Annotated in this window: 47 protein-coding genes, 1 tRNA gene, 3 rRNA genes, 1 other RNA gene, 1 pseudogene and 2 riboswitches (2 of these 55 cut by a window edge); of the genes and pseudogenes, 18 read left to right on the forward strand and 35 right to left on the reverse strand. The window is 52.9% G+C overall.

The window, feature by feature from the left end; genetic code table 11:
* The 4 genes and pseudogenes from recR to ffs form a co-directional block, all read right to left on the reverse strand.
* Positions 1–206 carry the beginning of a recombination mediator RecR gene (gene recR / locus GCU45_RS16305; RefSeq protein WP_076176968.1) on the reverse strand. Its footprint begins 394 nt before the window's first position, so the window shows 206 of its 600 coding nt (coding positions 1–206); it begins with the start codon at positions 204–206; its stop codon lies off the left edge, out of view.
* 27 nt (positions 207–233) lie between these two features.
* Positions 234–545 carry a YbaB/EbfC family nucleoid-associated protein gene (locus GCU45_RS16310; protein ID WP_076176967.1) on the reverse strand — a complete coding sequence of 104 codons (312 nt, stop codon included), beginning with the start codon at positions 543–545 and terminating at the stop codon, positions 234–236.
* A gap of 44 nt (positions 546–589) precedes the next feature.
* A pseudogene (gene dnaX, locus GCU45_RS16315) lies at positions 590–2,220 on the reverse strand (DNA polymerase III subunit gamma/tau); the annotation flags it as partial.
* 313 nt (positions 2,221–2,533) lie between these two features.
* Positions 2,534–2,801: signal recognition particle sRNA large type (gene ffs, locus GCU45_RS16320), an RNA gene on the reverse strand.
* A 181-nt stretch (positions 2,802–2,982) separates the two neighbouring features.
* Between ffs and GCU45_RS16325 the strand changes: the two genes are divergently transcribed.
* The gene (locus tag GCU45_RS16325; RefSeq protein WP_152399664.1) at positions 2,983–4,230 is read left to right on the forward strand and encodes a stalk domain-containing protein; all 1,248 of its coding nucleotides are present in this window, start codon (positions 2,983–2,985) and stop codon (positions 4,228–4,230) included.
* 165 nt (positions 4,231–4,395) lie between these two features.
* On the opposite strand, the gene rpmE is transcribed toward GCU45_RS16325, so the two are convergent.
* The 8 genes from rpmE to rpoE all read right to left on the reverse strand — a co-directional run bounded on the left by rpmE (position 4,396) and on the right by rpoE (position 13,179).
* Complete coding sequence (gene rpmE, locus GCU45_RS16330; protein WP_076176964.1) at positions 4,396–4,593, reverse strand: 50S ribosomal protein L31; 198 nt, start codon at positions 4,591–4,593, stop codon at positions 4,396–4,398.
* Positions 4,594–4,715: 122 nt separating this feature from the next.
* Positions 4,716–5,990, reverse strand: coding sequence for a radical SAM family protein (locus tag GCU45_RS16335; RefSeq protein WP_152399665.1), 1,275 nt, complete (start codon positions 5,988–5,990; stop codon positions 4,716–4,718).
* A gap of 24 nt (positions 5,991–6,014) precedes the next feature.
* Entirely contained in the window at positions 6,015–7,361 is a 1,347-nt protein-coding gene (gene rho, locus GCU45_RS16340) for a transcription termination factor Rho (protein WP_152399666.1), read from the reverse strand.
* Between the two features lie 196 nt (positions 7,362–7,557).
* Positions 7,558–8,808 (reverse strand): UDP-N-acetylglucosamine 1-carboxyvinyltransferase, encoded by a 1,251-nt coding sequence (locus GCU45_RS16345; RefSeq protein WP_076176961.1) that lies wholly within the window; start codon positions 8,806–8,808, stop codon positions 7,558–7,560.
* A gap of 196 nt (positions 8,809–9,004) precedes the next feature.
* On the reverse strand, positions 9,005–9,859 hold the full coding sequence (fba, locus tag GCU45_RS16350) for a class II fructose-1,6-bisphosphate aldolase (RefSeq protein WP_076176960.1): 855 nt from the start codon (positions 9,857–9,859) through the stop codon (positions 9,005–9,007).
* A 182-nt stretch (positions 9,860–10,041) separates the two neighbouring features.
* Positions 10,042–10,425, reverse strand: a complete 384-nt coding sequence (locus tag GCU45_RS16355; protein ID WP_076176959.1) for a response regulator — start codon at positions 10,423–10,425, stop codon at positions 10,042–10,044.
* Positions 10,426–10,600: 175 nt separating this feature from the next.
* Positions 10,601–12,202: a CTP synthase gene (locus tag GCU45_RS16360; protein ID WP_105444911.1), complete on the reverse strand. Its 1,602-nt coding sequence runs from the start codon at positions 12,200–12,202 to the stop codon at positions 10,601–10,603.
* 419 nt (positions 12,203–12,621) lie between these two features.
* A complete protein-coding gene (gene rpoE, locus GCU45_RS16365) occupies positions 12,622–13,179 on the reverse strand; it encodes a DNA-directed RNA polymerase subunit delta (RefSeq protein ID WP_152399667.1) in 558 nt (185 codons plus the stop codon).
* Between the two features lie 386 nt (positions 13,180–13,565).
* Here rpoE and GCU45_RS16370 point away from each other — a divergent pair, with 386 nt between their 5' ends.
* Positions 13,566–14,729, forward strand: coding sequence for a S8 family peptidase (locus GCU45_RS16370; protein WP_152399668.1), 1,164 nt, complete (start codon positions 13,566–13,568; stop codon positions 14,727–14,729).
* Positions 14,730–14,884: 155 nt separating this feature from the next.
* On the opposite strand, the gene argS is transcribed toward GCU45_RS16370, so the two are convergent.
* The 3 genes from argS to GCU45_RS16385 form a co-directional block, all read right to left on the reverse strand.
* Complete coding sequence (gene argS / locus GCU45_RS16375; RefSeq protein ID WP_152399669.1) at positions 14,885–16,564, reverse strand: arginine--tRNA ligase; 1,680 nt, start codon at positions 16,562–16,564, stop codon at positions 14,885–14,887.
* Positions 16,561–16,986, reverse strand: coding sequence for a YwiB family protein (locus GCU45_RS16380; protein WP_076176954.1), 426 nt, complete (start codon positions 16,984–16,986; stop codon positions 16,561–16,563). The genes argS and GCU45_RS16380 overlap by 4 nt, the downstream gene beginning before the upstream one ends.
* Positions 16,987–17,224: 238 nt before the next feature.
* Complete coding sequence (locus GCU45_RS16385; RefSeq protein ID WP_152399670.1) at positions 17,225–18,424, reverse strand: YCF48-related protein; 1,200 nt, start codon at positions 18,422–18,424, stop codon at positions 17,225–17,227.
* Between the two features lie 268 nt (positions 18,425–18,692).
* Here GCU45_RS16385 and GCU45_RS16390 point away from each other — a divergent pair, with 268 nt between their 5' ends.
* The 5 genes from GCU45_RS16390 (at position 18,693) to GCU45_RS16410 (ending at position 25,505) form a co-directional block, all read left to right on the forward strand.
* Positions 18,693–19,658, forward strand: coding sequence for a carbohydrate ABC transporter permease (locus tag GCU45_RS16390; protein ID WP_105444917.1), 966 nt, complete (start codon positions 18,693–18,695; stop codon positions 19,656–19,658).
* The gene (locus tag GCU45_RS16395; RefSeq protein WP_076176951.1) at positions 19,655–20,491 is read left to right on the forward strand and encodes a carbohydrate ABC transporter permease; all 837 of its coding nucleotides are present in this window, start codon (positions 19,655–19,657) and stop codon (positions 20,489–20,491) included. Before GCU45_RS16390 ends, GCU45_RS16395 begins: the two co-directional genes overlap by 4 nt.
* Positions 20,492–20,660: 169 nt before the next feature.
* Positions 20,661–22,448: a cache domain-containing sensor histidine kinase gene (locus tag GCU45_RS16400; RefSeq protein WP_152399671.1), complete on the forward strand. Its 1,788-nt coding sequence runs from the start codon at positions 20,661–20,663 to the stop codon at positions 22,446–22,448.
* Positions 22,423–24,042, forward strand: a complete 1,620-nt coding sequence (locus GCU45_RS16405) for a response regulator transcription factor (RefSeq protein WP_152399672.1) — start codon at positions 22,423–22,425, stop codon at positions 24,040–24,042. The genes GCU45_RS16400 and GCU45_RS16405 overlap by 26 nt, the downstream gene beginning before the upstream one ends.
* Positions 24,043–24,215: 173 nt before the next feature.
* Complete coding sequence (locus GCU45_RS16410; protein WP_076176948.1) at positions 24,216–25,505, forward strand: ABC transporter substrate-binding protein; 1,290 nt, start codon at positions 24,216–24,218, stop codon at positions 25,503–25,505.
* Between the two features lie 97 nt (positions 25,506–25,602).
* On the opposite strand, the gene speB is transcribed toward GCU45_RS16410, so the two are convergent.
* Together speB and speE are read right to left on the reverse strand one after the other, a co-directional pair.
* Positions 25,603–26,472, reverse strand: coding sequence for an agmatinase (gene speB / locus GCU45_RS16415; RefSeq protein WP_152399673.1), 870 nt, complete (start codon positions 26,470–26,472; stop codon positions 25,603–25,605).
* A gap of 14 nt (positions 26,473–26,486) precedes the next feature.
* The gene (gene speE / locus GCU45_RS16420; protein WP_152399674.1) at positions 26,487–27,314 is read right to left on the reverse strand and encodes a spermidine synthase; all 828 of its coding nucleotides are present in this window, start codon (positions 27,312–27,314) and stop codon (positions 26,487–26,489) included.
* A 398-nt stretch (positions 27,315–27,712) separates the two neighbouring features.
* On the opposite strand from speE, the gene GCU45_RS16425 reads away from it, so the two are divergent.
* Positions 27,713–29,761, forward strand: coding sequence for a transglycosylase domain-containing protein (locus tag GCU45_RS16425; protein WP_152399675.1), 2,049 nt, complete (start codon positions 27,713–27,715; stop codon positions 29,759–29,761).
* A 256-nt stretch (positions 29,762–30,017) separates the two neighbouring features.
* Entirely contained in the window at positions 30,018–30,683 is a 666-nt protein-coding gene (locus GCU45_RS16430) for a DNA-3-methyladenine glycosylase (protein ID WP_152399676.1), read from the forward strand.
* A gap of 132 nt (positions 30,684–30,815) precedes the next feature.
* Here GCU45_RS16430 and GCU45_RS16435 read toward each other — a convergent pair whose 3' ends face one another.
* The gene (locus GCU45_RS16435; protein ID WP_152399677.1) at positions 30,816–31,325 is read right to left on the reverse strand and encodes a YwhD family protein; all 510 of its coding nucleotides are present in this window, start codon (positions 31,323–31,325) and stop codon (positions 30,816–30,818) included.
* A gap of 152 nt (positions 31,326–31,477) precedes the next feature.
* On the opposite strand from GCU45_RS16435, the gene GCU45_RS16440 reads away from it, so the two are divergent.
* The 6 genes from GCU45_RS16440 (at position 31,478) to GCU45_RS16465 (ending at position 37,447) form a co-directional block, all read left to right on the forward strand.
* Positions 31,478–33,466 (forward strand): M1 family metallopeptidase, encoded by a 1,989-nt coding sequence (locus tag GCU45_RS16440; protein ID WP_152399678.1) that lies wholly within the window; start codon positions 31,478–31,480, stop codon positions 33,464–33,466.
* 10 nt (positions 33,467–33,476) lie between these two features.
* Positions 33,477–34,319, forward strand: a complete 843-nt coding sequence (locus GCU45_RS16445; protein WP_152399679.1) for a hypothetical protein — start codon at positions 33,477–33,479, stop codon at positions 34,317–34,319.
* 273 nt (positions 34,320–34,592) lie between these two features.
* Positions 34,593–34,730, forward strand: a riboswitch (cyclic di-AMP (ydaO/yuaA leader).
* 4 nt (positions 34,731–34,734) lie between these two features.
* The gene (locus tag GCU45_RS16450) at positions 34,735–35,202 is read left to right on the forward strand and encodes a C40 family peptidase (protein ID WP_105444923.1); all 468 of its coding nucleotides are present in this window, start codon (positions 34,735–34,737) and stop codon (positions 35,200–35,202) included.
* A 376-nt stretch (positions 35,203–35,578) separates the two neighbouring features.
* A riboswitch (cyclic di-AMP (ydaO/yuaA leader) is annotated at positions 35,579–35,718 on the forward strand.
* A gap of 3 nt (positions 35,719–35,721) precedes the next feature.
* A complete protein-coding gene (locus tag GCU45_RS16455) occupies positions 35,722–36,213 on the forward strand; it encodes a C40 family peptidase (protein WP_373309650.1) in 492 nt (163 codons plus the stop codon).
* A 221-nt stretch (positions 36,214–36,434) separates the two neighbouring features.
* Positions 36,435–36,923 (forward strand): GNAT family N-acetyltransferase, encoded by a 489-nt coding sequence (locus GCU45_RS16460; protein WP_152399680.1) that lies wholly within the window; start codon positions 36,435–36,437, stop codon positions 36,921–36,923.
* Between the two features lie 164 nt (positions 36,924–37,087).
* Entirely contained in the window at positions 37,088–37,447 is a 360-nt protein-coding gene (locus GCU45_RS16465; RefSeq protein ID WP_145142702.1) for a c-type cytochrome, read from the forward strand.
* A gap of 83 nt (positions 37,448–37,530) precedes the next feature.
* Here GCU45_RS16465 and GCU45_RS16470 read toward each other — a convergent pair whose 3' ends face one another.
* Together GCU45_RS16470 and GCU45_RS16475 are read right to left on the reverse strand one after the other, a co-directional pair.
* Positions 37,531–37,836, reverse strand: a complete 306-nt coding sequence (locus tag GCU45_RS16470) for a 4a-hydroxytetrahydrobiopterin dehydratase (RefSeq protein WP_076176937.1) — start codon at positions 37,834–37,836, stop codon at positions 37,531–37,533.
* A gap of 184 nt (positions 37,837–38,020) precedes the next feature.
* On the reverse strand, positions 38,021–38,314 hold the full coding sequence (locus GCU45_RS16475; RefSeq protein ID WP_105444926.1) for a hypothetical protein: 294 nt from the start codon (positions 38,312–38,314) through the stop codon (positions 38,021–38,023).
* A gap of 345 nt (positions 38,315–38,659) precedes the next feature.
* On the opposite strand from GCU45_RS16475, the gene motA reads away from it, so the two are divergent.
* Both motA and motB read left to right on the forward strand, forming a co-directional pair.
* The gene (gene motA, locus GCU45_RS16480; protein ID WP_105444927.1) at positions 38,660–39,460 is read left to right on the forward strand and encodes a flagellar motor stator protein MotA; all 801 of its coding nucleotides are present in this window, start codon (positions 38,660–38,662) and stop codon (positions 39,458–39,460) included.
* The gene (motB, locus tag GCU45_RS16485; RefSeq protein WP_152399681.1) at positions 39,444–40,259 is read left to right on the forward strand and encodes a flagellar motor protein MotB; all 816 of its coding nucleotides are present in this window, start codon (positions 39,444–39,446) and stop codon (positions 40,257–40,259) included. The genes motA and motB overlap by 17 nt, the downstream gene beginning before the upstream one ends.
* A gap of 143 nt (positions 40,260–40,402) precedes the next feature.
* Here motB and rluF read toward each other — a convergent pair whose 3' ends face one another.
* Complete coding sequence (gene rluF / locus GCU45_RS16490) at positions 40,403–41,107, reverse strand: 23S rRNA pseudouridine(2604) synthase RluF (protein WP_145950250.1); 705 nt, start codon at positions 41,105–41,107, stop codon at positions 40,403–40,405.
* Between the two features lie 48 nt (positions 41,108–41,155).
* On the reverse strand, positions 41,156–43,456 hold the full coding sequence (locus GCU45_RS16495; RefSeq protein WP_341874519.1) for an ATP-binding protein: 2,301 nt from the start codon (positions 43,454–43,456) through the stop codon (positions 41,156–41,158).
* Positions 43,457–43,742: 286 nt separating this feature from the next.
* Between GCU45_RS16495 and tadA the strand changes: the two genes are divergently transcribed.
* Positions 43,743–44,249, forward strand: coding sequence for a tRNA adenosine(34) deaminase TadA (gene tadA, locus GCU45_RS16500; RefSeq protein WP_258168806.1), 507 nt, complete (start codon positions 43,743–43,745; stop codon positions 44,247–44,249).
* Between the two features lie 61 nt (positions 44,250–44,310).
* On the opposite strand, the gene GCU45_RS16505 is transcribed toward tadA, so the two are convergent.
* The 13 genes from GCU45_RS16505 to GCU45_RS16560 all read right to left on the reverse strand — a co-directional run.
* Positions 44,311–45,393, reverse strand: a complete 1,083-nt coding sequence (locus tag GCU45_RS16505; protein WP_152399683.1) for a hypothetical protein — start codon at positions 45,391–45,393, stop codon at positions 44,311–44,313.
* 170 nt (positions 45,394–45,563) lie between these two features.
* Entirely contained in the window at positions 45,564–45,719 is a 156-nt protein-coding gene (locus GCU45_RS16510; RefSeq protein WP_076176930.1) for a small acid-soluble spore protein P, read from the reverse strand.
* A 29-nt stretch (positions 45,720–45,748) separates the two neighbouring features.
* Positions 45,749–45,925: a hypothetical protein gene (locus tag GCU45_RS33810; protein WP_167527155.1), complete on the reverse strand. Its 177-nt coding sequence runs from the start codon at positions 45,923–45,925 to the stop codon at positions 45,749–45,751.
* Between the two features lie 16 nt (positions 45,926–45,941).
* Positions 45,942–46,286: a hypothetical protein gene (locus tag GCU45_RS16515; protein ID WP_105444929.1), complete on the reverse strand. Its 345-nt coding sequence runs from the start codon at positions 46,284–46,286 to the stop codon at positions 45,942–45,944.
* A gap of 131 nt (positions 46,287–46,417) precedes the next feature.
* Positions 46,418–46,506, reverse strand: a tRNA-Ser gene (locus tag GCU45_RS16520).
* Between the two features lie 67 nt (positions 46,507–46,573).
* Entirely contained in the window at positions 46,574–47,863 is a 1,290-nt protein-coding gene (serS, locus tag GCU45_RS16525; RefSeq protein ID WP_152399684.1) for a serine--tRNA ligase, read from the reverse strand.
* A 225-nt stretch (positions 47,864–48,088) separates the two neighbouring features.
* On the reverse strand, positions 48,089–48,667 hold the full coding sequence (gene pdxT / locus GCU45_RS16530) for a pyridoxal 5'-phosphate synthase glutaminase subunit PdxT (protein WP_152399685.1): 579 nt from the start codon (positions 48,665–48,667) through the stop codon (positions 48,089–48,091).
* A gap of 19 nt (positions 48,668–48,686) precedes the next feature.
* On the reverse strand, positions 48,687–49,568 hold the full coding sequence (gene pdxS, locus GCU45_RS16535) for a pyridoxal 5'-phosphate synthase lyase subunit PdxS (RefSeq protein WP_076176926.1): 882 nt from the start codon (positions 49,566–49,568) through the stop codon (positions 48,687–48,689).
* 117 nt (positions 49,569–49,685) lie between these two features.
* On the reverse strand, positions 49,686–51,008 hold the full coding sequence (locus GCU45_RS16540) for a D-alanyl-D-alanine carboxypeptidase family protein (protein WP_152403133.1): 1,323 nt from the start codon (positions 51,006–51,008) through the stop codon (positions 49,686–49,688).
* A gap of 223 nt (positions 51,009–51,231) precedes the next feature.
* The gene (guaB, locus tag GCU45_RS16545; RefSeq protein WP_152399686.1) at positions 51,232–52,689 is read right to left on the reverse strand and encodes an IMP dehydrogenase; all 1,458 of its coding nucleotides are present in this window, start codon (positions 52,687–52,689) and stop codon (positions 51,232–51,234) included.
* A gap of 382 nt (positions 52,690–53,071) precedes the next feature.
* Positions 53,072–53,188 (reverse strand): 5S ribosomal RNA (rrf, locus tag GCU45_RS16550).
* Between the two features lie 59 nt (positions 53,189–53,247).
* A 23S ribosomal RNA gene (locus GCU45_RS16555) occupies positions 53,248–56,179 on the reverse strand.
* A gap of 284 nt (positions 56,180–56,463) precedes the next feature.
* A 16S ribosomal RNA gene (locus GCU45_RS16560) occupies positions 56,464–57,671 on the reverse strand; it runs 345 nt beyond the window's last position.
* The 16S, 23S and 5S rRNA genes sit together here, the layout of an rRNA operon.

A 57,671-nucleotide genomic window follows, 5' to 3' on the forward strand; every position in this document is an offset into this window, starting at 1 on the left:
CACGGATCGGTGTCTGTAATATTGCAGCATACGGAACAGTAGGTGAGATTCCGCTTGACGCTGACCAGGGCCTTGGCAAAGTCAATGACGTCGTCCTCTTTCATGTTCAGCACATGAAAAGCAAGCCGGGCCGCGGTTTTCGGCCCGATGCCCGGCAGTCGCGTAAACGCATCGATCAGCTTCGAGATCGGTTCGGGATAATACAAAGCGCAGGATCTCCTTCAGCTTAAATTTTAGAACAAGCCGGGAATTTTCATTCCGCCTGTAAATTTGCCCATGTCGGCATTTGCAATTTCGTCCGCTTTACTCAGCGCATCGTTCACGGCAGTCATCACCAGATCCTGCAGCATTTCCACGTCGTCCGGATCAACAGCTTCCGGCTTAATCGTAATGGAGAGCAGTTTTTTGTGGCCGTTCATTTCCACGGTAACCACACCGCCGCCGGATGTACCTTCAACCTTTTTGTCAGCAAGCTCTTCCTGTGCCTTGAGCATTTGCTCCTGCATTTTTTTCACTTGCTTCATCATTTGATTCATATTATTCATGGGTCATCTCTCCTTTAATTAATTGAGTGCACTTCAAGGTGCGGTTAATCTTTTATGACAACGAGGTCCTCTCCAAACATCTGGAGTGCCTCATCAATCCATGGCTTTGAATTCGGATCTTTCGATTCATGCTCATGCTCGAGCTTCAGCTCTTCCTTGGGCTGCGCAGCCCCTTCCATCGAGGCGCTCCAATCCCGCTGCATCATGGTAACCAAATGATACGGTTTGCCGAGCACGGAGTGCAGCACGCCCTCGATCACCTGCTTATTGGCCGGCTTCTCGGTCGTTTCCCGGTGGATATTATTTTTAAAGGCAATCAGCAAGGCGTCCTCAGTCGCAGAAACCGGCTCGCCGTCCATAAACCAGGCATGGACCGTCACCTTCTCCTCCTTGACTCCTTGCAGAATATGAGCCCACTGGCGCTGAATCTCCATGAATTCTGGACTTCCCTTACTTGCTACGAACTGATCCATATTCGCCGGAATCTTCGCGGCCGACGACATGCGCGGAGCCGGCGGAGCTGAAGGCCTGGATGGTCCGCTATTACCAGCGGCCGGAGCCGCACCGGACTTGATGAAGCGCTCGAGCTTCTTCTCCAGAGAGGCGACCTGCTGCTTGAGCTGATTGATCACAGCCGAATCAGCCGCCGCCTCCTGAGGGCGATCGCTGTCTCCCGCTTCACGGGGAATGCCGCACAGCTTGAGCAGTGCAACCTCGAACAAGGTCTGAGGCTGGGAAGCATATTTCATTTCACTCTGATAATGATTGAGCGTATCGATCATTTGGAACAGCTGCTTGCGGGAAAAGGCAGAAGCCATCTCCTTGTATTCTTCCGGATGAAGGACACGGTCCGTGAGCTTGTCTGCCTGCGGAATCATCTGGATCATCAATAAATCGCGGAAATAATACAGCAGGTTCTCCATGCATTTATCGGCGCTCTTGCCTTCCTGCATAAAACCTTCCACCAGCATGAGCACCTGGCCCACGTCACCTTCCAGAATGGCCTGTGCAAGTTTGCCGAATTGCTCCGAGGCAATCCCACCGGTCATACTCAGCACTTGTTCATAAGATACATGACCGCCGGTAAACGACGCAATCTGATCCAAGATGCTCAGCGCATCCCGCATCCCGCCGTCGGATAGCCTTGCTATATATTGAAGCGCTTCATTCTCCGCTTCAATGCCTTCTTCCTGTGAAATTCGTCTTAACCGATCCGTCTGTTCCTCCAGGGATACCCGGCGGAAATCAAAGCGCTGACAGCGCGATATAATCGTCGCCGGCAGCTTGTGCGGTTCGGTCGTCGCCAAAATAAACATGACGTGCGGAGGGGGTTCCTCCAGCGTCTTCAGAAGGGCATTAAACGCCTCTGTCGTCAGCATATGCACTTCGTCAATAATATAAACCTTCTGCTTACTTCGGTCGGTGCGTACTTCACTTTCTCGCGAAGATCGCGGATTTCTTCCACGCCGCGGTTAGAAGCAGCGTCAATTTCCTGAACGTCCATCACCGCACCCGAAGTAATTCTGCGGCAGGATTCGCATTCATTGCACGGCTCCGCTGCTGGTCCACGCTCGCAGTTCACCGCTTTGGCCAAAATTTTGGCCGCGCTGGTTTTACCGGTTCCGCGCGGGCCGCTGAACAGGTAGGCATGGGAAACCCGCTGTTCGCGGATCGCGTTCTGCAGCGTTTGAATGATATGCTGTTGTCCCACCATGTCCTGGAACGACTGAGGCCGCCAGGCACGGTACAACGCTATATGTTCCACTTCGCTTACCCTCTTTCAACTTCCACTAAGCGTGGGTTCGTTGCCTCATCATTATACTATAATCCGGCGCCATGCAAAACGTCCAACACGCATGTTGAAGCAGGCTTTTACCTGTCCCCGTCTGCGTCCGTGACCGAAAGGCTACCATGAGAACATCCGGAATAAATAAAAAGCATCTTTACCACCTGATGGCAAAGATGCTGAAATAATTGTCAAGTTTAAGCCGTGCACCTGTTATTGATGATTGCGATCCGAGTGGCACCCCTGCGTAACAACTCGGGCTAGGCTATCCTCCGGCACAAGAGTGGGCTTGCTTATGGCTGCTTCCTTCCGGACCTGACCAGGTTCACAAGTACTCATTGCGGAGGACCCAACCGTCAACATTGCACGCAGGGACCAAACCTCACATCGACAATACCTCTAACAGGAATTCAACCTCGCTACAGCGGATTGCGAGTTACAGGGCACCGCTACCTCCCCATCTAGCACGGTGAAAATAAGTATATCGCATGCCTGTACAAAAAGCAACCACCCGGCAGAAAGTGGATAAACGCTCAAAAATAAATCTATTATTCTCGTTCCATATTCATCTAGCAAACGTTTATTGATATAGTGGTTCTATACCACAACCAATCCTACACATACGACTTAAAACGGAAAGGAACATCGCGCATGAATAAAGCAACCAAAACCGCATTGTGCCTGCTCATTGCAGCCACTGCCTGGAGCGGTATCGGCCAGAAGCCGGCAAGCGCCGCTGCACCCGTCAGCATCGTGCTGGACGGATATCCGCTGCCTTTCCCGGCTGCACCTAAAGTCGTTCAAGGAACTACACTTGTGCCCTTCCGGGCCATCTCCGAAGCGTTGGGCATCAGCGTGCAGTGGAATGCCTCGGCCAAGCAGATCACAGCAGTAAAGACAGACAAGGATTCCACGAAAAAGGTCGTTCTGACCGTCGGCAGCCGCAGCGCGACCGTAGACGGGACCAAAACGGCGCTGACCGTAGCTCCCCAAATGTCCGGAGGAAGTGTCCTAATTCCGCTCAGCTTCTTCAGCCAGCAGTTCGGCGCCGGCGTCAACTGGGATCAGGCTACGCATACCGTTACTATCGTGTCCCCCCAAGAAAAAATGTATACGCTGGCCTTTTACGCCATCTCGTCATTTTCTGAGTCGAGCCTGATTTCAAGCTTCGACGCAGCCGCCTTTGGCTGGAGCCGCATCGACGATCAGGGCCGGTTCACAACGACAGGCCAGGATTTTAAATGGCCGCAAGCGGCCGGCGATGTGACGCCGGAGAGCCTCGTCAGCTCCGCTGCTGCAGCCGGCACTACCCCTTATTTGATGGTATTTTCCGGCGATACCAAACTGGAACTGACGAAGGCGACCCAGGATCCTGAGCTTCAGGCAAGCCTGATTCAGCAGATGGTAGATACGGCCAAAACTAACGGATTCCAAGGCATCCTGCTGGACTTGGAAGGACTCGGGCTTACGGGGGACGCAGCGGCTGTACAGGCATCCTATAATGCTTTCATCCAAAAAGCAGCGACCGCTACTCACGCCCAGGGCCTGAAGCTGTCGATCGCCCTGCCGCCTCTGAACGGTTCTTTTCATGGATACGATTATAAAAAGCTTGGCACTCTGGCCGATGAGCTTATCGTCATGGCTTATGCCTATACCGATGAGAAAAACCCACAGCCTAACGACAAAGTGGATGCGGCCATCCAGCTTGCGCTCAAACAGGTGCCTGCCAGCAAACTGGCTCTCGGCGTTAACCTTGCCAGCGAAAACGAAAACACCGTGAACACCAAAATTGGCCTTGCCAAACGGTACAATCTGAAAGGTATCGCCTTATGGCGCCTCGGCTTTAATAAAACCAACGTATGGGCAAAAATCGGCCAATCGGTCGACTTGAACAATTAAGACGCGGAATCCATGCATGGTGCGTAAAAGGAAGGTTTCCTACGGAATACGGGATCGGAGTTTATTGTAATTATATTGATCTTATTAAAGAAAAAATCCCCGGTTCGATGAACCGGGGATTGTCATTTGTTAAAAATATAACGGATCTATGCTGCCAGGCAGCAATTACATTCCGTATTTCTTCTTAAATCTATCAACACGGCCGCCAGCATCCAGGAATTTCTGTTTACCAGTGAAGAACGGATGGCAGTTGGAGCAGATTTCGACGCGAAGCTCTTCTTTCACCGAACCCGTTTCGAACGTGTTGCCGCATGCGCAAGTTACCGTAGTAACGTGGTATTTTGGTTGAATTTCTGTTTTCATGACTTTCACCTCTTTTTGCCCTGAGCCTCAGGCGGACCCAGAGTTATGTTGACACATAAATTCATTATAGCAGGGACGCGCCTATAAATCAATGGTTTCTTCCCGTTCCAGGCGCTGCCGGATTAAGACAGAATCGGTTTTTTCGGGCGGATCAAGCTTGGAGGCGGAACATGGGTATAGGAACCGATGACCACATCCGGAAGCTCCGCTTGGAAAATTTCAATCGCCTGCTTCATACCCAAAATTTCGCCTTTGGCCGGTGGGATCAATTCCAAATAGCTCTCCGGATCAATGTTCAGGTTGCGCAGCTGAATCAGCTTCAGATTGGTCCGGCGCGCAAACTCCACCATCGCCTCGATTTCCTCTTCGCGGTCTGTGACGCCAGGAAAAATCAAATAGTTGATGGACGTGTAAACGCCTTGGTCCGACGCATACTTCAGCGATTTCTCCACATTGGCAAGCGTATAACCACGCGGCTTATAGTAGGCGTTGTAATGGTCGTCCAGCGCGCTGATCGTGCTCACCCGCATCAGGTCGAGACCCGCATCGACGATGCCGCGGATGAAATCCGTCAGGCCGGCATTCGTGTTGATATTAATATATCCCATATCCGTGATCGAACGCACCTCGCGCATCGCTTCAATGATGATTTTGGCCTGTGTAGAAGGTTCGCCTTCGCAGCCTTGTCCGAAGCTGATGATCGACTCCGGCGTTTTTAAATGCTCCAGCATAATTTGAACGAGCTCGTCCACCCTCGGTTTGAAATTCATCCGGGTCTGGGGCGCCACAAATCCGCTGTCATCCGGTTGTTCTGAAATACACCCGAAGCAGCCGGCATTACAAGAGTAAGATACCGGAACAGCCCCTTCCCAACGATTCAAAAAGGTATTGGATGCGGTCAGACATTCATAACCGAGCGCACAATTGGACAAATGCTGGTACAGCCGGTTCTCCGGATACTTCTCCGTCAGGTGCTTCACGCCAAGCTCCAATTCCTCTACATCGCAGTTCAGCGGGTTCCACTTCTCCGGGTCGTCCGACAGTCTGCCCGTCGTGTAAAATTGTCCGTCCTTCCATACGACAGCCGAGTAACCAAAGAGCGGCAGCTTGTATTCCTTGTCCGTCTTCACATAGCCGGGCAGACATAACCGGGTGTAACCCTGCGGGAGCAGTGCCCCCACAGCCTGAGCGTCTCCCGGGAGCGCCGTCATCTCACCCGTTTCCGGATCCATACCGATGGCACGGGTGTTGGGGAGGCCAACCAGTGTCGCGCCTTCCGGCAGGGGAATCAGCTCATCTTCCATAATTTCCACGATCATATCCGCGCTGCGGCCGAGACCGTACAGTGTCGGATGATCAAATACGTTGCCTTTTTCATCGGCATATACCAGATACATGATGTTCTCCTCTTTATGCTAAATTTAAGTCAGCGGCACGGAAGCCGTCGACGGGCGTGAGGTGCGCCGGTTGCTGCTGTGGCTGTTCGAGGACGAGGAGGAACTGCGGCTATGGCCGTTTCCTGCTCCATGCACGTCAAAGGAAGCCAAAAATTCGGCATTGGTTTTGCAGTCACGCAATTTCTTCAAGAATCCCTCCACGAAGTCGGCGGATTCGTTCATATTTTTACGGATCGCCCAAATGGTATCGAGCTCATCCTTCGTTAACAGCACTTCTTCACGACGCGTTCCCGAACGGCGGATATCGATGGCCGGGAAAATGCGGCGCTCGGCCAGCTTTCGGTCCAGGTGCAGCTCCATGTTGCCGGTGCCCTTAAACTCTTCATAAATGATATCGTCCATCCGTGAACCGGTATCAATCAGCGCCGTGGCCAAAATGGTCAGACTGCCGCCTTCCTCCACGTTCCGGGCAGAACCAAAGAACCGCTTCGGACGATGGAATGCCGCCGGATCGATACCGCCGCTCAGCGTACGTCCGGATGGCGGGATGACCAGGTTGTAAGCACGGGCCAGACGGGTGATGCTGTCCATCAAAATGACAACGTCCTTCTTATGCTCAACCAGACGCAACGCGCGTTCAAGCACCAGTTCCGCAACCTTGATGTGGTTCTCCGGCAGCTCATCAAACGTTGACGCAACCACCTCTCCTTTTACGGAACGTTGCATATCCGTCACTTCCTCAGGACGTTCGTCAATCAGCAGTACAAAAAGTTCAATCTCGGGATTGTTGGTGGAAATGCTGTTGGCAATTTCTTTTAAGAGGAGCGTTTTACCTGCTTTTGGAGGTGCAACGATCAAACCGCGCTGTCCCAGACCAACCGGGGCGAGCAAATCCATAATTCGAGTAGACAAATGGTTAGGGGATGTTTCAAGCACAAGTTTCTTTTGCGGATAGAGAGGAGTCAGTGCCGGAAAGTGTAACCGTTCGGATGCCATCTCCGGGCTCTCCCCGTTGACCGCATTGACTTGCAGCAAACCGAAATACCGCTCGTTCTCCTTCGGTGCGCGGCACTTCCCTGATACCAAGTCTCCCGTACGAAGGTCGAATTTACGAATCTGGGAGGCGGAGATATAAATGTCCTCGGTGCTTGGGAGGTAATTGATCGGCCTTAGGAAGCCGTAACCTTCCGGAAGAATCTCGAGCACACCTTCCATAAACATAAGTCCGCTCTGTTCGGCCTGCGCTCTCAGAATAGCAAAAATCAGTTCTTTCTTCTTCAACTGACCGTAATAAGGGATCTGGTACTTCTTCGCCAGTTTGTACAATTCGGTCAGCTTCATTTCTTCCAAATCGGCAATTTGTAAATCCATGTAATAACCACCTATTCAATTTTATAAGTCCTGACAAGAGCTTAGCATCAAATGGATGAAGACGCTAATCTATGAGTCTATGAAAATCCTCATTAGGATAGGATTACCCAAATTAGAAGGAGATATGCAGGTCATGATGAAAAATCAGCTTCATTCAATCTATTTCCCGCATTCTCCTAATATTACAGCACCCTGATTATTGTTCGCGCCAAACATCGGCGCCAAGCATCCGCAGATTGCTGACGAGGTGATCGTAACCCCTGTCGATGTACTCCACGCCGGTCACTTCCGTCACGCCTTCCTCGACTGTAAGGCCGGCGATCACCAGCGCAGCCCCCGCTCTGAGGTCGGAAGCCTTGACTTTGGCCGCATTTAGGCGGCTCTTCTCGATGACGGCCGAACGGCCCTCGACGCGAATTTTAGCACCCATGCGAACCAGCTCCGGCACATGCTTAAACCGGTTGCTGTAGACAAAATCGCTAAGCACGCTTACGCCTTCGGCCTGGGTTAGCAGACTGGTCATTGGCGATTGTAAATCTGTAGCAAATCCTGGGTATATCAGTGCTTTCACATCGACATGGCCATATGATGGACTCCCCATCACACGAATGCTCTCGTCGAGCTCCTCGATTTGGACCCCCATCTCCAGCAGCTTGGCTGTGACAGCTTCCAAATGCTTAGGAATAATATTGTCGATCAATACGTCACCGCGCGTTGCCGCGGCGGCAATCATATACGTTCCCGCCTGGATCCGGTCCGGGATGATGGAATGGCGGCAGCCGTGCAGCTCGGATACGCCTTCGATACGAATCGTTTCCGTGCCGGCGCCTTTAATAATGGCTCCCATGGAGTTCAGAAGCGTGGCCACATCTATAATTTCAGGCTCTTTCGCCGCATTTTCAATAATTGTGGAGCCTTTGGCTCTGGCAGCCGCCAGCATAATGTTAATCGTCGCGCCTACGCTGGATACGTCGAGATAAATTTTTGCCCCGCGCAGCTCCTTCGCATGGAGATGAATCGCGCCATGCTCGTTCGTCACGGTCGCGCCCAGCGCTTCAAAACCTTTAATATGCTGATCGATCGGACGGGGCTCGAAATTGCATCCTCCCGGCAGACCGACGACAGCCTCCTTAAACCGGCCAAGCAGCGCACCCATCATATAATAGGAGGCTCTCAGCTTCTTCACCGGCCCGTTGGGCATCGGAATGGATACGATCCGCGAAGGATCGATGTTCATCTGGCTGCCATCCCAAGACACCTTTGCCCCAAGCTCTTCCAGTATTTCTGCATAAACCGCCACATCACTAAGCAGCGGCAGGTTGTCCAGTATTACTTCAGACTCCGCCAAAATAGCCGCGGGAATCAACGCGATGGCGCTGTTCTTCGCCCCACTGATTGAAACGGTGCCTTGCAGTGGGCGTCCACCGCTGATCATCAATTTTTCCATAAGCTAAGGTTCCCCCCACATACTTCGCAGCCGCAAAATAGTTCTGTGTCCATTTTGGTGTATGAAATGGAAAAACACCGGCTAAGCGGTGTGCTTTCCATTCCTTGCTATTCAATTGGGCCCCCCGGAGCGGGGCAGCCCTCTATATCATGAACCACACCGTAGGGCTGGGCCCTACTTCAAACCTTGTGTAACATTAAGCCTGGTTGTTGGATCCAAACTCGCGGATTTTGCCGACAACGGTTGCCTTGATGGCATCGCGGCCTGGAACGATGTATTTACGCGGATCGTATACGTCCGGTTTAGCAGCAAGAACTTCACGCACCGCTTTGGTGAACGAGATTTGGTTCTCTGTGTTGACGTTGATTTTGGATGTGCCCAAAGAGATGGCTTTCTTGATATCATGCGTCGGGATGCCTGTCCCGCCATGAAGAACGAGCGGAAGGTTCACGGCGTCGCGAATCTCTTCCATTTCTTTAAACCCGAGGTTTGGTTCGCCTTTGTAAGGTCCATGAACAGAGCCAAGCGCCGGAGCCAGTGTGTCGATTCCGGTTTCTTTGACGATGCGTACGCAGTCATCCAGTTTGGCATACATAACAGATCCGACTACGTCATCTTCCTGACCACCGACCATTCCAACTTCAGCTTCAACGGAAACCCCTTTGGAATGCGCGTATTCAACAACTTTGCGCGTCGTTTCGATGTTGGTGTCGATCGGACTGTGAGAGTCATCGATCATAACGGACGTAAATCCAGCGTCGATCGCTTCCTTACATTTGTCGAAGCTTGAACCGTGGTCCAGGTGAATGGCTACGGGAACCGTAATCTTCATATCATGAAGCAGGCCTTCCACCATTTTTACAACGGTATAGAATCCGCCCATATGACGAGCCGCGCCTTCGGATACGCCCAGGATTACCGGGGATTTCTCTTCTTCGGCGGCAGCAAGAATCGCTTGCGTCCACTCAAGGTTGTTGATGTTGAATTGACCAACCGCATACTTCCCTTGAAGTGCTTTGTTTAACATGTCTGTCATGGATACTAATGGCATGGTTCCAATCCTCCTAAAAAGTGTTTGTCTGATCTAAGGGTTTTAAGCCGAAATTCACATTGCATTCAGCGCTATTATACCACATCATATTGTAAATGCTAAACAAGCATTTGAAATTAAGCAGATATAGGAAGGGCAGGGCAAAAAAAAGAATTCTGCCGGGTCAGCAGAATTCCATCGCTTTAGCCAAATTGAACCGGGCTGTCTTTGAGCTGCATGTTTACCGCCACCCGCATCTCATCGATATCGAACGGCTTCGTAAAGTGCATGAGTGCTCCAAGCTCGGTCGCTTCCTTGATCATATCAAGCTCTCCGTAGGCCGTCATCATGATCACTTTGATGGATGGATTCATTTCCTTGATGTGCTTCAGGATTTCAAGCCCGTCCATTCCGGGAATCTTCATATCGAGCAAAACCAGATCCGGCGATTCCTTCTCCACAATTTCCAGTGCAATCTTGCCGTTGGCCGCCTGAAACGTCGTATAACCTTCACTGTTGAACACTTCCATGAGCAAAATGCGAATACCGTTCTGGTCATCGACGATCAATACCTTTTTGTTATCCACTCAACTTACCTCCCAACAATCAGCTGCGTCCGAATCAAACCCCTAATTCCTAACTGATCTGTTAATTCCATACTCCTGCAATCTCCATTTAAAGGTATTCGCCTTCTAGATACAAATTCCTGCAACTTCATATAAATGAAAAATGGGCCTCCTGAGGGAGACCCATAGCTGTATATTAACGTTCTACTTGCAGCGCAGCCTTCACGAATTCACGGAACAACGGCTGCGGACGATTCGGACGTGACGTGAATTCCGGATGGAACTGCACAGCCAGGAACCAAGGATGGCCCGGAAGTTCCACAATTTCCACCAGACGCCCGTCCGGGGACGTTCCGGAAATGCGCAAGCCCGCTTTTTCAACCTGCTCGCGGTACTCATTGTTGAACTCATAACGATGGCGGTGTCTCTCGTAGACGAGCTCGTCATTGTAGCACTGCATCGCCAGGGAGCCCTCGGCCAGCTTGCAAGGATACAATCCAAGGCGCATCGTTCCGCCCAGATCTTCAATATCCTTCTGCTCCGGAAGCAGGTCGATCACCGGATACTCGGTGGACGGGTTGATCTCCGAGCTGTTCGCTCCTTCGAGTCCCAGCACGGAACGGGCGTATTCGATCACAGACACCTGCATGCCGAGGCAAATGCCGAAGAACGGAATTTGCTTCTCACGGGCGTAACGGATCGCCGATACTTTACCCTCAATCCCGCGGTCACCGAAGCCGCCTGGAACCAGAATGCCGCCGATGCCGTGCAGCAGCTCGCCCACGTTCTCATCCGTCACTTCTTCCGCGTTCACCCAGCGGACTTTCACATCGGCGTTTGCGTCAAAGCCTGCATGGGAAAGGGACTCAACCACACTCAAATAAGCGTCATGCAGAGCGACATATTTGCCGACGATGGCGATTTCCACCGTTTTCTCCAGCTTGTTAATGCGATCCACAAGGCTTTCCCACTCGGTCATGTCCGGCTTCGGAGTCGTCAGCTTCAAGTAGTTGACCACGATCTCGTCGAGCCCTTCATCGCGAAGGTTCAGCGGTACCTCGTAAAGCGTAGATGCGTCGCGGCACTCCACGACCGCACTTTCGTCGATATCGCAGAACAGTGCGATTTTCGCCTTCATATCCGCAGACAGCTCATGCTCCGTCCGGCATACGATCACATTCGGCTGAATGCCGATGCTGCGCAGTTCCTTCACACTGTGCTGGGTCGGCTTGGTTTTCACTTCACCTGCAGCTTTAATGTAAGGAATCAGCGTCACGTGGATGTACATCACATTCTCGCGGCCAATTTCACTCTTGATCTGACGGATGGCCTCAAGAAACGGTAAACTTTCAATGTCGCCGACGGTTCCGCCGATTTCCGTAATCACGACGTCAGAGCCTGCTTCGCGGCCTGCACGGAACACCCGCTCCTTAATTTCGTTCGTGATATGTGGAATGACCTGAACCGTTCCGCCCAAATATTCCCCGCGGCGTTCTTTGCTGATCACCGAGGAGTACACCTTCCCCGTCGTGACATTGCTGTTCTTGGACAGGTTGATGTCGATGAATCTTTCGTAGTGCCCCAGATCAAGGTCGGTCTCGGCGCCATCGTCCGTTACGAATACTTCACCGTGCTGGTAAGGACTCATGGTACCGGGGTCTACGTTCAAATACGGATCGAATTTCTGGATCGTCACCTTTAAACCCCTATTTTTAAGCAGCCTTCCGAGTGAAGCGGCGGTAATCCCTTTACCCAAGGAAGACACGACCCCGCCCGTCACAAAAATATACTTTGTCACTGTAAAAACCCTCCTATTAAAGTCCAGAAATTCAGGCGACATATGATGTTTAGCGTAACCCAATTCACGTTTTTTCATCGGAATCGGGCCGAAACAAGTTTGTTGCTTTCTCTCTCTGTGAACAACAATGCGCCATTTGAAATCAAATGGCACAATTGGGTAATCGACATTATATAGATTGAACTAAAAAAGACGAATCATTTCCATTCCATTCCCAGTTCATCTACCCCCGCGAATATGGTGGAAGGAGAGTTCCGCTTCCATGACATATCGCATTAAAAAACAAAAAAGTGACACCCGTAGTACGGGGCACTTTTTATTATTTTACGCATATTTAAATCTCAATCATAAGCCCATGCAATAGTTTACTCTGTGCCTTGTCCCCTGTCAAGAGAGGATTGGCGATTCTGCGGATGGAATTAATTTTCGTCCTCATCGAGGTCGTCTTCTTCTTCCTCTTCCTCATCCTCTTCAACGGCGTCTTCATCTTCCAGGTCCTCGTCGTCGAGCATCACGTCTTCGTCTTCTTCTACTTCTTCCTCGGAATCGTCATCAGAATAGATGTCGTCATGATCCTCGTCGATCCGGTCGAAATCATCGTCGCTGTCTTCAGCAAACGTATCTTCCTCGTCCGTGAAATCGTCATCCTCATCATCGTCGTCATCGTTAATGATGCGCGGACGCTTGGAGCTGCTGATCGGATCTTCGGAGCGGTCGATCGGATACCAGCGCTTGAGTCCCCACAGGTTCGTTCCTACGCAGGCAAACCGGCCGTCGATATTAATTTCTGTATATAGCTGCGCAACGGTCTCTTTAACTTCTTCATCCGTCAAACCGCGAAGCTTGGCTACCTCTTTCATCAGGTCGAGATAATAAAACGGCGTATTCGCCGCCTTCAAAATGGCAAAGGCCAGGTCGACCATTGGCATTTCCCGGATTCTCTCGGGATCCATTTTAAGCTGGAGTGAGTTACTCACTTACGGACACTTCCTCTCACGCAAAGTTCACCTTATATATCGTTACTTATAACAACATATCCATTATCAAAACTAAGTAAAACCTATTTATAAATAAAATGCAAGTTTTAAGTGCATAAAGGAAGACTGCAAGGTTGTCCCAAAAAAGGCGAATGAAAAGGCGGAGTATCCTCCGCCTTCCGACTGTATCCGCCCACGAAGGAGAAACTCCTCACGGGACCTGGAAAGAGACGCCCATGGCCTCTTCAGTCTATATTATGTCCGCCTCCGGCTTTTGACATCGGGGCAGGGCCTATTTCGTCAAAAAAGGGCATGTTCCCACTCCTGCCGCACTCCCCGCTCATACAATGCAAAAGCAGGGTTCATTATGAGGGGGACTGCCCAACATGGACTACACCGATTTTATCCAGATGCTGCTTGAAGATATGGAGAGTCCCGTATCGTCCGGAGAAAAAAATATTATCAGGTTTCGCGAACCGCGGCATTTCTATGCCTGTCAGGATCGGCTGCAGATGCTTCACCTTCGGTATCCGAACATGCCCGGCATCCAGGTGTCCGATCTCCTCGAGGCCATGATCGCTCCGTTTCCGGTCAGCAGCAGGTTGATGTCCAAGTATCATGACGATCTTATTATTGAAGAAGACACCCAAATGCAGGTCCATACCTTGGTGAACAACAAAGTCAACCAAAGCCCAGGCATTCCGTACGGAGTCAAGCAAATTCAGGCTCCCAAAGCCTGGTCCACTTCGACGGGCTACCGCATCCGGATCGGAGTGATCGATACCGGGGCCGACTACTATCATCCCGATCTACGCCAGTCGCTGGCCAAAGGGATCAATCTGCTGCACCGGCATCTGCTGCCGCTCGATGACAACGGGCACGGCACCCACATTGCAGGAACCATTGCTGCCGCGAACGGTCCCGACGGCATGATCGGCGTCGCCCCGCGGGCCATGATTTTTCCGGTCAAAGCCTTCGACAACAACGGATCCGCCTATGTCTCGGACATTATCCAGGGGATCGACTGGTGCGTCCGCAACCGCATGCACATCATCAATATGAGTTTCGGCATGAAGACCAAGAGCAAGGCGCTGCTGGACATCGTCGGCAAAGCCTATACGGCAGGGATCTCGATCGTCGCCTCGTCCGGCAATGACGGGAAACGGCGAAGCATCGACTATCCTGCAAGGTACGGGCAGACCATATCCGTGGGAGCGACCGACCGGAACCGCCGCATCGCCAGCTTCAGCAACCGCGGCGACCTCATCGATATTTATGCGCCGGGCGATAAAATCATTTCTTCCTGGACGCGCGGCAAGTACCACGAGATGAGCGGCACCTCCATGGCGACCTCGCATGTCAGCGGATCAATCGCGCTGCTGCTTGCCCAAAACCCCGACCTGTCGCCGGCCGAAATTAAAGAGCTCCTCGTCGCAACCGCCACGCCGCTGCGCCCGAGAAAAGGGCAATCCCGCGTCGTGCACACCGGTGAAATCAATGCCTACCGGCTGCTGCGTGAAGGCATCAAACGCAAAAATAATCCAAGCTAGACGAAAGCGGCTGTACCGCTCAGGACAAACGGAGCTTCTGCTCACGTACATGCCAAATAACTACAATATGTAGCATTTGTTGAAAAAGGCCGCCTCCGGCAAATACCGGAGACGGCCTTTCATATGTTCGGCGTATTCAAAAGGGGAAGAAGGAATTACATCTTCTCCGGAGCAGATACGCCCACGATTCTCAGCACGTTGGCGATAACGGTCCGCACAGCGCCGAGCAGCGCGAAGCGTGCCTGCGTTTGAGCGGCATCTTCGGTGATAACGCGCTGCGCCTTATAGTAGCTGTGGAAAAGGGAAGCCACGTCATACACGTAGCGGATCATCCGGTGCGGCGCGTAGCCCGCTGCAGCAGTGGCGATTTCCTCTGGCAGCTCGCCGATTTTACGGAGAAGGTCATACTCATGCTCCGTGTTCAGCACCGTGAGGTCCACTTCGGACAGCGGGAGCAGCGCAACGCCCTGCTCTTCCGCCTGACGGTAAATGCTGCAAATCCGTGCGTGCGCGTACTGCACATAGAACACCGGATTTTCGTTGGACGTCGAAATGGCCAAATCCATGTCGAAATCGAGATGGGAGTCCATGCTGCGCATCGTAAAGAAGTAGCGGATGGCGTCGATGCCGACCTCTTCCATCAGGTCCTCCATCGTTACGGCTTTCCCCGTACGCTTGGACATCTTGACCTTCTCCCCGTTCTGGAACAGGCTGACCATCTGCGCGATGAGCACGGTCAATTTGTCGGGATCGTTGCCGATGGCCTGCATGGCTGCTTTCATCCGCGGGATATAGCCGTGGTGGTCGGCTCCCCAAATATTGATCATGCGGTCATAGCCGCGGTTGTATTTGTCCCGGTGATACGCGATATCGGGTGTCAGGTACGTATAAGTGCCGTCATTTTTCACCAATACACGGTCCTTATCGTCCCCATATTCGGTCGTCCGCAGCCAAGTGGCGCCGTCCTGCTCGTACACCTGGCCTTTGGCTTTCAGTTCGTCCAGGGATGCTTCAACGAGTCCCTTCTCGTACAGGGAAGTTTCACTGAACCATTCGTCAAAATGTACCCGGAAGCGTGCCAAATCGCGTTTGATTTTGCCGAGCTCCTTCTCCAGGCCGTACGAACGGAAGAACGCCGTCCGCTCGCCCGGATCCATGGACAGCAGGGAATCTCCCTTCTCGGCGACGAGATCCTTGGCAAACCCCTTGATATCCTCGCCATGGTATCCGTCCTCAGGCATTTCCGCATCCTGTCCGAGCGCCTGCAGATACCGGGCTTCGATCGATTTGCACAGGTTTTCGACCTGGTTGCCCGCATCGTTGATATAGTATTCGCGGGTTACTTCATACCCGGCAAAGTCCAAAATGTTGCACAGGGCGTCGCCAACGGCGGCTCCTCGGGCATGTCCCAAGTGCAGGCTGCCGGTCGGATTGGCGCTGACGAACTCGACCTGCACGCGCTGTCCCTGACCGAGCTGTACGCGTCCATAGTCTTTCCCCTGTGTGTAGACCTGCTCGATCACGGGGTACAGATAGCTTTTGTTCAGCGTAAAGTTAATGAAGCCCGGGCCGGCGATTTCTGCCTTCTCGATGGACGCCTTCTTTGCGTCGATATGCTCCAGGATCGCTTCGGCGATCTGGCGCGGGTTTTTCTTGGCGATCCGGGTCAGCTGCATCGCGGCGTTGGTGGCCAGGTCCCCGTGAGATTTATCTTTCGGCACCTCAAGCGTAATGCTGGGGAGCTCTTCACGGCTGGCCAGCCCGGCGGCGACTACCGCGTCCTTGACCGCCTCCAAAACCAGCTGGTGAATCTGTTCGAGTGGATTGAGTGTCATGATTGATTATCCTCCTGTATAAAAAAGCTGATGGTGAAATGCCCTGTGCATTCCTCGTATACATATAGATCGTACGCCCAGCTGATTTCCCCTGTCATTCCGTCCAGGTCCATCTTAAGGGAGCGCGTATCCGTCGATAGGTTAAAGGACGTATAAGGCGAACGGTAAAAGCCGGGAAGCCGCTGCCCCTCCTGAAAAGACTGCTCCGATTCCACGGCGCCGTGCCGGATCATTTTCAGGCTGTTTGCACCGATTTTCACTGTTGTTTTGGTCTTCCGCCCCTGCAAATCCGCTTCCGGCTCCTCGTACATCACATAGAGAGCTTGTCCGCGGGCAAATACCTGCGCCGTCATCTCCTGGTTGACCTCTTGGCCGTCATGACGGCTGCGCAGACGGACGGTAGCCTTTCTGGCATCTGGCATTACGCAATACTCCAATCTATTCTTTCCTATTGTACTACTATATCCAGTTCGCTGTATCAATTCAATACAAACCGTGCCTGCCGCAGACTGCCGCTACTGTACAGCTTTCACAGCGCCGGGGATTCGTATTCCGGGAAACCCACGCCGTCATCGAAAAAAAGACGGAACCGCCAGTAATAACCGGCAGCCCCGCCTTATGACTGTTACTGCAACTTCATTCGTACCTTGTTACTTCCGTTTAAGGATTCAACGCTTCCTTAAATGCGAACTTCCGGTTCCAGCTGGCACCGCCGTCATGGGTGGCATAAATCGACGATTTGGTGGCGCTGGTCACCACAAGCCAGCCCGTCTTGCCGTCCGTAAAGGAGATCCGTGAATCGTAACCATTAATGGACGGCTTTACGTTCTTCCACGTCTTTCCTCCATTATAAGTCACGCCGACAGACACCATGCCGCCCGCCGGAGAGCCGCCGGACAGAAAGGCCGTCTCCTTGCCGATCAGCTGCATGTTGCCGGGGTGTCCGCCTGGCTGGGCCGGCCCCTGATTAACGACAGCGGCCCCACTGCCGGGAGCCGGGCCTCCGCCTGCCGTGGATTGGGCGATGACGCGCTTCCAATGTACGCCTTGATCCGTGCTGCCATACAGCGAATAGGATACCTGGGACATGCCTGAGCCGCCATAGAACAGCGCCCAGACCTGATTGTCCTTGCTGTAAATTTGTCCGCCCGCAGGGTACGGGGAGTCAAATTTCACGTTCAGCTTCGTGCTCCAGCTGTGCCCGCCGTCGGCCGTGCCCAGTACTTTATAGCCAGAACCGGGAACAACGACCAGGACATACCCGTTGTTCTTATCCCGAAACGTCGCATATCTCGTATTGGCCGGCGTAGGGACTTTCACCCAGCTGTTCCCGCCGTTATCGGTCCGGTAGGCGCCATTTTGCGTGTAGCCGTACACCGTGTTCTTGCCGAGCGCCTCCAGCCGGTTAAACGGCAGATTGGCCGTATACACCTGTTTCCAATGCGATCCGCCGTCCACCGTCTTGAGCAGATGCGTGGTCTGGTGGGAAGGAAGGGTGGCGATGGCCCATCCGTTCACGTTGTCCGTAAATTTAATCTGGGCAAAGTTCCATTTCCCCGTGTAAATTTCCTGCCAGTGGCACCCCGCATCCGATGTGCCGATCATAAACCCGGTTCCTGCCGCCCGGCCCGTCGACCCGTTCAGAAACTGAATATCGGTAAAATGAAGCGGGTCCGCGCCTTCCCCCATATGCTGTTTCTGCTCTTGCTGAAGCAGGCCGTGATCGCCGCTTCCGCAGGGAGCAGGCGCCGCGGCGGCGGCCGAAGTCTGCGTTGGGGATAATCCCCATCCCGCCGGCAGCATCAGCATAAGCGCAGCGGCAGCCAAGGAAGAGTTTCTAAGCAGCTTTTTCATGATCATAACGACACCTCCATATCGATTACATTACCCTCTTTGGGGATTCCCCACTCGCAAAAAAACATCCTCTTCCTCATTCCAAAAGTAGCATGCGAGTGTTTGGATTGGTGAGCGACTTTGGCTTTGCGCACAGCGCAAAACAAGAGAGCGAAGCAAGCCAAACAGGAGCAAACACCATTCAATAGTGAAAGAATTTGTGCATCCTTCGACTACAGGTAAGGTTCAGCCCACGATACAATGAGAGCTACTAAAAGGCGTGAGGTGATTGATTTTGAATGCACAAACGATACCGGCGGCGGACAAGGCCCAGCCGGGCAAAAACATGAAAGCGGTTGCCAAAACGTTGAAAGGACGCTGGAACGCCCCGCTGGCCGGCTACCTGTTCATCGCCCCCTGGCTGCTGGGTTTTCTCATTTTACAGCTGTGGCCCATTATTCAATCCTTCTATTTATCTTTCACCGAGTTTTCCCTGCTGGAACCAGCCCGCTGGATCGGGCTCAAAAATTATCAGGATATTTCGCAGGACCGGCTCTTTTTTAACTCGCTGAAGGTGACCTTCCTGTACGTCATTACTTCGGTCCCCCTGAAGCTGCTGGCAGCACTGCTGGTCGCTATGCTGCTCAACCGGAATATCCGGGGTATTTCCTTCTACCGCACGATCATTTATCTGCCGTCCCTGATCGGGGGAAGCCTGGCGGTGGCCGTGCTGTGGCGCAACATTTTCGGCCTCAACGGATTTATCAACCATCTAGTGATTCTAGTCGGCATCGCCCCGAAGAACTGGATCGGAACACCCTCCACTGCCCTCGGAACCCTGGTGCTGCTGACGGCGTGGCAGTTCGGCTCGTCGATGATTATTTTTCTGGCTGGTCTTAAGCAGATTCCCGGGGAGCTGTACGAAGCAGCCTCCGTGGACGGGGCCACACCTTTTCGCAAATTCATCCGGATTACGCTGCCCATGCTGTCGCCCGTCATCCTGTTCAACCTGATCATGGGGATCATCAACGCGTTCCAGATGTTCACCTCGGCGTTTGTCGTTACCAACGGGGGTCCGGTCAATTCGACTGAAATGTTTGCCCTGTACCTGTACAACAAAGCCTTCGGTTCGCTGCAGATGGGCTACGCCTCGGCACTGGCCTGGATCCTGCTGGTCATTATCGGCATCGCCACAGCGATTAATTTTATCGCATCCAAATATTGGGTGTTCTACGAAACGGAAACGGAGGGTCGCAAATGACAGGCGTTCTGAAAAAACAAAATTGGCTGGTTCATATTCTGATGATCGTGTTCTGCTTTGTGATGTTTTACCCCGTACTCTGGTGGATCGGCGCCTCTTTCAAATCGACGGCCGAGATCAGCCTGCCCTCCCTGTTCCCGAAAGTATGGCTGTGGCAGAATTATACGGAAGGCTGGAACGCGCTGCCCAAGTATACGTTTACACGCTTCTTCATGAACAGCCTCAAGCTGAACGTGGCGACCACAGTGCTGCACGTCATCTCGGCCAGCTTGGTGGCCTTCGGGTTCGCCAGGCTGACCTTTCCGCTGAAAGGGCTGTGGTTTTCCATCCTGATGATGACCCTGATGCTGCCGGGCCAGGTCACGCTCATCCCGCAGTATACGATGTTCCATTCTTTCGATTGGATCAACACGTATCTGCCTCTGATCGTCCCGTCGGCCATGGGGGGAGCCTTCTTTATTTTTCTGATCGTCCAATTCATCCGGGGCATTCCGCGGGAGCTTGACGAGTCGGCGAAAATCGACGGCTGCACCTGGTTCGGCATCTACCTGCGCATCGTCATGCCGCTGACCCTGCCGGCGCTGATCACGGTCATGATCTTCTCGTTTATTTGGGGCTGGGACGATTACTTCGGTCCGCTGATTTATTTGAATACCGTGGACAAATATACCGTTCCGCTGGCGCTCCGAATGTTCATCGATTCCCAGTCGGCCGTGCCGTGGGGTCAGCTGCTTGCCGTGTCCCTGCTCTCCGTGCTGCCGCCGGTCGTGATCTTCTTCCTGGCGCAGAAGCATTTCGTCGAGGGCATTGCTACGTCAGGGCTGAAAGGCTAGTCATCCTGGAGCGCAATAACGGAATCACGGGGACTCGCTCATTCCATGCTTTTCTTCCGGACCGTATCGTCAACGTAAGTCTCTCTCCCGGCGCGCCGTGAACGGCCGCTTTGGGATAGCAGCGCGTTAACGCTATGGCATCGCCGCACCCAAGAGGAGGGGAAAAGCCATGAATCCGTTTCGCATGTTCCGTATCGATTATGTGTTTTTCTTCAGCTTTGCCGCTTTTATCGCGGTCCTGATCACCATCATGATGATCGTCAGCTACCGGTTCTCCGCCAATGAGCAGGCGGACAGCGCCTCCATGTATCAACAGGCGGTGCTGCAGCAGCTCAACAAACAGCTCACCGACCAGATGAGCGCCGTGGAGCAGACCTCGCTCGCTGTAGCCATCAACTCCCCGCTGGTCAATTATTTGACGATGAAAGGAGATTATTATGCCCGCAAAACGGCCAGGGACGAGCTGAACCGGGATTATCTGGCGCCGATGCTGAACAGTTCACGCTCGATGTTCTCCTTTCAGATCTATATGAGCAATCCGCTGCAAGTCGACCCGAACGCCAACATTCAGTACCTCCCGCTAGCTTACGCCAGCCGGGAAAGCTGGTATCCGGCCGTCGACAAAGCCGACTTCGTCTGGATCGGACAGCGCGAGGTCGGCTCGCCGCAGGGGAAGCAGCAGGTCATCAGCTTTATCCGTAAAATCACGACGCCGGACGGGGTGAACCGCGGAATTCTCATTATTAACGTCCGCGTCAAATTTCTGCAGGATATCCTGACCGAGGACAATTCCTCGGCCAGCCGGCTGCTGCTCGATTCCGGCGGCCGGATGATCATGCACACCCGGATCGCTCCGCCTCCCGGAGAAATCGATGCCATCCTGAAGGAGGTCAGCGGAGATGCCGGCCATGCGCATCAGCTGCTGGAAGCGGCAGGCTCGCTTCCGGAGAAGAACATGCTGACCGTCTGGTCCCGCACGGCCCCCGGCAGCTGGATGCTGGTCGAGCTTACGCCATGGAAGGACATCACAGGTGGAAGTGTCCGCCTGGCATGGACCATGGCTGCGATCGGGGCTGCCGCCATCCTGCTGTCGGTGTTCTTCACGCTGTTCCTTTCGAGGAATTTCACGGTGCCGATCCGGAAGCTGGTCCAGCTGATGCAGGCATTCAATCCCGGCAAGAAGGGGCTGCCGCTGCCTACGGAATACCGCAACGAATTCGGCAGTCTCTTCAGCGGCTACCGCAAGCTGACCGAGCGGATCGAGACGCTGTACCAATCGCTGGAACAGCAGTACAAGGCGCAGCGCGAGGCGGAAATCAAGGCGCTGCAGGCGATGATCAACCCCCATTTTCTCTACAACACCTTGGATCAGCTGAACTGGATGGCGCTGGAGGCCGGCCAGGAGGAGATCAGCCGGGTGCTTGAACTGATGGGGCAAATGTTCCGTATCGGGTTGTCCGGCGGCGAATCCTTGATCCCGATGCAGGATGAGCTGCTTCACGTCGAATGCTATTTGAAAATTCAGCAGTTCAAAAGGGGCCAAGGTCTGGACTGGGAGATCGAATGTCCGGAGGAACTGCGGCAGCTTCTGATTCCGAAGCTGACCCTGCAGCCCTTCGTGGAAAACGCCATCGTGCACGGCTTCCATGGACGCAGCCATGGCCGAATCGTCCTGAATGCCGTGCCAGAGGACCGCGGCATCCGGATCCGGATCCGGGATGACGGCGTCGGCCTGCGGGACGATTGGAAAACCCGGAGGCGCCATCCGACGGGCGGATACGGCATCCGTAATGTAACCGAGCGCATTCAAGTATTTTTCGGTCCGCCCTTCGGCGTATCGCTCCGGAATCGTACCGGCGGATCAGGCACCGAGGCTGAAATTTATCTTCCGAAGCTGACGCAGCAGCCGGATTTGGAAGGAGGACGAAGTGATGTGGACACTCGCGATCGTGGATGACGACCGGCAGGTGCTTGGGGGGATGTCGCGGCTCATTCCCTGGGAGCAGCTCGGCATCCGCCCCATCGGGGAGGCCATGGACGGTGAAGAGGGGCTCCGGCTGATCAGAGCTGCCAAGCCGGATATCGTCATTACGGACATCTATATGCCGGTCATGAACGGGCTGGAAATGATCGAGCAGCTACGCAAGCAGCAGTTTGACGGCAAAATCATCATCTTAAGCGGCTACTCGGACTTTGATTATGCCCGCAAAGCGCTGCGGCTGCAGGTTGACGATTATTTGCCCAAACCTGCCTCACCGGCTACGATCCGTGAGGTACTGCAGCGCGTAATCGCCGAATTGTCGGAGAAAAGAGCGGCAGAGAACCGGGAGCAGGAGCTTCAGGACCGGCTGATGCAGTACGAGCCCTACCTGGAGAGGGAATGGGTGAAATCGGTCCTCACGGGCGGGACCTTTTCCCCGCCGACCGGACCGTACCGGATGCTGGACCGGCTTGGCTGGAAAGGCGCCCAGTTCATGATGCTGGCCCTGGAAATCAAGCGGCAGGGTCGGACGGAGGGCATCTCTGCCCGGGACTGGCACCTGTTCCGCTTTGCCGTCGGTAATACGGTCGAGGAGCTGGCCAGGCAGGATGGACTGAGGAGCTACTTTTTAGAGCTGCATAGTCACCATATGACCCTGCTGCTGTATAAGCCCCTCTCCTGGCCCGCAGAAGCGTTTCGCTCCGAGGTGCTGGCACTGGCCGGGCGCATCATTGAGTCAGTGGACCGTTACCTTCAGGTCAAGCTGCGTATCGGAGCGGGCCTCCGGAAAGATGATTGGACGGCTATTGCGGATTCCACGGAAGAGGCCTTCCAGGCCCTGGCCGAGCGGCGCGAGCCGGATGCAAACCATCCCTGCGTCTACGTCTACACCGAAGCCGGCTTCCGGCATCCGGCAGCGCGAAACGTGCGTCCGGTCCGATTTTTTCAGGAAATGGCGGATGCGGTTCGGACCTTCGATGAGCCCCGGGCCCTGCTTGCGCTGGAGGATTTCGCAAGCAGCGACAGCGGCGTGGCACAGCTATCTCCCAGCGAGCTGGCAGCCCTCGGGACACAGCTGTTTGCCATCCTCTCCTTCACGCTGTACGATTCCGGCCACAAGCTTGACGACGAGCTGCCTCCTGCGGATCTGTCCAAGGAGCTGGGATTGATAGAAAACGCGCAGCAGTGGAAGGCCTGGGTGGCCGAGAAGGTTAAGCGGATCTGCCGCCGGTTTACTCCCAATGAGAACTTGAAGCATAAGGAAACGGTGGAGTTTATCATTCAGTACATTCACGAGCATTACGCCGAAAACATCCACCTCCAGGATGTCGCCGATCAGGTCTATATTTCCAAAAATTATTTGAGCACCCTGTTCCGCCAGTTCACCGGCGAGACGTTCGGCGATTATTTGACCCGGGTCCGGATGGAAAAAGCCAAAAGCATGGTTCTGGAGAAAAAGCTGCTCATCGCCGAAATTGCCGAGCTGGTCGGATACCGCAACGTTCCGTACTTTACCACGCTGTTCAAAAAGCATACCGGGCGCAGTCCGACTGAGTTCTATCGGGCCTGACGCAGCTACAGCCGATCCTGGTTCCGCCCAGCATACAGGACAAACGCTGCCGGCAGTTCGCCGATATTCGTAAAATACTGAAACGATTTGTAGGATCGTCCGCTACGCGGATGTTCCTCGGCTTGGTACCTTAGAGCAAGAAAGAGTTCCGTTACTTAAGGGAGGTTCAACCAATGAGAAAATCATGGCAACGTCTTGCCGCAGGCACTGCGGCCGTCCTTATGCTGTCCCTCGTTCTATCCGCCTGCAGCGGGGTCAAGAAGGAAGAAACCGGAGCTGCGGGCACCGGAAACGGCAAGTCCATCACGCTGCGGATCATGTGGTGGGGCTCGCAGGCCCGTCACGACGCAACCTTGAAAGCGCTTGATTTATACTCCAAAAACAATCCGGGAATCACGTTCGAGCCGGAATACCAATCGTTTGACGGATACCAGGACAAGCTCTCGACCCAGTCCGCAGGGAAAAACACCCCGGATATTTTCCAGATGGATGCCGCCTGGTTCAACGACTGGGCCTCCAGCGGCCGGTTGGAGGATCTCTCGTCCATTCCGACGGATAACATCGACAAGGCCCTGCTCGAAACCGGCACCTATCAAGGCAAGCTGTACGCGATGCCGCTCGGCAACAACGCCTGGGGCATGGTATACAACAAGACGATCATGGACAGCCTCGGGGTTCAGCCTCCCAAGACATGGGATGAGTTTTTCGCCATGGCCCGCGATCTGAAGCCGAAATTGGCCAAAGACCAATACCTGACCCGGGATTTGACGGCAGACGGCGCATCCTACATGTCCTATCAATTGAGCATGGGCAAAGGCTTCTCGATGAGCAAGGACGGGAAGTTCCACTACGACGAAACCACCTGGAAAGATTGGATGAACAAATGGGCACAGCTGCGCAAGGACCATCTTGTGCCTCCGCCGGATGTGACGGTGTCGGATAAATCGCAGGACGCGCAGATGGATTTGCTCATTCAGGAGAAAATTCTGCTCCGGGGCGCGCATGCCGCGGAATTCGGCGGAACGGACGCCCTGAAACCAGGTGTAATGGCGTTGACGACCCAGCCGCGGGGGACGCAGGCGGGGGGATGGCTCAAAGCCTCCATGTATTGGAGCGTCAGCCCCAACAGCCAATATAAAGACGAAGCGAAGAAATTTATCGACTGGTTCGTCAACAGCCAGGAAGCCGGCGACATCCTCGGCACTTCCCGCGGGATTCCTGTCAACAAGACCGTCGCTGATGCGCTCAAGCCTAAGTTCACCGATGTCGACAAAAACGCGCTGGGCCTGATCAACGAAGTGTCCAAGGACGGGGCCGCATTCGACCCGGGTCCCGGCAATAAAGGCGGCTGGGCCAATTTCACGAAGGAGTATGATAACATCACGCAGTCGATCATGTTCGGAAAAATCAGCATCGACGACGGCTGGAACCAAATCGTCAAGCTGAGTAAAAGCTTGGATTAGCTTCGCAGCTCTCACGGATGAATCTCTGATCACCATCCTCGTACGATGGCACAAAAAAGAAGCACCCGGTTATAATCGGGTGCTTCTTTACGTTCATTTATTTTACAAATCCGAGCAGCATTTCGCGAATCAGCTTCGCCGCCACGATCTGGGTCTGCTCCGAATGGTCGTAGACCGGCGCCACTTCCACCAAGTCGCAGCCCACCACGTTGACTTCGGAATTGGCGATCAGGTGCACCGCCTCCAGCAACTCCTTGGAAGTGATGCCGCCCGCTTCCGCGGTTCCCGTTCCCGGCGCCGCCGACGGATCGAGCACGTCGATGTCGATCGTGACGTATACCGGACGATTGCCCATTTGCGGCAAGGCTTCCCGAAGCGGAGCCGCCACGTCGAACGGATAGAAGTTAATGTTCTCGCGGGCATACTGGAACTCCTCGCGCGAACCGGAGCGGATGCCGAATTGGTAGATGTTCTTGCCGCCCATCAGCCCGGATGCTTTGCGGACCGGCGTCGAGTGCGACAGCGGCTCGCCCTCGTACTGCTCGCGAAGGTCGGCATGCGCGTCGATGTGGATCAGGATCAGATCCGGATACTTCGCGTACATTTGCTGGATGACCGGCCAGGTCACCAGGTGCTCGCCGCCGAGCCCGATCGGAAATTTATCGTCGCCGAGCAGTTTGCCCACGTACTCGCCGATCACTTCGAGACTGCGTCCTGCATTGCCGAACGGCAGCAGCAGATCGCCGGCGTCGAAGTATTTGAGATCCAGAATGCTTTTATCCAAGTAAGGGCTGTATTCCTCCAGACCCACGGAAGCCTGGCGGATGTGCGCCGGACCGAACCGGGATCCCGGACGGAAGCTGACCGTGTAGTCCATCGGCATGCCGTAAATGACCGCCTTGGAATTTTCATAATCGTCCGAGCTGCAAATAAATACGTTGCCCGAATAAGCTTGGTCTAGTTTCATGATGTTGCCTCCCCCTATTTCGTCAGATCTTCCACAAATTTAGGCAATACGAAAGCCGCCTTGTGCAGGCGTGGCGTGTAGTACTTCGTGTCCATCTCCGGAATTTGCGACTCGTCCACCTCGAGCGGATCGTATTGTTTGCTGCCCATCGTAAATGTCCACAAGCCGCTCGGATATGTCGGGATGTTCGCCGCATAAACGCGCACGATCGGGAAAATTTCCTTCACATCCTTGTTCACCTTCTGGATCAAGTCGGCCTTAAACCAAGGGTTGTCCGTTTGCGCCACGAAAATGCCGTCATCCTTCAGCGCTTCATAGATGCCTTGGTAGAAGCCGCGTTCAAACAGAGGAGCAGCCGGGCCCACAGGCTCCGTAGAGTCGACCATGATGACGTCGTATTCGTTCTTGTGCTCGTGAATGTGCATGAAACCGTCGTTCACCTGCACTTCTACCTTCGGGTCTTCCAGTTTGCCCGCGATGGACGGCAGGTACTTCTTCGAGTACTCGATGACTTTGCCGTCGATGTCGACGAGCACGGCTTTTTCCACTTTCGAATGCTTGATGATTTCGCGGATCACGCCGCCATCTCCGCCGCCTACGACGAGGACGTGCTTCGGATTCGGATGCGTATTCAGCACTGGGTGCGCCACCATTTCATGGTATACGAATTCATCCTTCTCGGTCGTCATCACCATTCCGTCAAGCAGCAGCATATTTCCAAACTCTTCAGTCTCTACCATGGCCAGATCCTGAAAATCAGTTTTTTCATTTACATACGTTTGTTTGATTTTGGCAGTAATACCGAATGCGGGCGTCTGTTTCTCCGTGAACCACAATTCCATCGTCATTACCTTCTTTCTTTCCCAGGATAAAGGAGGGATTGATCTTCCCTGCCGCATGTTCTCGAGTAGCACGTACATCTTCTTTATTGTACCAAACTGCCGATGTATAAACACATCCTTTGAATTATACGCGATAGAAGAAATTCGTGTAAAGAAACACTTTCCTAACGCTTCGTCCCCTGGCTAAGGCCGCGTCAGCACGGGCTTTTTATCCCTCAGGTGGCTCTGTATGCCCCCTCACCCTGTATGACCGGGAGGACGAGCGCTTTTCCCGTGAATCCCGGGCTCGGCGTGAATATCTGCTGCCTGCATTTCCCATAATGAAAGTATCAGATTGCTCAGTTCCGCTGAAAAGCTATACATTCCATTCTCTTAAGTAAGGAAAGGGGCTACAGTACATGGCGAACCTATTCACGCGGCGGCCCAAACGGAAAAACCGGTTCCTGTTGATGCTAAAGCTCTTCACCGGCATGGTCGTCCTCCTTCTGATCGCGGGGGGCGTTCTGCTCGGCTGGCTGTATCAAAAAAACCTTCCGCTTGCCGATACGGACCGCAATTCGCGCCTTCTGGACAGTCAAGGCGACATTATCGCCACGTTTTCGGCCAGCGGGCGCAGCTACGAACCCATCAAGCTCAATCAAATTTCACCGCTGCTCGTGAAGGCGACCCTGTCGGTGGAGGACCGCAAGTTCTACGGCCATTTCGGGTTTGACCTGGAGGGCATGGGACGCGCGGCACTCGTCAACCTGGAGCATATGGCCCGGGTTCAGGGCGCAAGCACCCTGACGCAGCAGCTTGCCCGTAATCTATATTTATCCCATGAAAAAACATGGTCCCGCAAAATCAAGGAAGCCATGTACACCGCTCAGCTTGAGATGAAGTATACCAAGGATGAAATCCTTCAAATGTATTTGAACGAAATTTACTACGGTCACGGCGCTTACGGCATCGAAGCAGCCTCCCTAATGTATTTCGGCAAGCCGGCCAAGGAGCTGGACCTGGCGGAAAGCGCGCTGCTGGCCGGGATTCCCAAGGGGCCGACCTATTACTCGCCCTACACCCATCTGGATAACGCCAAGAAACGGCAGAAGATCGTCCTGGGCACCATGGTGGCCACTGGCGATATTACCCAGAAGGAGGCGGACCAGGCTGCAGCCGAGAAGCTGGCGATCAAACCGCAGGGACAGCAGAAATCCAACCTGACGGCGCCGTATTTTCGGGATTATGTAAAAAATTTGGTGACCAGCCAGCTCGGCATCAGCGAGGACATGCTCGATCACGGCGGTCTTAACATTTATACGACCCTGGACCCGCATGCCCAGACAGCGGCTGAGGAGGCGGTGGCCAAAGGCATGGATTCGGCCAGCGATTTGGAGACCGCGCTCGTGTCGATCGACCCGCGAAGCGGCTATGTCAAAGCGATGGTCGGCGGCAAGAACTACAGGGAGAGTCAATACAACCATGCGCTGGCCAAGACGCGCCAGCCCGGCTCCTCCTTCAAGCCGATTATGTACTTAACAGCATTGTCTTCAAAGACGATGACGGGTCTCACGACGTTTAACAGCGAACCGACCCTGTTTCACTACGACAACAACCGGAAAACGTATCAGCCCAGCAATTATGGAGACAAATATTTGGGCGAGATCAACATGGAGCAGGCCATCGCGGCCTCGGACAACATCTACGCGGTCAATACGATGCTGAAGGTCGGGGCGGATAACGTGATCGCCACGGCGCGCAAGCTCGGCATCGTCAGCCCGCTCGAGTCCGTCCCCTCCTTGGCGCTCGGGACTTCGCCGATCAGTCCGTTCGAAATGGCGTCCGCCTTTGCGGTGATCAGCAACAATGGCAAGCGGATCCCGCCGGTCGCCGTGCTGAAGATTACCGATGCAGCTGGCGAGGTAATCTACGAGGCTCCCAAGCCCGCCGGCGAGCAGGTCGTCGATCCGGCGGCGGCTTACGTGCTGACGCATCTGATGGAGAGCGTATTTGAATCCGGAGGGACCGGTAACCGCGTATCCTCCATCATGAAGCGTCCCGTGGCCGGCAAAACCGGAACGACCGATACCGACGCCTGGCTGGTCGGATATACGCCGGAGCTTGCGACCGCCGTATGGGTCGGTTTTGACAAGGGCAAAACGATTACGACGACGGACGCCCACCGGGCAGCGCCCATCTTTGCCCAGTACACTGAGAAAGCGCTGGAGAACGTACCGCCGAAAATTTTCACGATTCCGAGTGGCGTCGTCAGCGTCTACATTGATGAAGAATCTGGCAAGATCGCCACAGCCGATTGCCCCCACAAGAAGCTTGAGGTATTCATCGCAGGTACGGAACCGACCGAATACTGCTCGCTTCACGGCGGGGAGAAGGAACAACCAGACGTGAAGAACAAGGCCGAAGAACACTCCTGGTGGTCCGACTTTAAGCGGTGGCTGACTGACTAAACGCAGCGCGTCATAAAGATACGGGGGCTAGACTAGGCTGAGTACTGCCAGAAAACCATATTTGAAAAAGGGAGCCGGTAAAGCCGCTCCCTTTTTTGCCTTCTATTGAAGTGCATCGATTTGGCGGCCCCCTCTCCCAGGGAGCCCGATACACCGGACCAAGGATTCAAGCCATGCTTTGCAGGGTTACCTTTTGCCTTTCGCGCTGAATTCCGGTTATATATATAGAATGAACTAACCCGAAGAGGTGATCCTGATGATGAACCGGGGTAACGAGGGCAGCCAGCTGATCTCCCCCTCGCTTCTCGCCATGACCGCGCTGGAAGCCGCGCCCCGCCTGCTCGGCCAGACGCTGGTCCGGGAGACCGAAGATGGAGAAATCCGCTGCCGGATCGTGGAGACCGAGAGCTACGGCGGCGCCGAAGACAAAGGGAGCCATGCCTACGGCAACCGGCGCACCGCCCGGACCGAGACGATGTTTGCCGCCGGGGGCTTGGCCTACGTGTATTTAATTTACGGCATGTACCACTGCGTCAACGTTGTCGTCGGCGACGCGGACGACCCGCAGGCCGTGCTCATCCGGGCGGTGGAGCCGCTAAGCGGGCATGACGCCGAGCTGATGCGCCGGTACCGGGGCAGCGTCTCCGGCAAAGCCGCCAACTTGTGCAACGGCCCCGGCAAGCTGTGCCGCGCGCTGCGGATCGACCGCAGCCTGAACGGCTGCGCGCTCGGTCATGCGGACAGCCCGCTGCGGCTTGAGTCCGGCGACCGGGCTGATGAGCTCCCGATCATCCAGTCTCCACGGATCAATATTGATTACGCGGAGGAGTACGCCCTCAAGCCGTGGCGGTTTTATATTGACGGCCATCCGTACGTGTCGGTCAAAGCCCCTGAGCCGCTGCCTTTTTCGCTAAGGGGTTAATTCCTTGCTGTACACGAGACCCTGTCCCTTCATGCCATGCAAAAAAGGACCTGCCCTGCCGACAGATACGAAACATCCGTCAGCAGAATACAGGTCCTTTATTCTTATAACGAGAAGAGCCCGCGATTTACGCTATACCTCCAGCGCCTTCTTCAGCTCATCCGGCGAAGCTTCCCACCACTGCTCATTATGCGACACCAGCAGGTTCTTCAGCAGCGTCTTTTCCTCAGATCCCAATTCGTCCAGCATAAATTTCCGCTTCAGCGCGGCATCCATCCGGTTCACGTGATCGGCAAGGACTTTCCAGCCCCGTCTCTCTTCTTCATCGATCCACATCTCACTGGCCGTGGCACCGCCGTAGAATTGTCCATCCTCGTTCCGGTCCACCGCGACCCATACGATCCACACCTGGCGTCCGTTCGGGACTTCCTCCCGGTTCGGCGTAAAGCGAATGCGGCGCTCCGGCTTGCTCTTGGCGTGCATCGCTCCGATATCGATGACGGCTTCGCCGCGGTCGATAATGACCGGAGAAATGTTGTTCAGATCGATAGAGCCTGCCCCAAAGCCCATCTTGTGCTTGCTCTTGCCGCTGACGATATTTAGTGCAATGGGCTTCTTGCCTACCTGTTCTTTGTTATCCATTTCCGATGTTCCTCCTATTTGAAAACAGAAACGCTGCGCTGCGCCTCCGCAATTTGTGGATACCCGTCCAACTTAATTTTATTTTAACTAATAATCGCTGGAAAGCCAACATATACATGCTGTAGATGCTTGTCAACGGGAGGTATTCGTATATGGCCCCAGCACGCGCCAAACTCGTCTTTTTATCCTTTCTCGTTCTTGTACTCCTGATTACGGGAACACTGTGGTTCGTCTTTAAGGATTCGCCCGAGTCCATGCCTTCCTACGCTCCGGATCAGGCCAAGCCTCCAGCGGCTTACAAGCCTCCGTCACCGATGGAGAGCGTCCAGCAGCCGACCGCGGAGGTGCTCAGCAAGCGGGTGGTGGAATATCACATCGATACGACCCTTGATCCGGACAGCCGGGTAATTAAAGGAACCCAGACCCTGACCTGGACCCATCCCGGCAAAAAAACGGTAAACGAGCTGTATTTTCACCTCTATCCGAACGCCTTCGCTTCCATGGATACGACATTTATGAAGGAATCCGGCGGTAAGCTGCGCAATGACACGATGCCCGCCGACGGCTTTGGGTCCATGACACTGACTGCGATGAAGACTGCCGACGGTCTGTCGCTGATGCACCGGATTCAATACGTGCAGCCGGATGACGGCAATACGAAGGACAAGACTCTGATGAAAGTGCGTCTTCCGCGGCCGGTGAAACCAGGCGAAAGCATCACGCTGACCATGCAATTCGAAGTCCAACTGCCTAAGATCTTCGCCCGAATGGGGACCGCCGGTAACTTTGTCATGGCCGGACAGTGGTTCCCCAAAATCGCCGTCTACGAGCCCGTAGGAACGCGCGGCCGGACGAGCGAGGGCTGGGACCTGCACCAGTACCATGGAAATTCGGAATTCTACTCCGATTTCGGCATTTACAGCGTCCGCATTCACGTACCGAAGAACTACACGGTGGCCGCAACCGGTTTCCCGGTACAGAACTCACAGATCAAGAACGGCGAGAAGATCTATCAGTTCTACGCTGACGACGTACATGACTTTGCCTGGGCCGCATCCCCCGACTTTATCGTCGCCGAGGAGCCGTTCTCTTCAGCGGAGGTGCCCGGGGTCCGGATCAAGCTGTATCTCGATCCTGCCCACAAGGATTTGAAGGAGCGCTATTTCTACGCCGCCAAGGCCGCGCTTAAATATTTCAGCAAATGGTACGGGAAGTATCCTTACTCCACCCTGTCTATCGTCGTTCCGCCCGAAGCAGGCAACGGGGCAGGCGGCATGGAGTATCCGACGCTGATTACAGCCTTCGGGGCCAAGGACGACTCCCCGGGTTACGACCTCGAGCGGACCGTCATCCATGAAATCGGCCATCAGTACTTCTACGGCATGATCGCCAGCAACGAGTTCGAGGAGGCCTGGCTGGACGAAGGCTTCACCTCCTACGCTGAGGATAAGCTGATGGAGCAGGAATACGGCGTCATCCCCAATCTGCCGATCCAGTCCTCGCTCATCGCTTCGCCTGCGCCGCTGACCCAGGACGCCTGGAAATATACGTCGCAGAATCAATATGCGCTGAACGTGTATTACCGCGGCAAGATGGTCCTGAAAGAAATGGAGACGCTGACCGGCGCCCAGACCATGAAGAAAATCATGTCCACCTATGCGAAGAAATATCGTTTCGAGCATCCTGCCACGGCAGATTTTCAAAAGGTGGTCGAGCAGGTAACCAGCAAGTCGTGGCAGACCTTCTTCGATCAATATGTATACGGCAGCCAGATGGCCGATTTTTCGGTCGACGAAATTACGGTGCGCAAGGATAAGGATTCGGCGCAGCCCCGGTACGATTCTTTGGTGAAGGTCAGCAAAAAGGGCGGCGATCTGCCGCAGGTGCCGATACTGTTCACGTTTACGGACGGGCATCAGATCAAAAAGGTTTGGGACGTAAAAAACGCCAGCACCCAGTTCAAGCTGACATACAGCTCCCCGCTGGCCTGGGCCATGATCGATCCCGGCTATACGATCGTGCTGGAGAACAAACATGTGAACAACTACCTGAAGGCGGACATGGATCATAAAGTGCTCCTCCGCTGGAACGTAAGCATTACCAAGCTGATTGAAACCCTGCTTGGAAGTCTGTCCTGGTGAGGTGAGAGCAGTGAAATCTTATATTGTTAACGGTTGGAAAAGCGTCAAAGACCAATTTTATGTCATGATCATCATGTTCCTGTACCAGCTGCTCTGGGGCTACTTCCTGTACCGTCTGATCGATTCGGCGGTCGTGCCGCTGCTGATGCGGTATCCCGATCCCCCGCCGACTGAACTCAGCCAGGTCCTCTATTATGTGGAGGGACAAATGAGTTTGACCCAAAGCAGCACCGTGCATACCTATCTGTGGGTTCTGTTGGGGATGGTCGCCCTCCGTATGCTGCTGACCCCTTTTATCCACGCGGGCATCTTCTACGGCCTGCACCGGGAGCATCAGGGGGAACGCGGACTGTTTTTCTTCCAGGGCATGAAGCTGCACGGCAAAACGGTGTTTCTTTTTCACCTGATCGAATGGGTGCTTATCGCCGCTCCGTTATACTGGATAATCCCGAAGATGTATCCGATCCTGCTCAGCGCGATCCAAAACCATGCCCAGCTGCTTCACTGCATCCCGTACATTGCGGTCTGGCTTCTGTACTGCTACATCGTCCATCAGATGATTCTGTTCATGCAGTTCGGCAAAACCGGTGGAACCAGCATGTTCTCCTCGCTCTGGGTCTGCCTGCGAAGCGCGCTGCCGGTCATCGGCATATCCGTTCTGCTAGGCGCGGTCAGCCTGCTCTTGTATGGCATTACCAGCAGCGTCTCTCTGATCTGGGCAGGGCTTGCCACTCTGATTATCCAGCAGGGCTATCATATGGTCAGCTGTATCTTTAAATTATGGAATATCTCCTCCCAATATGATTTGTGGCATCAGCAAATGAACCGTACGAAAAAAAATATTTCGGAATAGTTAAAATTTTGTCATCACTTTAATCCGCTGATAAAAGAAGAACCCCGTCTCTTTCTGTTGAAAAGAGGCGGGGTTTTTGTTGTAAAATGATTGTTAACCATTTGCCAAAGTATAAATCCTCTGTTAAAATAATCCGAGTACGAACTTAGTAACAACTTTGTAATCTTTGCTGTAACGATTTTGACTTTGCTGTAACTGATTTCATCATTTGTCCGTTCATTTGATTGGTATGTACGATTATAGGTAACTTGTCAGCATGTCCATTTCCGGTGCAATCATCACGAGCCGAATTCCCGGGCACCAGGAAGCGGGGGATCCAATTTTGGGTGAATTGATCTCGCTACAGAGGGATCATAGGGGACCTTCTACCGAATCCTTAAGCTAACCTCGCAGGCATTGGAAGGGGTTTATTTTTTTGAAGAAGAAGTTGGCAGCCGCAGCGCTGGGCCTTACACTTGCGTTCTCCATGGGCACCGGCAGCGTATTTGCGGATTCATCTCTGAATCACATCGTTAACAACACGATCGGCGTTTCTTACAAAACCGGCGGAACAACTACGAACGGCTTCGATTGCTCCGGTTTTACCCGTTACGTGTACCAAAAGCTGGGGTTAACCCTCCCGCGTGTATCGGCTGCGCAATATAAAACAGGTACCGCTGTTTCCAAAAGCCAGCTGAGAGCAGGAGACCTGGTTTTCTTTAACACCCTAGGCGCAGGCGTTTCCCATGTCGGCATTTATATCGGCAACGGAAAATTCGCGCACGCGTCCTCTTCGAAAGGCGTTACCATCAGCAAACTGAGCCAAAGCTACTACGCCAACCGCTACGTTGGCGCCAAACGGGTCATGAGTACGGCCAAATACCAAGCTGCGGTTTACAATTGATTATCTCTCGAAAACAATGCATATCCAGAACAACCCGCGCCGCTGATTTTTGCCGAAATCGCCCCGCGGGTTTGTTGTTACTTATTAGACGTACGAACCACCGAAAAGGTAACAGCATTTCAAAAATTTTTTTAAACGAGTAAATCCACAATTTTCTCCTGTTTTTTCCACCCTTGTCATTTCTTTTACCCACTCGTCCAACAAATAAACATCATTTCCTATAAATTTTCCTACAAATCTTCTTTTTCTGTTAGAAACAATTGCCAAAGTCCGATTCCTTTGTTACAATAGTCCCAGCGATAGTAACAACTTTGTAATCTTTACCTGACACAAAGTTGCGAACGAATAAGAAGTAACAGGGAATTATACATAGTGTAAAAAGTTCATGCCGAATTTCCTCACACTAAGGAAAGCGGGGGAACCAGTTATGGGTGAATTGATCTTGCTTCAGAGGGATCATAGGGGGCCTTCTACCGAATCCTTAAGCTAACCTCGCAGGCGCCGGAAGGGGTATTTTACTTGAAGAAGAAGCTTGCAGCAGCAGTCATGAGTTTCGCCATCGTGCTCACGGTCGGCACAGGAAGCGCTTTCGCGGATTCCAAGATGGATAAAGTGATCGACAGTGCGATCGGAACCAAGTACAGAACGGGCGGAACCACAACAAGCGGATTTGACTGCTCGGGATTTACAATGTACGTATTTGATCAATTGGGCATCGATTTGCCCCATCAGTCTGGTTCCCAGTTCAGCATGGGTTCGGCCGTATCCCGCAGTGATCTGAGAGCAGGCGACCTGGTATTCTTTAATACATCGGGAGCCGGAGTATCCCATGTCGGAATTTACGTCGGCGACGGAAAATTCGCACATGCCTCCACTTCTCGCGGTGTGATCATCAGCTCTCTGAGCGACAGCTACTACGTCAACCGCTACGTTGGCGCCAAACGAATCATGAGTACGGATAAATACAAAACCGCCGCCGTCGATTCCGAGGACGTAGATGACGTCCAGTAATGCAGGTAAAGCAAGGGTACGAGATCCCGTAGAATGAGATTTTTGCCGAAATCTCCTTTTGCGGGATTTTTTGCGGACAGAAATGGGTAACCCTTCCATTCCCGCCCGCTACTCCTCATTTACCCCTCTATTCCGGAATTAAACAGATATCTGCGGCAATCCGGAATATTTTTTCTCTAATGTTCAAATCCTACAGGGAGGTCTGGAAGGGAGATCTGCACATGAACCTCCAACATGAGAGCTTCATGATCGTTCCCATGACCCGGGAGCATGCTGAGACCGTCTGCGGCTGGGCGTACGAACCTCCATACGATTTATACGGCTGGCTGCCGTGGGATCAGATGGAGGCGCTTGGCGTCGAATTTGGTGATCCTGAGGTGAGGCAAAGCCAATATGTGTCCGTCCTGGATGCTGAACATACCTTGTGCGGATTCGCGCAGTTCTTTCCCTTGGCAGGCGTGACCCGGCTTGGTGTTGGCATGCGGCCTGATTTATGCGGCCAGGGGCTGGGTAAGAGCTTTATGCAGGCTGTGGTCAGCGCAGCCCGTGAAAAACGGCCTGGGGACGAAATCGACCTTGAAGTGCATACATGGAACAAGCGGGCCATCCGGGCTTACGGGAAGTCGGGGTTTGTCATCGCTGATACCTACCCCAAGCTGACCCCTGAAGGTGAACAGCTGTTTCACTGTATGGTCTATGAGGGGATCTAACTTGAAAATTCCATCATCATAAAAATGGTACAAATTTGTGTATTTTTGGTGGCCCCAAGTTTGGATTCGTTTGCTTTTTTGACACAAACTATTTGATGTGATGGCTTGTTCCGTTATAATGAAGGAATGAAGAATGACAGTTTACATAGAAAGGACGAAAACGGATGCAAAAATGGATCATGAGCGGTGTATTAACGATCGCAGTGGTTATGGCAATTGTGCTCATGTTTACGCTTCCAGGCAAAGAGCAGGTGGCGGAAGAAGAGAAGCCGACCATGCCGGAAGTTACGATGGACGCCGCAGCGGCCGAATCTACGATTAAAGCACAGAGCTGCATTAGCTGTCACGGGGATCAGCTTCAGGGTGCCGTAGGCCCGAACCTTCAAAAGATCGGAAGCCAACTGTCCGCTGAAGAGATTTACACCATTATCACTAAAGGTAAAGGCGGCATGCCATCCTTTAAAGACAAGTTGAAAGCTGAAGAGATCGCCAATGTGGCCCAGTGGTTGGCTGAGAAGAAATAACGGTTGTAGCGCATACAGAAACACGCTTTGGAAGAACGGGACGTTCATCGCAAAGCGTGTTTTTATTTGCTGCATTATTCCCGTTACCTTTTTTCGCCGGAACGCATTTTTTCGAACAGTTCGTTAAATTGGTGAGCCTCCTTGACATCCAGGGACGTAATCCCGCCTTCATCCCATGAAGTCAAACGCAGCGTCACATTTTTATAATCAATCGTAATAAAGGGGTGGTGGCCAAAAGCCTCTGAAATGGCCGCAACCTCATCCACAAAGGAAATGCCCTTCATGAAATTGGAGAAAACGTATTTGCGCACGATCCAGCGGCCCTCTTCAAGCTCCCAGCCTTCCAGCTTAGACAAATGCGTTTCTACTTCTTCTTGCGTATATACCATTCTTCCGTTCCTCCCTGAAACCTAACATCCCCGAGGTTCACCAGGATGTGTCATTAATGTATGCTCGGGCGAAAAACCTTTACCCATTGTATTCATCCCTGAATGTAATCATGCTTCTCCAAGGAGAGTACATACGAATAATCTTACCATGGACGGGTTTAAAAAATCCATCCGGCCCCAGGGACTATATCAGTGAGACTACGGTTAGCTCCTCGTCGCCGATCAAGAGGTTGATCCGGTGATGGTCCTTGTCATACATCACGATACCGCTTCCAACGGTGATGACAGGTTCGGCTCCCAGCGCATAGAACAAATCCTCCGCCAGCGCCTCATGCACCTCACGCTTCTCTTCGATGCCCAGCTGCATCCAATCCTGCTCCGCCATTTCAAAAAATAAATAACTGTCCGGAATTTCACCGACAGCTGCCGTCAAATCGGTCAATATGCCGTCATAGTCACGACCATGCTTAACACCCATGCCATTCCCTCCATATCGAAGTTTAGTTACTCATACGATCTATAAGCGATTATTGTGAATGGTGAATGCCCTGCTCCATGCGCCCCTGTGTCAGGGTCTCAAGTGGGCCATTCGTCACCCGTTTGTGCTGTGATTATTCCCTTCAGGGTATGGTGCTCAGACTTGATTTTGTAGGACAGATGAACCTTGTCATTTCATTATACCGGAAAATATCCCTTAAAAAAAAAGAGAATGGTGTCGATAAATAATATAAACCGTTTTTTGTGAAAGCGACCATGTTGCAAGGATGTAAACGCGGTCGATTCCGAAAGGATTCAATTCTATTTCTCATGGATGAGGTGTGCAATGGAAATTTCAACGATTGTTGGCCTGATACTCGGTGTGGTTGCAGTCCTAGTCGGCATGGTGCTGAAGGGCGCCCCGATCGTCAGCCTGCTGACGCCCGCCGCTTATGTCATTATTCTCGCCGGAACCGCCGCTACGCTGTTTATCGGCTTTCCGATGTCTGAGGTCAAAAAATTCCCAAAGCTGTTAAAAATGACCTTCGTCAAACAAAAACTCATGCAGCGTCAAGAGCTCATCACCCTGTTCATGGAGTGGGCCTCCATCACCCGCCGGGAAGGCCTCCTCGCTCTGGAGACCAAGGTCGAAGAAATCGACGACGCCTTCCTGCGCAACGGTATGCGTATGATTATCGACGGTAACGACCAGGAGTTCGTCCGCGACGTCTTGATGGAAGATATTGCGGCGACGGAAGAGCGTCACCGAGCAGGTGCCCTGCTCTTCTCCCAGGCCGGTATGTATGCTCCTTCCCTCGGGGTGCTTGGTGCCGTCGTCGGCCTGATCGCCGCCCTGACCAAGATGGAGAATATGGCCGAGCTGGCCCACGCGATTGGCGCGGCCTTTATTGCGACGCTGCTCGGTATTTTTACCGGTTATGTCCTGTGGCACCCGATCGCCAATAAGCTGAAACGCCTGTCCAAAAAAGAAGTGGAGCTCAAGCTCATGATGGTGGAAGGACTGCTGTCGATTCAATCCGGCGTATCCACCATTGCGATCAGCCAGAAGCTCTCCGTCTTCTTAACCCCTTCCGAGCGCGCTCAAATGAATGAGAAGGAGGATGGTTCAGGTGGCCAAGAAGACTAGACATGAACCGCATGAGGAGCATGCCGACGAATCCTGGCTTCTTCCCTATGCCGACCTGCTGACACTGCTGCTGGCCCTGTTTATCGTTCTCTATTCCATGAGCGCCACGGACGCCAAGAAATTTGAGGAAATGAGCCAGGCCTTCAACAATGCCCTCAGCACCGGAAACGGCGTGCTCAACTTCAGGTCGAATTTGCCGATGGATAAAAATATGGACCAGGGCAAAAAAGACTCCCAAGAGAGCATCGTCATGAATAACAATGACAAGAAACAGAAAGCCCAGCTGGCCAAGCAGGAACAGGAAGACCTGGAGAAGCTGAAGCAGCAGCTGGATCAATATATCAAAACGAACGGCCTGACGAACCAGCTGGATACCAAACTGAACCAATCGCAGCTTACGATCACGATCAGCGACAACGCCCTGTTTGCTTCAGGCAGCGCTCAGGTGAAGCCTGAGTCACGCCAGCTGGCGCTCGCCATCAGCAGCATGCTGCAGCAGTTCCCGACGTATGACGTCGTCGTGTCCGGCCATACGGACAATATGCCGATCTCGAACAGCGAGTACGCGTCCAACTGGGACCTGAGCTCCAACCGGGCGCTGAACTTCCTGAAGATTCTGCTCACCAACAAGCAGCTCAACCCGGCCAAATTCACCTCCACCGCCTTCGGCGAGTTCCGGCCCGTGGCTTCCAACGATACTGCAGCCGGCCGTGCTAAAAACCGCCGCGTCGAGGTATCCATCATCCGGAAGTACCAGAATATCAGCGAGCAAATCCCGGTAACCACGAATAAAAAATAGCATAGCGATAACTAATGGACAGGCTGTTCCCTTCGGCAGAGGGGAGCAGCCTGTTTTGAATAGTAGACGGCACATGTCTCAGGGAATGGTCTTCCGGCCTTTTATTACAGGTTGAAGTCCTCACCCCGTATCAGGCCTGCCCTCTATCCGAGGCGGTAATTCAGCAGCTGTCCAAGCTCTTCCTTTTCCTGCGGCGTTAAATCGCGCCATTTCCCTTTGCCCAGGGATCCCAGGTGGATATTCATAATCCGAATCCGCTGCAGTCGGCGCACTTCGTAGCCGAAGGCGCTGCACATCCGGCGGATCTGCCGGTTTTTCCCCTCGGTCAGAATGATCTTGAACACCCGCTCCGAGATCCGCGTGACCTTGCAGGGAAGGGTCATTTCGCCCAAAATCTTCACCCCGCTGGCCATGCCTGTTAAAAAGGACGGCGTAACCGGCTTATCTACCGTGACGATGTACTCCTTCTCATGCTTGCCTTCGGCCCGCAGTATTTTATTGACGATGTCGCCGTCACTCGTCAGAAGGATGAGCCCCTCGGAATCTTTGTCCAGCCGGCCGATCGGAAAAATCCGCTCCGAGTGGCCCACGAAGTCCACAATGTTGCCCTTGATATGCTGCTCCGTTGTACTGGTGATTCCAACCGGTTTATTCAGCGCAATATAGACATGCGTCTCTTTCTTCTCCTGCAGGGGCCGGCCGTTGATGCGGACGTCGTCCCCTTCCTCCGCCTGGCTGCCCAGCACCGCCTGAACGCCGTTGATCGTCACCTTCCCGCTCTCTACCAGCTTATCCGCTTCACGCCGGGAACAATACCCGGTCTCACTGATATATTTGTTAATTCTCAAAGCTTATAACCCCATCTCATTATGGTTTACCCCGGACAAGAGTACGGATCATTCCCGTTCTGGTCCTTCCCCATGCTCCGGCCGTGCCGCCGGCAGCGTTAACGTAACCTGAGTGCCCTTGTTAACGGCGCTCTCGATCTGAAGTGATCCTTTATGGCCCTCCACAATCCGCTGGCTGACCATCAGCCCAAGGCCTGTCCCGTTTTCCTTGTTGGTGAAAAAGGGTTCTCCTACCTTCTCCATCTGGTGCTCCGGAATTCCTACGCCTTCATCCGTAATCGTAATCCCCAGGTGGTCCGGGTCCGGCCGGAACAGTTCGATACGGATGATGCCGCCCTCAGGCATCGCCTCCATGGCGTTTTTCAGCAAATTGATAAAGACCTGCTTCAGCTGGTTCTCCTCGCAATGAACGTCCGTCTCTGCCGTCTGGGAGGACATGACGAACTCAATGCCGTGCAGATTGGCCTGACTGCTCAGCAGCGACAGCACATCCTCTAAAATATCACGAACATTTTTATTTCGGAAGTGCACAGCCTGGGGCTTGGCCAAAATTAAAAATTCGCTCACAATCAGATTGATTCTCTCCAGCTCAGACAGCATGATCTGGTTGTGCTTCGGATCGACGCGGTTGTTATACTCCTGCAGCTGCAGGAATCCCCGCAGCGTCGTGAGCGGGTTGCGGATCTCATGCGCCACCCCGGCCGCCAACTGCCCGACGGTGGTCAGCTTCTCGGACCGGCGGAGCAGCTCGTCCATCCGGTTGCGTTCCGTCATGTCTCTCGAGATGCTGATGAACGATACGACCTTCCCCTCCAGGTCCCTGACCGCGGACGTGCTGATGCTGACCTCCACAGGGGTCCCGTCCTTCTTGATTCGGACCGTTTCTACTGCCGGCAGCTGTTCGCCCTGCATTAAAGCGTCGAGCCTTGCCTGCACTTCCCCCTCCAAATGGCTGGGAATCAGGTTGATCCGCTTACCGATCACTTCATGGCTTGCCCAGCCGTACAGCTTTTCAAAAGCTTGATTCACCTGAATGATATTCCCCTCAAGGTCCGTCGTATGAATCGCATCCGCCGTCTGCTGGATAACAGACTCCAGATGCTCTTTCACCGAGCGGTTCTCTTCCACGGCCTGCTTGAGCTGGTCGGTATAGCTGCTCAGATTATCGGTCATCGTGTTGATTTTGGCGGCAAGCAATCCGAGCTCATCCTTGCTGTTAATGACGAGCGGCGTATCAAAGCGCCCCTGGGCAACGTTTTTCACTTTACCCAGAATCGCATCGATCGGCCGAATGATGTATCCGGCCTGCTTATAGCTTACAATGACGAACAAAATCAACAGAAAGGCCGAAATCGATATATAAGAGACAAGCTGCTTCTGCAATACCTTGGATATTTGCGCATAATCCATGACGATGCTGATGATGTACGATGCCTGAGATGCACTGTTCACAGGGATAAAGCTCTTTAACAGCTTTTTACCATCGATGCGCGTTTCATAAACGACATTCGCTCCTGTCTGTGCCGCTTTCTCCACAGCCCGTTTGTCGTTTTCGAGGTCGATATATGTATAGGTACCGTAGCGTATCGGCCGATTATGCAGCTTAGTCTTATCATGGACATATCCTTGTCCGGACATTCGGACGCCCGCAAAGGTCTGCGGATTGATGCAGCTGATTTCAAGAATCTCCCCGTTGATTTTCTTCGTTTTGTCGAGCACCTCCTCCGGACTCGGGATATGGGTGCCGATCTGATGGAGGGAATCGGTGCGAATATACGGATCAATGATATAGTTTCGTTTGGCGTCATAATAATAACCCCATTTGTCGATCACGTTCGGCTTGGAGTTCGAATATTCAAACGGTCCGGTCCAAAAATGGTCGGCAGCCGCTCCGTACGGAATCGTTACGCGCTCTTCCTCGAAGAGCTGCTTAAACGCCCTATACCAGTATCCCCAGTCTTTGGTGGAGAGACCGAGCTCAGCAGGTTCCGAGGACTTGGCAATGATAATATCATCACCGGTTCGGACTAGCAGGGCGATATGGGTGACTCCCACCTGCTTGCTCAGCTTGGCCAGCTGCTCGTTCGTAATGTTCTGGATATCCGGGTCCAGCTCTTTGGCAGCCAATTTGGCAGCTACATGCAGAAGCTCCCCGATCTGGCGTTCGACCATGCCGGCGCTCTCCTGGCTCTGCTCAATGGAGGCGGCCACCTGCCTGGCGGCCAGCAGCATTTTGCGTTCGCTTTCCCGGCGTAAACTGGCTTGCGTTGTGTACAAACTAAGAATAATATTTAAAAGTAAAATCAGACAGAGTGAACCGGCCATGGTGAGGGACAGTTTCTTCTTCATTGACACATCGGGTCACCTCTAATCTTGCCTTGGCGATAATTGGAATAATCTATTCCATCATACTCTGTAGGCCGATATTTGAAAAGCTTGTCGAAAATGATCGGCTTAACTCGAAATAACGCAGCATGTCCACAACTTATCAACATATTCACAGCACTATTTAATAAATTGGGGATAATTCTGTGCGTAATCAAATAGTTATCCACAAATTTATGCACAGCATGTTAACAACAGAATGCTTGTTCGCTGAATAATCCGAAATTCGGTACAGGGAGGCACTTTTACGTTGGAAAATCAAACAAAACATCCGCTCCATGTGGATGAGTCTGTGGATAATGATCGTCATGAACATTGGATGCGCGAGGCGATCCACCAAGCCAAATTGGCGGAGGAGTTGGGGGAGGTACCGATCGGCGCGGTCATCGTCCGCAGCGGGGAGATCATCGGGCGGGGCTATAACTTAAGGGAAACGTCCCAGGACGCGACCGCCCACGCCGAGATTGTCGCCATCCGGGAAGCCAGTATAGCCGTACAATCGTGGCGCCTGCTGGACTGCACGCTATACGTCACGCTGGAGCCATGTCCAATGTGCTCCGGCGCGATCGTCCAGTCCCGCATCCCGCGGGTCGTCTACGGCACATACGATCCCAAGGCGGGATGCGCCGGGACGCTGATGAACCTGCTGCAGGAGCCACGCTTCAACCACCGCACCGAGGTCATTGCCGATGTGCTGCAGGAGGAATGCGCTGGGCTGCTGACCCAGTTTTTCCGCAAGCTGCGGGGCAAAGCCTGACAAAAACAAACAGCCCGGCCAGTAACCCTGGCCGGGCTGTTGTGATTCGTACGGGGCTTGCTTAGTAAGCCGTAGCTCCCATTTTCTCCTGAAGCTGCTCCATCGTAATAACATCCGCTTCTTTTGGAATGCCGATGCTGAAGGTTTGCTTCTCGTTGATCTTGCTGTATTGGCTCGTCGCCTCTAGCGACAGCTTCATGTTGTCCTTTGTTTCCGGATCGTTCATTTCCACGTTCATAACAGCACCCTGATAAGCAGGGAAGTTATCTTTGTTGATGGCCGTGTTGACTTCGAACTGGTTAACTTTCAGGTAGTTCTTCAGATCGTTCAGACCTTTGCTGATTTCATCCTTGCTGTCTGTCGAGTTCAGATCCTTCTTCATTTGGTCGATATCTTCCTGGTTGACGCCGAGCATTTCACGGTATTCATCCTTGCTGATAATATCAAGAATTTTCGGCAGCGCTTTGTTCACCAGAATGTCAGCCGCTTCTTTCACGTTGTCATTGGTTACATAGAATTGAACCACCTGCTTGGCATCCACGCCATCCGGAAGGTTAGCGTCTTTAACCGCAACGTCTTTGAAATATTTCTTACCATCATATTCGGTAAACAGGGTATTCATAATTTCGCCGGCGAGCTTCTTCGTCTTTTCGGGATTCATCATGTCGGGGTTAAAGGACGTTCCCTGCTGTTCCGCCAGCTCTTTCATATCGAGTACCAGGAATTTACCTACAACGTCTTCAGGCAGCGGCAGCATCGGGATGCTCGGCACTTTGACGTACAATTTATCTTGGGTCATTACCATCGGAATGTTAAAGCTCATGGACATGTCGCCCTTCAGGTTAATTCCGAGCGTCATCTCCGTTTGTTGTGGATCGTTCTGATATACCCCATCGATCGTCAATTCCGCATTTTTCAGCATGCTCATCACTTGGCTGGCTGCGGCGTTATCAGCACTTGCACTGGTAACCTGCAGATCTTTGATCGTTACCTTACTCTTCATTTCGTACGATGTCATTTTCATCGCGTTGACGGCCGAAGCCTCCAGCGCTTCCTTCGGTTCCTTCTTGCTGCTGCAGCCTGCAAGCACCACGGTCATTGCCAAGACCAGTGTAAGAATCAGGGCTGCCCATTTCTTCTTCATCACAATCTCTCTCTCCTCTCGTCTCTAAAAAGCAAAAAAATACCCCTTGTAATCATAAACGATATCGCCGGTTACCGGAACCCTTTTTTGGAAATCTTTTGGTGAATTTTCATTTTTAACGCAAAAAAAGACATCCTGGCTTTTGGCCGGATGCCTTTTTAGAAGGGACCTTAGGATCCTTCTCTATTCAAATGACTAACATGATTCCGGTTCTTGACCTTCTTCGAGCCGGACAACGGCTCCTGCATGCCGGACCGCTCCCGGTCCCGGTTACGCGGCTGCTGCTCTTGCGCTTCAGGTACTGGAACAGCGTTTGGTTTACTCATCGGCGATTCCCCCTGTATACATTAGAATGTTAAGAATGCGGATGCTCCAGGTCGATCGTGTGCTGATGATTGATTTCATCTTCATGCCTACGATCATTTCGCTTCTGCTGCAACTGATTTGCCTGATGGCTGTTCACTGCCGTGTGATCCAAATCCTCTACGACATTGCTGAGATTTTTGTCGACACCCGGTTTGGCTTTGGTCATCGTCGTCCCTCTTTTCTTAAGAGTGATGCGTCAAATCGTGAAGGGCTTGGGCGCACTCGTGAATTTGGCGGGTGTAATCCTGCGCCATATTCTGAATGACATCCGTGCGTTCGTCAACCGTGCGTCCTTCGCGTTCTACATCCACCAGATCCACTTTAACCTCCCGCGTATCCACGTAAGAGCACTGGAAGTCGAATGAATAATTCGACCGCCCCGCGGTATCGATATGGATCCGCAGCGCCTGGGGATTTGCCTCGTCGGCAAACACCTGTGCCTGGTCGGATGAGTCAAGCGTTTGAGGAAGCTGGGATTGCCAAGCTTGGACCAATTTGTTTTGGTTCAATTCAAAGTCTCGGTTCATGATTGAACACCTCCCCTGCCTTTGTTAATGTGCGGAGGATGCGCTCTTTTTATGCGATAACGGCGTTTGGCAAAAACAAAAAAAGCCGCTCCTGCATAAGCAGAATCGGCTTTGTCATTGGTTTGTTTAAATGGCGGAGGGGATGGGATTCGAACCCATGTGGACTTGCGCCCTAACGGTTTTCAAGACCGCCCCGTTATGACCGCTTCGGTACCCCTCCACGTGGAAAATACATCAGTGTCACGCAACGCGTAACAAAAATATATTACCACAGTTTAATTCTAATATCAACCCTGGCTTTTAGGGACAATAACTTTAACATTGCCCATATAAGGCTGAAGCACATCCGGAACGACCACGCTGCCGTCCGCTTGCTGATAATTCTCAAGAATGGCTGCCACGGTCCGTCCTACGGCGAGTGCCGATCCATTCAGCGTATGCACAAATTCAGGCTTGGCCTTAGGCTCAGGACGGAAACGGATGTTAGCACGCCGTGCCTGGAAGTCCTCCGTGTTCGAGCAAGAGGAAATCTCCCGGTAAGCACCGCTCTCAGGCAGCCAAACTTCCAGGTCGTACGTTTTTGCCGCCGAGAAGCCCATATCTCCCGTGCTGAGCTCCATCACGCGATACGGCAGCTTCAGCAGCTGCAGAACGCGCTCCGCATTTGCCGTCATTTTCTCAAGCTCTTCATAAGAGGAATCCGGATGCACAAGCTTCACCAGTTCCACTTTATTGAATTGATGCTGGCGGATCAAGCCACGTGTATCACGTCCGGCCGAACCGGCCTCCGAACGGAAGCAGGAGCTGTAAGCCACGAAGTGCTTCGGCAGATCCTCCACCGATAAAATCTCATCACGGTAATAGTTGGTCACCGGCACTTCAGCGGTCGGGATCAAATAGTAGTCCGTGTCGCGGATTTTAAACAGATCTTCTTCAAACTTCGGAAGCTGTCCGGTCCCGCGCAGGCTGTCCCCATTGACGATATAAGGCGGAAGCATTTCTTCGTAGCCATGCTCGCTGCTGTGCAAATCCATCATAAAGTTGATGAGCGCACGCTCCAGACGGGCACCGAGCCCCTTATAGAACGTAAACCGCGAACCCGTAACCTTGGCTGCCGCTTCAAAATCAAGAATGCCCAGGTCCTGGGCCAGATCCCAGTGGGCTTTTGGCGTAAAATCAAACGTTGTCGGTTCCGACCACCGGCGCAGCTCCACATTGTCTTCTTCGGACTGGCCGACCGGTACCGATTCGTGCGGGATATTCGGAATGGCCATCGTCAGATCAGAAATAGACGCCTCCAGTTCGCGCACTTCCTCGTCCATCGCTTTGATCTGGTCGGAAACCTGACGCATCTCCAGAATAAGCTCGTCGGCGTTCTCCCCGTTCTTTTTGCGCTTGGCTACTTCACCGGAAACGGTGTTGCGGCGGTTTTTCAGCGCCTCGCTCTCCTGCAGCAGCTCCCGGCGGCGGGTATCCAGCTCGGGAAATCCAGCGATCAAATCCAGCGACTTGTTCCGGTTTTTGAGTGCCTGCTCCACTCTCGCGAAATCACCGCGTAATATTTTCACATCCAACATTGGACAATTCCTCCTAAAAAGAAAAACGTCTTATGCGACGTACTTCCATGATGAGACCTGCGTGAATCAAAAAACAACCCTGACCCCTTGAAAGGTATCCTCAGACCGGCGCTCATGCCACCAACCGAAGAATACCTTTTACCTAAAGCTTACCCAAGAGGCAGCGTTTAGATATCATCAAAAGAGTCAAGGTGTCATCGTGTTACCATCGTTTATCCTGCTGATTTAAGACGCTTGACTGGCTTTTACCATATCCACAAAATACTGATGGAGCCGGTAATCATCCGTCAGTTCGGGGTGGTACGAAGATGCGAGCAAATGGCCCTCACGCGCGGTCACAATCTCGTCATTATACGAGGACAGTACGTCGACTCCATCGCCCACACTGCGGATCAGCGGAGCACGGATAAAAACGGCACGAACCGGCTCCTCAATCCCCTTAACGTCCAAATCTGTTTCAAAGCTCTCCCGTTGACGCCCAAAAGCATTGCGCGCCACGGTGATATTCATCAGCCCCAAGTGGGGCTCTTCCTGGCCTTCGATCGACTTCGCCAGTACGATCAATCCGGCACAGGTGCCGAAAATCGGCTTGCCTGCATCCGAAAATTGGCGAATCGCTTCAATAAACCCGTATTTCCGCATCAGCTTGCCGATGGTCGTACTTTCACCGCCAGGTATAATCAGGCCCTGAACTTGCTCCAGTTCCTCTACCTTTTTAATGGCGATGCCTTCAGCGCCTGCCAGCTCGATGCTGCGAATATGCTCTGCTACGGCACCCTGAAGCGCCAGTACCCCGATTTTCATATGTCCAGCCTTCTCTCTCTTACCAGCCGCGGTCCGACATCCGCTCAGACGGGCTCAGCTTCGAAATCTCAATGCCTTTCATTGGCGCACCCAGGTTTTTGGATACTTCGGCAATCAGCTTGTAGTCTTGGTAATGCGTTGTTGCTTCCACGATCGCGCGGGCAAACTTCTCTGGATTATCGGATTTGAAAATACCCGATCCCACGAATACCCCGTCGGCTCCCAAATGCATCATCAGCGCAGCGTCGGCTGGAGTAGCCACGCCGCCCGCAGCAAAGTTAACGACCGGCAGCTTGCCGCTCTCGTGCACACCAAGCAGAAGGTCGTATGGTACGCCAAGGTTTTTCGCTTCGGCATACAGCTCGTCCTTCGACATGCTTTGCACTTTGCGGATTTGACTGTTGATCAGACGCATATGACGAACGGCTTCAACGATGTTGCCTGTTCCCGGCTCGCCTTTCGTACGGATCATCGATGCGCCCTCGCCGATGCGGCGCAGCGCTTCTCCCAAGTCTTTGGCGCCGCAAACAAACGGCACGGTGAAGTCCCATTTGTCGATATGAAATACTTCATCGGCAGGCGTCAGAACTTCGCTCTCGTCGAGGTAGTCCACACCGAGGGATTCAAGCACTTTCGCTTCCACATAATGACCGATACGGGCTTTCGCCATAACCGGAATCGATACGACTTTCATAACCTCTTCTACGATCGTAGGGTCAGCCATACGCGCTACACCGCCGGCAGCACGAATATCTGAAGGAACGCGTTCCAATGCCATAACGGCCGTTGCGCCCGCAGCTTCAGCGATCTTTGCCTGTTCGGCATTCATGACGTCCATGATGACGCCGCCTTTTTGCATTTCAGCCATACCTCTTTTAACTCTCGAAGTTCCCGTTTCCAATGGTTTACGCCTCCCGAAATATATATCATGTAATCCGCCCTTGCCTATGAATGGCAGGATGGTTGCATACTCTGCAGAGCTGCTTTTGTGGACTAAAGCAAAAATCTTATATTGATCTTAAAAAAGATTTTTGATTCCGTCAAATAAATCACCAAACATTTCCTTAATGGCGCGGAAGAACAGGCGCAGCCAGCTGCCCTTCTCCACTTCGTCCGATGTGATCAAATTGACGGTTTTCGTCTGAGGCTTCTCAATCCCATCTACCTTATAGGTATAAGTGATGGTACCGACCTTGGTTCCCTGCTTGATCGGAGCCACAAGCTTGTCCGCCGGCTCAAGCTGAGTTTTGAAGGTAACGCCTTTGGCATCGGAGCCTTTAGGTACCATAAAGGAGACCGGGGCATCCGTTACGACGCCGACCGAAGTTTTGACGCCTTTTTTGACCTCAACGGAGTCTAGGCCTTCAACCTTGGATTTGCCGGCCACGGCCTGCTTGATCTCAAAGTTGTTGAAGCCGTAATCAAGCACCTTCCGGGTCTCGGTAAAGCGGTGTGCTTCCGAGTCCGTTCCCATGACGACGCTGATCAGGCGCATGCCGTCGCGTTCGGCCGTTCCAGTAAAGCAGTTGCCGGCGTTATTGGTATGACCCGTCTTAAGGCCGTCCAAGCCTGGGTAGGCGTAAGCCTTAAAGTTCGGAATATTTTTATTCGCTTCCAGCATCCAGTTATAGTTAACAATTGGATTTTTGTCGCGAGGTCGGAATTTATAGGATTGAATGGCCGTGAATTCAGCAAAATCCGGATGGTCGAGAACGATATGCTTGCCCAGAATGGCAGCGTCCATCGCGGACATGACCGTCTCCCCTTCAGCCGTAGGACGATAGTTCTTTGGCATATCCGCACGGTCAAGCCCTGTGGAGTTGATAAAATGGGCTGTCTTCATCCCGAATTTCTTGGCCGTTTCATTCATCAGCTTGACGAATTCCTGTTCGGACCCGGCTGCATATTCAGCCAGCGCTACGGTGGCATCATTCGCCGAGCCTACCGCCATCGCTATGTACAGTTCTCTTACGGTATGTTGGTCATTAGCATCTAAAAAAATACGCGAGCCGATCGTCTTGGAAGCATTATCGCCAACAGTCACGACATCGTCCCATTTAAACTTGCCCTTTTTGACCATATCCGCGATGAGATACTCGGTCATCATCTTGGTCATACTGGCCGGCGGCAGTGGGTCATCCGCGTTTACCGACAAGAGGACTTGCCCCGTCGTTGGTTCGATCAACACGGCGGATTTCACTTGAAGCTGCAAAGACGATACGCTCGGCACCTTGCTGGCCGTAGTAGTCGATGCGGTATTCGTAGTGGTTGTTGTTGCTGTTGTTCCCTCAGCCAAAGCCATGGCCGGTAGAGCGGACAGCATTAACATATTCAATAGCATAACCGAGGCTACGCTCTTTTTGACAAAGTGACGTTTGCGTTTGTGCGAAGATGGTTTCCCCAACTTGCTCCATTTCTTACTCAATGAATTGTTAACTCCCCTCTTGCCCTTAAATCTTACTTGTCTATTCTAACACAGGGTATACTGCAAAAAAAGACAGACAGGCCTAATTTAGGCCTGTCTGTACAAGAAGATGTTGGTTTTGTGCAAACCGTGTCGAATATTACAACGAGTAGTTTGGAGCTTCCTTCGTGATCTGCACATCGTGCGGATGGCTCTCACGAAGACCCGCACCCGTGATGCGGATAAATTGGGTATCTTCACGCAGCTCCTGCAGGTTTTTCGTTCCGCAATAGCCCATACCCGAGCGGAGACCGCCGATCAGTTGGTGAATCGTGTCGGACAAAGGACCTTTATAAGCGACACGGCCCTCAATTCCTTCCGGAACGAGCTTCTTATCATCGTCCTGGAAGTAACGGTCCTTACTGCCTTGTTTCATGGCACTCATGGAGCCCATGCCCCGGTAAACCTTATAGCGGCGGCCTTGGTAAATTTCCGATTCCCCAGGGCTCTCTTCCGTTCCCGCTAACAAGCTTCCCAGCATAACGGCATGGCCGCCGGCTGCAAGTGCTTTTGTAATTTCACCGGAGTACTTAATACCGCCGTCTGCAATAATCGGCACGCCGTATTCTTTGGCTACCGAAGCACAATCGTAAATTGCTGTGACTTGCGGTACGCCGATACCGGCAATAACGCGCGTCGTACAGATCGATCCCGGTCCAATACCGACTTTGACAACCGAAGCACCCGCCTCGATCAGGTCGCGTGTCGCCTCGCCGGTAGCCACGTTACCCGCAATGATTGTAAGATCTGGGTACAAGCTGCGAAGATGGCGAACCGCATCCAAGATGTTGATATGATGGCCGTGTGCGGAATCGACGACGATGACGTCAACGCCGGCCTTGACCAGAGCTGCAGCCCGATCCAAACCATCCTTCGAAATACCGATAGCCGCACCTACAAGCAGACGTCCTTGCGCATCCTTCGCTGCATTCGGGAACTGAATGGCTTTCTCAATATCTTTAATGGTAATAAGACCTTTTAATGTGTTGTTCTCATCGACCAGCGGCAGCTTTTCGATTTTGTGCTGCTGAAGAATGACTTCGGCTTCTTGAAGCGTCGTACCCACTGGGGCAGTTACCAGATTTTCGCGAGTCATTACTTCGGAGATCTTAATACTGTAATCATGAACGAAGCGCAGGTCGCGGTTTGTAAGTATCCCGATCAGTTTGTTATGCTCGTCCACAATCGGAACACCCGAAATCCGAAATTTCGCCATGACCTGTTCGGCATCAGATACGAGGTGATCCGCTGTCAATGAGAAAGGATTGGTGATAACGCCGCTCTCGGAACGCTTAACCCGATCCACTTCCTCCGCTTGCTGCTCAACCGACATATTTTTGTGAATAATGCCGATGCCTCCTTCACGTGCAATCGCAATGGCCAGGGCAGCTTCCGTTACCGTGTCCATCCCTGCACTGATCAAAGGAATGTTCAGCTTAACCGAATCGCTTAGTCTCGTGGACACATCGACTTCCTTTGGCAGCACTTCGGACTTCCGGGGTACCAGCAAAACATCGTCAAACGTAAATCCTTCTTTAGCAAATTTTTGTTCCCACACTTCGTAATTTCCCCCTCATTTGTCATGTAATGTATTTGTTAAAATCCTTATGCAACAAGGCTTGAAAATCGTTTCTGAAAATATATTATTGCCATCTTAGCAAAGCCCACTCGAAGCTGTCAAGGTAATCAGTCTGGTAAAAATGAGAGGAATCGCCCTTGTCTTGCAGGGGCAAATACATGTCCACTTGAAGCGGACAACACATGCAAAAGACACCCCATTGGTGGGATGTCCAAAATCGTTCGGGTTCATACATGAAACTGGGGAGAAACTATCTTTAGGTAGACGTGGCCCTGAATAGTATCAAAAATAGAACATTCCAATCCAAGGGTTTGAATAAAACAAAAAAACCACCGTTGATATTCATCAACAGTGGTCCTTCGCTTGGCAACGTCCTACTCTCCCAGGACCCTTCGGTCCAAGTACCATCGGCGCTGGAGGGCTTAACGGTCGTGTTCGGGATGGGTACGCGTGGAACCCCTCCGCTATCGCCACCAAACGTTCAAGTGTTTTGATCACTTGAAAACTAGATACGAAACGAATCTACGATTTAATTTATTGGATAAGCCCTCGACCGATTAGTATTGGTCAGCTCCATGCATTGCTGCACTTCCACCTCCAACCTATCTACCTCGTCGTCTACAAGGGGTCTTACATACTGGGAAATCTCATCTTGAGGGGGGCTTCACGCTTAGATGCTTTCAGCGCTTATCCCGTCCGTACGTAGCTACCCAGCCATGCTCCTGGCGGAACAACTGGTGCACCAGCGGTACGTCCATCCCGGTCCTCTCGTACTAAGGACAGCTCCTCTCAAATTTCCTACGCCCACGACAGATAGGGACCGAACTGTCTCACGACGTTCTGAACCCAGCTCGCGTACCGCTTTAATGGGCGAACAGCCCAACCCTTGGGACCTACTTCAGCCCCAGGATGCGATGAGCCGACATCGAGGTGCCAAACCTCCCCGTCGATGTGGACTCTTGGGGGAGATAAGCCTGTTATCCCCAGGGTAGCTTTTATCCGTTGAGCGATGGCCCTTCCATGCGGTACCACCGGATCACTAAGCCCGACTTTCGTCCCTGCTCGACTTGTAGGTCTCGCAGTCAAGCTCCCTTCTGCCTTTGCACTCTTCGAATGATTTCCAACCATTCTGAGGGAACCTTGGGGCGCCTCCGTTACTCTTTAGGAGGCGACCGCCCCAGTCAAACTGCCCACCTGACACTGTCCCCATACCGGATTACGGTACCAGGTTAGAACCTAGATACGATCAGGGTGGTATCCCAACGGCGCCTCCACCCAAGCTGGCGCTCAGGTTTCTTAGGCTCCCACCTATCCTGTACAGATCGTACCCAAATCCAATATCAAGCTGCAGTAAAGCTCCATGGGGTCTTTCCGTCTTGTCGCGGGTAACCTGCATCTTCACAGGTATTAAAATTTCACCGGATCTCTCGTTGAGACAGCGCCCAAGTCGTTACGCCATTCGTGCGGGTCAGAATTTACCTGACAAGGAATTTCGCTACCTTAGGACCGTTATAGTTACGGCCGCCGTTTACTGGGGCTTCGGTTCACAGCTTCGGGATTACTCCCTAACCGCTCCCCTTAACCTTCCAGCACCGGGCAGGCGTCAGCCCGTATACTTCGCCTTGCGGCTTCGCACAGACCTGTGTTTTTGCTAAACAGTCGCTTGGGCCTTTTCACTGCGGCCCCCTCGTGCTATTCACACTACCGGGGCACCCCTTCTCCCGAAGTTACGGGGTCATTTTGCCGAGTTCCTTAACGAGAGTTCTTCCGCGCGCCTTAGAATTCTCTTCTCGCCTACCTGTGTCGGTTTGCGGTACGGGCACCTTCACCTGGTTAGAGGCTTTTCTTGGCAGTGTGAGATCATGACCTTCGGTACTATAATTTTCCCTCCCCGTCACAGCCCAGCCTTAATAGTGTGCGGATTTGCCTACACACCAGCCTCACTGCTTGGACGAGCATCCATCAGCTCGCGTCACTACCCTCCTGCGTCACCCCATCACTCATAACGGTTTACGGTGGTACAGGAATTTCAACCTGTTGTCCTTCGATTACGCCTGTCGGCCTCACCTTAGGTCCCGACTTACCCTGAGCGGACGAGCCTTCCTCAGGAAACCTTGGGCTTTCGGCGGATCAGATTCTCACTGATCTTTTCGTTACTCATACCGGCATTCTCACTTGTATACGCTCCAGCACTCCTTACGGTATACCTTCAACGCTGTATACAACGCTCCCCTACCCCTGATGCATACGCATCAAGCCATAGCTTCGGTGGTGTGTTTAGCCCCGTTACATTTTCGGCGCAGAGTCACTCGACCAGTGAGCTATTACGCACTCTTTCAATGGTGGCTGCTTCTAAGCCAACATCCTGGTTGTCTGTGCAACTCCACATCCTTTCCCACTTAACACACACTTGGGGACCTTAGCTGATGGTCTGGGCTGTTTCCCTTTTGACAATGGATCTTAGCACTCACTGTCTGACTCCCGGTTACAAGTCTATGGCATTCGGAGTTTGACTGAGCTTGGTAACCCTTGCGGGCCCCGCACCCAATCAGTGCTCTACCTCCACGACTCTATTCACCGAGGCTAGCCCTAAAGCTATTTCGGGGAGAACCAGCTATCTCCGAGTTCGATTGGAATTTCTCCGCTACCCCCACCTCATCCCCGAATTTTTCAACATTCGTGGGTTCGGGCCTCCAGTGCGTGTTACCGCACCTTCACCCTGGACAGGGGTAGATCACACGGTTTCGGGTCTACGTCCACGTACTCAAGTCGCCCTATTCAGACTCGCTTTCGCTGCGGCTCCGGCTTCTCACCTTAACCTTGCACGGGAACGTAACTCGCCGGTTCATTCTACAAAAGGCACGCCATCACCCATAAACAGGGCTCTGACTTCTTGTAAGCACACGGTTTCAGGTTCTATTTCACTCCCCTTCCGGGGTGCTTTTCACCTTTCCCTCACGGTACTGTTTCACTATCGGTCGCTAGGGAGTATTTAGCCTTAGCAGATGGTCCTGCCAGATTCATACGGGGTTTCACGTGCCCCGCACTACTCGGGATCCGTCTCGGAGGGAACTGACTTTCGGCTACAGGGCTTTTACCTTCTATGCCGGGCCTTTCCAGACCTCTTCGCCTAACCAATTCCTTTGTAACTCCATGTGAGACGTCCCACAACCCCGGCCAGCAAGCTGACCGGTTTAGGCTGCTCCGCGTTCGCTCGCCGCTACTGACGGAATCACTCTTGTTTTCTCTTCCTCAGGGTACTTAGATGTTTCAGTTCCCCTGGTATGCCTCAATCTGCCCTATGTATTCAGACAGAAGTGACTGACTATTACATCAGCCGGGTTTCCCCATTCGGACATCCCCGGATCAAAGCTTGCTTACAGCTCCCCGAGGCAGTATCGTTGTTCGCCACGTCCTTCATCGGCTCCTAGCGCCTAGGCATCCTCCGTGTGCTCTTAGTAGCTTAACCATAATGACTCCTGTTTTGCTCGATTCGTTTCCTTGTTTTGCGCTACGCGCAAAGCCAAAGGCTCTTATCGTTCAAAACACTCGTCTGCTACTCTTTAAACTAACTTGTTGTGACACAAGTTCAGCTAAAAGGATATTTCTAAAACGCAGATTCGTTTCGTTATCTAGTTTTCAAGGATCAAATTGAGAGTTTGAACTCTCAAAACTGAGCAACGAGTGAGTAACTAGCCGACCTGGCTAGATTTGTATTTGAATGCTTCCATCGCAGGAAGCGATTCTCCATAGAAAGGAGGTGATCCAGCCGCACCTTCCGATACGGCTACCTTGTTACGACTTCACCCCAATCATCTACCCCACCTTCGGCGGCTGGCTCCTTACGGTTACCTCACCGACTTCGGGTGTTGTAAACTCTCGTGGTGTGACGGGCGGTGTGTACAAGACCCGGGAACGTATTCACCGCGGCATGCTGATCCGCGATTACTAGCAATTCCGACTTCATGCAGGCGAGTTGCAGCCTGCAATCCGAACTGAGACCAGCTTTGATAGGATTGGCTCCACCTCGCGGCTTCGCTTCCCGTTGTACTGGCCATTGTAGTACGTGTGTAGCCCAGGTCATAAGGGGCATGATGATTTGACGTCATCCCCGCCTTCCTCCGGTTTGTCACCGGCAGTCATTCTAGAGTGCCCACCCGAAGTGCTGGCAACTAAAATCAAGGGTTGCGCTCGTTGCGGGACTTAACCCAACATCTCACGACACGAGCTGACGACAACCATGCACCACCTGTCTCCTCTGTCCCGAAGGAAAGGTACATCTCTGTACCGGTCAGAGGGATGTCAAGACCTGGTAAGGTTCTTCGCGTTGCTTCGAATTAAACCACATACTCCACTGCTTGTGCGGGTCCCCGTCAATTCCTTTGAGTTTCAGTCTTGCGACCGTACTCCCCAGGCGGAATGCTTAATGTGTTAACTTCGGCACCAAGGGTATCGAAACCCCTAACACCTAGCATTCATCGTTTACGGCGTGGACTACCAGGGTATCTAATCCTGTTTGCTCCCCACGCTTTCGCGCCTCAGCGTCAGTTACAGCCCAGAGAGTCGCCTTCGCCACTGGTGTTCCTCCACATATCTACGCATTTCACCGCTACACGTGGAATTCCACTCTCCTCTTCTGCACTCAAGTCACCCAGTTTCCAGTGCGAACCAAGGTTGAGCCTTGGCCTTAAACACCAGACTTAAATGACCGCCTGCGCGCGCTTTACGCCCAATAATTCCGGACAACGCTTGCCCCCTACGTATTACCGCGGCTGCTGGCACGTAGTTAGCCGGGGCTTTCTTCTCAGGTACCGTCACTCCGGTAGCAGTTACTCTACCGGACGTTCTTCCCTGGCAACAGAGCTTTACGATCCGAAAACCTTCATCACTCACGCGGCGTTGCTCCGTCAGGCTTTCGCCCATTGCGGAAGATTCCCTACTGCTGCCTCCCGTAGGAGTCT

Source organism: Paenibacillus cellulositrophicus (genome assembly GCF_009363095.1).
Taxonomy (GTDB): Bacteria; Bacillota; Bacilli; order Paenibacillales; family Paenibacillaceae; genus Paenibacillus_AQ; species Paenibacillus_AQ favisporus.

Bases quoted from the DNA above. Each gene is read 5' to 3' on its own strand.
- GCU45_RS16310 (WP_076176967.1), bottom strand. From the start codon at position 545: ATGAATAATATGAATCAAATGATGAAGCAAGTGAAAAAAATGCAGGAG.
- GCU45_RS16325 (WP_152399664.1), top strand. From the start codon at position 2,983: ATGAATAAAGCAACCAAAACCGCATTGTGCCTGCTCATTGCAGCCACT.
- rpmE (WP_076176964.1), bottom strand. From the start codon at position 4,593: ATGAAAACAGAAATTCAACCAAAATACCACGTTACTACGGTAACTTGC.
- GCU45_RS16335 (WP_152399665.1), bottom strand. From the start codon at position 5,990: ATGTATCTGGTATATGCCGATGAAAAAGGCAACGTATTTGATCATCCG.
- rho (WP_152399666.1), bottom strand. From the start codon at position 7,361: ATGGATTTACAAATTGCCGATTTGGAAGAAATGAAGCTGACCGAATTG.
- GCU45_RS16345 (WP_076176961.1), bottom strand. From the start codon at position 8,808: ATGGAAAAATTGATGATCAGCGGTGGACGCCCACTGCAAGGCACCGTT.
- fba (WP_076176960.1), bottom strand. From the start codon at position 9,859: ATGCCATTAGTATCCATGACAGACATGTTAAACAAAGCACTTCAAGGG.
- GCU45_RS16370 (WP_152399668.1), top strand. From the start codon at position 13,566: ATGGACTACACCGATTTTATCCAGATGCTGCTTGAAGATATGGAGAGT.
- argS (WP_152399669.1), bottom strand. From the start codon at position 16,564: ATGACACTCAATCCACTCGAACAGATTCACCAGCTGGTTTTGGAGGCG.
- GCU45_RS16380 (WP_076176954.1), bottom strand. From the start codon at position 16,986: ATGCCAGATGCCAGAAAGGCTACCGTCCGTCTGCGCAGCCGTCATGAC.
- GCU45_RS16385 (WP_152399670.1), bottom strand. From the start codon at position 18,424: ATGATCATGAAAAAGCTGCTTAGAAACTCTTCCTTGGCTGCCGCTGCG.
- GCU45_RS16395 (WP_076176951.1), top strand. From the start codon at position 19,655: ATGACAGGCGTTCTGAAAAAACAAAATTGGCTGGTTCATATTCTGATG.
- GCU45_RS16400 (WP_152399671.1), top strand. From the start codon at position 20,661: ATGAATCCGTTTCGCATGTTCCGTATCGATTATGTGTTTTTCTTCAGC.
- GCU45_RS16405 (WP_152399672.1), top strand. From the start codon at position 22,423: ATGTGGACACTCGCGATCGTGGATGACGACCGGCAGGTGCTTGGGGGG.
- GCU45_RS16410 (WP_076176948.1), top strand. From the start codon at position 24,216: ATGAGAAAATCATGGCAACGTCTTGCCGCAGGCACTGCGGCCGTCCTT.
- speB (WP_152399673.1), bottom strand. From the start codon at position 26,472: ATGAAACTAGACCAAGCTTATTCGGGCAACGTATTTATTTGCAGCTCG.
- speE (WP_152399674.1), bottom strand. From the start codon at position 27,314: ATGGAATTGTGGTTCACGGAGAAACAGACGCCCGCATTCGGTATTACT.
- GCU45_RS16425 (WP_152399675.1), top strand. From the start codon at position 27,713: ATGGCGAACCTATTCACGCGGCGGCCCAAACGGAAAAACCGGTTCCTG.
- GCU45_RS16430 (WP_152399676.1), top strand. From the start codon at position 30,018: ATGATGAACCGGGGTAACGAGGGCAGCCAGCTGATCTCCCCCTCGCTT.
- GCU45_RS16435 (WP_152399677.1), bottom strand. From the start codon at position 31,325: ATGGATAACAAAGAACAGGTAGGCAAGAAGCCCATTGCACTAAATATC.
- GCU45_RS16440 (WP_152399678.1), top strand. From the start codon at position 31,478: ATGGCCCCAGCACGCGCCAAACTCGTCTTTTTATCCTTTCTCGTTCTT.
- GCU45_RS16460 (WP_152399680.1), top strand. From the start codon at position 36,435: ATGAACCTCCAACATGAGAGCTTCATGATCGTTCCCATGACCCGGGAG.
- GCU45_RS16465 (WP_145142702.1), top strand. From the start codon at position 37,088: ATGCAAAAATGGATCATGAGCGGTGTATTAACGATCGCAGTGGTTATG.
- GCU45_RS16470 (WP_076176937.1), bottom strand. From the start codon at position 37,836: ATGGTATATACGCAAGAAGAAGTAGAAACGCATTTGTCTAAGCTGGAA.
- GCU45_RS16475 (WP_105444926.1), bottom strand. From the start codon at position 38,314: ATGGGTGTTAAGCATGGTCGTGACTATGACGGCATATTGACCGATTTG.
- motA (WP_105444927.1), top strand. From the start codon at position 38,660: ATGGAAATTTCAACGATTGTTGGCCTGATACTCGGTGTGGTTGCAGTC.
- GCU45_RS16495 (WP_341874519.1), bottom strand. From the start codon at position 43,456: ATGAAGAAGAAACTGTCCCTCACCATGGCCGGTTCACTCTGTCTGATT.
- GCU45_RS16505 (WP_152399683.1), bottom strand. From the start codon at position 45,393: ATGAAGAAGAAATGGGCAGCCCTGATTCTTACACTGGTCTTGGCAATG.
- GCU45_RS16510 (WP_076176930.1), bottom strand. From the start codon at position 45,719: ATGAGTAAACCAAACGCTGTTCCAGTACCTGAAGCGCAAGAGCAGCAG.
- GCU45_RS33810 (WP_167527155.1), bottom strand. From the start codon at position 45,925: ATGACCAAAGCCAAACCGGGTGTCGACAAAAATCTCAGCAATGTCGTA.
- GCU45_RS16515 (WP_105444929.1), bottom strand. From the start codon at position 46,286: ATGAACCGAGACTTTGAATTGAACCAAAACAAATTGGTCCAAGCTTGG.
- serS (WP_152399684.1), bottom strand. From the start codon at position 47,863: ATGTTGGATGTGAAAATATTACGCGGTGATTTCGCGAGAGTGGAGCAG.
- pdxT (WP_152399685.1), bottom strand. From the start codon at position 48,667: ATGAAAATCGGGGTACTGGCGCTTCAGGGTGCCGTAGCAGAGCATATT.
- GCU45_RS16540 (WP_152403133.1), bottom strand. From the start codon at position 51,008: ATGCTATTGAATATGTTAATGCTGTCCGCTCTACCGGCCATGGCTTTG.